Raw genomic sequence first — 55,211 nt, 5'->3', positions numbered from 1 at the left:
GCCGCCACAGACGGCATGTTGGCCAGCCAGCCCATCGGCTATTGGGCGGGCCTTGTCCACGAGGCAGTGACCCGGCGTCTGCGTGACGCCATGGCCAGGATCGACGTCACCCAGCCGCAGTACTGGGTACTCAACCGGGTAACCGGCGGGTCCACGGCACCCAGCCGTTAAGAGGTGATTGTCCAGCTGACCCCTCTCGCGGGCGGGCAGCACGAGATTCCTCGGGTCATCGACCAGTTGCTGCACCGAGGCTGGCTACGGATCGACGCTGACCAGAACCTGCACCTCACCGATGCCGGCGAGGCTGCCAGGGCCCGGCTGCGCGGGCTGGCCACAGAGCTCCGGGCGGAGGTCCACAGGGACATCAGTGACGAGGAGTACGTGGCCGCACTCAAGGTACTGCGCACGATGATCGCCAACGTCCAGGGAGACGGGAGCGCCATCGCTGGTCGTATGCGGGGCATGTGAACGACTGCGGTAGGTCTCAATGCTGGGGGCAAACTCCAGGAAGCGACCGGGTGCCGCTTCCTGCGGGCGGGTCCCTCATCTGTTCTTGTCAGGGCTACGTCGGCTGAGAAGGTGTCAAACGGGCCACCAGCAGACCGGTAGAAGAGAAGCGATGTTCCGCCGTCTTCGAGGCCCAGGGCGCCGAAAGCCCAGGCGGCGTGATCAGAGGACGCGCGCTCGCTGGCGTCGGTAGCGACGCCGAACTGGGCTGTAGATGCTTCGGAAGGGGCGTCCAGCGGCGATGCACGGTGGCAGTGGCCTGCTCAGTCGTCGAACCACACAACGAGACGCACGTTGTCGTCACCATGCTGTGCTGCGAGTGCTTTCATGGCTTCCCAGACGGGTTGCCACTCGCCGGTTTCGGTGACGGCATCTCTGCGACAGATGGTGACGGATCTGTAGAGCGTGTCTCCGACGAGCCACTCACTTCCTTCGGGCCACTCCCGAATCTCACCGGCTTTGAGACCGACAGACGCGGCGAACGCGCTACTCCAGGAGGCCTTGCCCGTCATCCGGAGCCCGTTCGGCGTCTGGCGGTATTGGTGCAGCCGACTGTCGGGCTTCTCTGCAGGCTCGTCCCAGTCGACGGCCTTCACCTCGGCCCACGTGATCCACGTGGTGCCGTGAAAGCCGTCCTCGCCGTACCACTCGGTCAGCTGGGCGAACCGTGCACTCACAGTGGCAGAGGCATCGATGGGAAACCCCCGGCCTGCGGCCACGGGACGGAAGTTCGCGTAGTTGCGGACCCCGAAGAGACACCCGAACGCGTCGTAGTTACGGACATCGTTGAGAGAGTCGAGGTCGTATGCGCAGTACCAGATCGGTTCCTGATCGTCCTGCGGCGCCCGGTACTCGAGGAAGCCGCTTATGTCTGTACCCATGCCACACATTCTCTCGATGCCGTCAAATGGTTTCGTCTGCACCGGACCGACCACCTACGCATACGTGAGCTGCCTGGCCAGGAGGTGTTGTGGTGGGAACAGCGCCCAGATGGCCTTTCCGTCACAGCACGGACCGCAGCTCTCACCGTGGTCCGGTGTACACGGATGCGACCGGCACCGACGGCATGTGATCCGAACGAAACGGCCTAACCGAGCCCTGTCAACGGCACGCGAGCGCCGGTCGAACGAAGCATCGCGCGACTCAAGTCCTGGCAGATCCTTCGCCGGGCCCGCTGCAGCCCCAACCGGATGACCGTCATCGCCGCAGCCGCCATCACCCTGAAACGTCAACGCTGATGCATCTCATTGCCGTTCCAGGGTGAGGACGGATTGGCAGTGGCCGTCATCCAGTCGGGAACCGTCTCACGACCAGACAAGTCGACCTTCGGCGAACCGACAGACCGGGTAACCTCCATCGGCGATCCTCGTCAGCATCTCCGCCACGGAGTCGAAATACTGGGCCATCGATTCGTACTCGCCTGTGACCGTGGGCTCACCCACGAACCATCTGCCGACGCGCCCGTCCCTCACATCGACGAACTTTCCCATCCAGCCGTCCCGGTCGGACAAGAACGGGATCCACTCATTACGCCAGAACGGATAGTCCGGCTGGTCCGGAGGATCGAATCCGCAGGACGTGGAGCGGTTCGCGTAGAGCCTCTCCATCGCCCGGATGCCCAGAAAGAAGCTTCCCTCGTCTGGAAACCCGTCGAAGCCGCAACATTGCACTTCGTCGTCGACGTCTTCCTCCGGCAGATCCAGATTGTTCTGCAACAGCCACGTCCGCAGGTCCCCATGAAGGAAGATCCCCATCCGTTCCTCGGCTGCCACGAGCATCTCCTCCGTAGCGGGCCCCGGCAGATCCGCGCGATCGGCCGGCGCGTGCTCCCGAAGAAGACTCATCACACGCGACCAACTCTCAGCCACACTCATCGCCCTCTGCCCTCTGCCCTCTCTGCAGGGATATCTCCGTCCGACTACGCCACTGCGGAGGTCGGGCAGTACCGGCCGGAGAACCTTGCAGGGATGGTACTTCGAGCATGCGTTCCATCCCTCCCCGCGATCATCTTCCGCCCTGAAGCGCAGGGCAGGCCGAGGAGTTTCGTTTCCAGGACTCAAGCGAGGGCCACGGCGTCACCCTGAAGTGGCGAAGCCGAAAACGCTCAGTGTTCGCCGCGGTGGGGGCGAAGCCGGGCGGTGCCTCGCTCCGTCCTATCCGGCACGCCTCCAACTGTCTCGTCCTCGCCTCAGTCCGGGTGGTGTTGGGCATCCCGCATGTCACGGCGGTGCATCTCCCCCTCGGCGCCCTGCTGATGAGTCGGAGTGTGCCGGCCGGCGCGGCCTTAGGGACTGCCAGCCGGAGGAATTCCGAAGCCGACGTTCAGCTGCTCCGGCGTGGCGAGGGGCAGGGACTGCTGGATGGCTCCGTCTGTCGGCAGGTCAATGTGCGCCATGCCCGGCTGACTGGGGGCTGTCATCTGGAGAGCGGCGCACCGGTTGCCTGGGGTCGACCTGAGCGGGCCCTCCCGTCCGGCGGCCTTCAGGTAGGCACTCCTTTCGTCGGCGGCGCGGCGGCGCGGCGGGTCCGGCCTCCGCACCGCGCCCCCACCCTGAAAGGGTGAGAGCGCGGGCACCGCTCAACGGAGGTCAGCGCTCCCGCCTGTCGGGGTCTTCTTCGCCCTCGATGTCGATGTGCTCCTTGCGGACCTCGCCGACGACCGTCTCCTCCTCCGTGACCTCCTCCGGGCTGAGGCTGACCCGCTCGACCGGCACGGCCCGGGTCTCCACAACGGGCCGCTCCTCATGGAGGGTGACCTCGTGCTCGGCCTCGGAGATCTCGGGGCCGGACATAGCCTGGTCGCGGTTGGCGTCGGTGATGGGCTCGCGTACCACGCGGACCTCTTCGTGACGCACCGGGATCGTCTGCTGGACCTCCTCGGTGACCACGTACTTGCGCAGTCGTGCCCGGCCCACCTCACGGCGTTCGGTCCCGACGTGCATCTCCTCCTCGGAGCGGGTCATCGCCTCGTCGCCCGAGCGGGACCTGTCCGTCTCGCCGCGCATCTCGTCGCCCGTGTCCCCGCTCATCCCCCCGTGAGCCCAACCGCCCTCACCCGGCTGATTGGCCCGCTGCCAGGCGTCGTCCCAGTTGATGCCGTAGTGCTGGTAGAGCCGCCGCTCCTCACCCTCGGACAAGTGGCCATCGGCGTCGACGTCGATGTTCGGTGCGTCCTTGATCCTGTCCTTGGGGTACGGGACCTCCAGATGATCCTCGATCACGGCGGCATCCTTGATCGGGACGAAGGACTCACGGGAGCCGAACAGGCCGGTCTTGACGCTGACCCACTCCGGGAGACCGGTCGCGTCGTCGAGGAAGACGTGCTTGGCCTCACCGATCTTGTGCCCCTCGGCGTCGTACACCGGGTGGTCGAGCACGGCGGGGATCTGCTCTCGGGTGATCATGTTCCCTCCTGCTTCCTATCGGGGTCCCCCAGCGCCTAACCGATGCAAAGGGATGAAAACACCCAGACTGGGATCATTTACGCCTTGGCTTCGGCCACCCCACCTGGGGTTCGACTTCAAGCGCAAGGGGCGGGAGGCCGCCGGTAACCGAACGGACGGCGACCGCGTCCGGAGCGCTGCCGAGCCCTCGTCCGGAGCGCTGCGCACACCGCGAGGGCTACGGGGCGGGCGTGTACTGCACGACCGTCGTATCGCATTCCCCCTCGTCGGCCTGGGCGAGCGCCTCCGCCAGCATCCGGTGGGCTCGGGCAGCCGCGTCCGCCGCAAGGAACTGCAGCGCCGCCGGGGCGAGGCCGGGCTCCAGGCTCGTCTCCGGGTCCAGGGACGGCGGCTCGCCCGGCGCCGAGGGCAGCGCCGGGGGAGCGGGCAGCGGCGGCAGGATGTCCCGTGCGGCGAACGCCTCCCGCGCCGACACCCCCGCGACGACGGCCTCCCGCTCCATCGGCGAGGAGGACGCGGCTGACGCGGCCCGGGACGCGCTGCGCTCCTGCAGCTCCCCGAGGAGCGCCCGCTCCCCTCGCCCCCGCATCAGCAGCAGCACGAACGGGTCCTCGTCGAGCAGCCGCGCCATCTGATAGCAGAGCGCGGTCGTATGCGGACAGTGGTCCCAGGCCTCGCACCCGCACTCGGGGTCGAGATCGCCGATCCCCGGCAGCAGTTCGAGCCCCGCGGCCGCCGCGTCCTCCACCAGGTGCGGCGGCATCTCGCGGTCGAGCAGGGCCGCGATGTGCCCGGCACTGTCCACGGCCAGGTCGAGGAGCCGGTCCCACTCGTCCGGCGACAGCTCCCGCAGCAGCACATCGCTGCGGTACGCGGTGCCGTCACGGTCCTTCACGACGGCCGTGATCCTGCCGGGCCGTACCGACACCGCCCCCACCGCGCCCTCGCGCGCGTGCCGCCGCCCCCGCTTCAGCTGCTCGTTGTCGAGCGCGGTGTCCTCCAGCGCCTGCAGCCACGCCCGGCCCCACCAGGTCCGGGCGAAGGCCGCGCCGCGAGCGGCCGGCAGCACCGCGAAGGTCCGCTCCTCGCCCCGGTTCTCGTATCCGCTCATCGTCCGTGCCCTTCCGTGCGCAGCTCCACCAAGTCCGCCAGCTCGGCGTCGGTCAGCTCGGTGAGTGCGGCCTCGCCCCCCGATCCGAGCACGGCGTCGGCCAACGCCCGTTTGCGGACGAGCATGTCGGCGATCCGGTCCTCGATCGTGCCCTCCGCGATCAGCCGGTGGACCTGGACCGGCTGGGTCTGTCCGATGCGGTAGGCGCGGTCGGTGGCCTGCGCCTCCACGGCCGGGTTCCACCACCGGTCGTAGTGGACGACATGACCGGCCCTCGTCAGATTGAGCCCGGTGCCCGCCGCCTTCAGCGAGAGGAGGAAGACGGGCACCTCGCCGTTCTGGAAGCCGGCGACCATCGCCTCGCGCTCGGCGATCGGGGTGCCGCCGTGCAGGAACCGCGTCGGCACGCCCCGCTCCGCCAGGTGCCGTTCGAGCAGCCGTGCCATCTGCACGTACTGGGTGAAGACCAGCACACCGGTGTCCTCCGCGAGGATCGTGTCGAGGAGTTCGTCGAGGAGGTCCAGCTTCCCCGACCGGCCCTCGATCAGGGGCCGCTCCTCCTTCAGATACTGGGCGGGGTGGTTGCAGATCTGCTTGAGAGAGGTGAGCAGCTTCATCACGAGCCCGCGGCGCTCCATGCCGTCGGCCCCGGCGATCGCCGCCATGGTCTCGCGTACCACCGCCTCGTAGAGCCCGGCCTGTTCCTTCGTCAGGGAGACGGCACGGTCGGTCTCGGTCTTCGGCGGCAGCTCGGGCGCGATGCCCGGGTCCGACTTGCGGCGGCGCAGCAGGAACGGCCGGATCAGGGCCGCGAGCCGGGCGGCGGCGGCCGGGTCCTCGCCGCCCTCGACGGCCGAGGCGTAGCGGGAGCGGAAGGTGCCGAGCCGGCCGAGGAGCCCCGGCGTCGTCCAGTCGAGGATGGCCCACAGCTCGGAGAGGTTGTTCTCGACCGGGGTGCCGGACAGGGCGACGCGCGCCTTCGCCTTCAGGGTACGGAGCTGACGGGCCGTGGCGGAGTACGGGTTCTTCACGTGCTGGGCCTCGTCCGCGACGACCATGCCCCACACCCGGCCGACGAGCGTGTCGGTGTCCAGCCGCATGGTGCCGTACGTGGTGAGGACGAACCCGTCCTCGGGCAGGTCCGCCAGATCGCGCGCCGTCCCGTGGAAGCGGCGTACGGGCGTGCCCGGCGCGAACTTCTCGATCTCCCGCTGCCAGTTGCCCATCAGGGACGTCGGGCAGACCACGAGGGTCGGCCCGACGGTCGAGGGGTCGGTCTGCCGGTGGAGGTGGAGCGCGATGACGGTGATCGTCTTTCCGAGGCCCATGTCGTCGGCGAGGCAGCCGCCGAGGCCCAGCGAGGTCATGCGGTGCAGCCAGTCGAGCCCGCGGAGCTGGTAGTCGCGCAGCGTCGCGGCGAGGGCGGCCGGCTGGGCGATCTCCCGGGGCCCGCCTTCCGGGTCGGCGAGGCGGGCGCGCAGCCGCTCCAGCCCGCCGGTCGCCTGGACCTCGACGCGCCGGCCGTCGACCTCGGCGGTGCCGGTGAGCGCGGCCCCGAGCGCGTCGACGGGGCTGAGCTCGCGGCCCATGGAGGCGCGGGCGCGGCGCAGTTCGGCAGGGTCGATCAGCACCCACTGGTCCCGCAGCCGGACCAGGGGGCGGCCGGCTTCCGCGAGACGGTCCAGCTCCGCGCGGGTGAGTTCTTGGTCGCCCACGGCGAAACGCCAGTCGAAGGTGAAGAGGGAGTCGGCGGAGAGGAGCGAGGGCAGCGCGGAGGAACGCGCGACGTCGAAACCCGTCCCCGTCCCCGTCCCCGTCCCGGCGCCGGTGTCGGTGTCGGTGTGCGAGCCGGTTCCGTGCGGCGTACGGTCCGCTCCCGGCACCCGTGTCGTGTCCGTCCCCGACCACTCGCCCCCGGGGCCGATCACCGCTCGCGCGGTGAGGCGGTGGGCCAGCTCGCGAGGCCAGTGGACGCGGACGCCGGTCGCCTGAAGCGCGTGTGCCGCCGGGCCGAGGAGCTCGGTGACCTCCTCGTCGGCCAGCTCCACCGCGTCCGGGACGGCCGCCGAGAGCAGCGGGGTCAGCGGGGCCCAGGCGCGGGCCGCGCGGCGCAGGGCGAGCAGCGCGTCCATCCGGGCGCGGGGCCCGAACGCCGCCCCGGTCGGGCCGGCCCCGGCCCACACCTCGGCCGCGTCCGCCACCAGCGTGGGGTCGGTGGCACTGTGCATCTGCAGGACGGCCCGGAAGGCGGGCGCCTCCAGGTCGGTGAGCCCCGGCAGTTCGACGCGCAGGGAGAGACACACCCCTGTGTCGTGACCTACGGCCCCGCCCGCCGCCGAGGCCCCCAGCTCGGGCAGCGCCTGCGGTTCGTCGGCGGCGAAGGCCGGACCCCCCGCCGCGATCGGCGCGGCCGACGTGCGCGGCAGCCCGTCCACGACCGCGTCCACGAACTCCCGCAGCAGCAGCTCCGGTTCGGGCAGGAGCGGATCACCGTCGGCGCCCGCTTCCGGGAGGGGTACGGCGTGGGCGGACGGCGGCATGGAGGCCGCGAGCGTCCGCAGCGCGGCGACCTCCTCGGGGCCGAGCGGCCCCGCACGCCAGGCGTCCCGGTCGCTGCCGGTCAGGCCGGGCAGGAGCAGCCCCCGCGCCACCCACTCCAGGGCGAGAAGGGTGGCGGCGCCCCAGAACGCGGACGCGGACGACGCCGTCCCGGAGAAGCGGGCACGGGTGAGGAGCGGCAGGGCGTCCCGTACGGGAAGAACCGACGCGGGCACGGTCCGCGGACGGAGGTCGTCGGCCACCACGGTCAGGTCCGCCGCCGCGGTCGTATCCGCCGTTACGGGGGCGGGTGCGGTCGCCGTCGCGTGCGTCGGCCCGGCGGCGGGCCCGGGGGCCGCCTCGCCGGGGACCTCTCCGCCCGGCTCCCGGCCTTCCCGTGCACCTCCCTCGGGTGCGGGGACATCGGGTGCGGGGTCGTCGAGTGCGGAGAACTCGGGCAAGGAGAGCTCGGGTGCGGTGAGCTCGGGTGCGTAGAAGGCGATGCGGCCGGTTCGGGGCGGGTCGGAGGGCAGGAAGACGGCGGAGCGGCGGGCGAGATCATCGGGTGCTGACGACAGCGACAACGCATTCCTCAAATTTGACTAGCGGGGGCCGAGCGGCCGAGGGTACCCGAAGTGGAGGCCCGCCGTGCGGGAGAGCCCCGTGACCTGCGTCACGCGTGGCGGCGCCGGCCCGGCGTCGCGCACAGCAGCCCGATGTGCCTTCGGGGGGCGGGGGTGGAGCCAGCCCCACCCTCGTCCCCGGGGCACCCCCCGGAGGCCCCGGGGGATGCCGTCATGGCCGTGGGCGATCCCCGATCCGTAGGTTCGAAGGAGCCGGGCGGACCGCGCCCGGGCCCACGCCCACGGACCCCGGAGACCGCCATGCCCCAGGCCACCGCCACGCTCACGGCGCCCGATCGGAGCGCAGTCCCGGCCACCGAACCCGCCTCGGCCACCGAACCCGCCTCGGCGACCGAACCCGCCTCGGCCAGCGCCCCCGGAACCGGCGCCAGAAGCGCCGGCAGTGACTTCGCCCCGCTGCTGCGCACCGTCAGGGGGCAGGGCCTGCTCGAGCGCAGACCCGGCTGGTACGCCCGGGGCATCGCGGTCAACCTCCTAGGCCTCGCCGCCGTGGTGACCGGCCTGTTCCTGATCGGCCCCTCCTGGTGGGCGCTCCTGCTCGCCGTACCCCTGGCCCTGCTCTCCGCCCGGATCGCCTTCGTCGGACACGACGCGGGGCACGCACAGATCACCGCCGACCGCCGCCTGGGCCGGCTGATCCAGCTCGTCCACGCCGACCTGCTGCTCGGCATGAGCCAGGAGTGGTGGAACGACAAGCACAACCGCCACCACGCCAACCCCAACCACCTCGACAAGGATCCGGATGTCGCCGCCGACATCCTCGTCTTCGCCCAGCACCAGACCGAGGGCCGCGCGGGTCTGCGCGGCTGGCTCACCCGCCACCAGGCCTGGCTGTTCTTCCCGCTGACCACCCTGGAGGGCATCGCCCTCAAGGTGTACGGATTCCAGGCGCTGTTCTCCAAGGACGGGCCCTTCAGGACGCGGCGCGAACGGCTCGTCGAAGGCGCCCTGCTCCTCGCCCACGTCATCGGCTACGCGGCCCTGCTGCTCTCCACCCTCACCCTCGGCCAGGCGCTGCTCTTCGCCCTGATCCACCAGATGCTCCTCGGCCTCCACCTGGGCCTGGCCTTCGCCCCCAACCACAAGGGCATGGAGATGCCCGACGCCCACCCGGACGGCGACAGCTGGGGCCATCTGCGCCGCCAGGTGCTCACCTCCCGCAACATCCGGGGCGGCGCCCTCACCGACTGGTTCCTCGGCGGACTCAACTACCAGATCGAGCACCACCTCTTCCCGAGCATGCCGCGGCCGCATCTCCGGCTCGCCCAGCCCGCCGTGCGTGCCCACTGCCGCACACTGGGTATCCCCTACACGGAGACGGGATTCGTCGAGTCCTACCGGCAGGCGCTCGGCCATCTGCACGAGGTCGGCGAGCCGCTCCGTACGGCGGCCTGAGCGCTCAGGCGCAGCGGCCACGACTGAAGAGACGGGACGACGATCATGACGACACGTACGAAGGTAGTGATCGGGGGAGTGGCCGTGGGCCTGCTCCTGATGCCCCTCATCGGGTTCTGGATGTCGCTCCTCGTGGTCCTCGGCGTCCCCGCCGTGGCCTATCTGGCGCTCGACCCGGGCCAGCGGCGCCGGCTGCGCCGGATCTCCCGCAAGGAGCTGCGCCGCTGACCGTCCCTCCCGGGGGCACCCGTACGGGCCCGCATAGGGTCGGAGGCGATCAGCAGCCGGAGAGAGGGAGGCCACCATGGGCGCGAGCGACACGGTGGGCGGGACGGTCCTGACCGTCAGCAGCAACGGCGTGTACGCGTTCACCAAGCCGAACCGGGAGAGCGTCACCCTGCTCGCCGGCCTCGGCGTGGAGGGCGACGTCCATGCGGGCGTCACGGTCAAGCACCGCTCGCGGATGGCCAAGGACCCGACCGTGCCGAACCTGCGCCAGGTGCACCTGATCCACGCCGAACTCCTCGACGAGGTCGCCGGTTCCGGCTTCGACGTCCCGCCGGGCGCCCTCGGCGAGAACATCACCACCCGGGGGATCGACCTCCTCGGCCTGCCGACCGGCGCCCGCCTCCGCCTCGGCGCCGAGGCCGTCGTGGAGGTCACCGGCCTGCGCAATCCGTGCGCCCAGATCGACGGCTTCCGGCACGGGCTGCTCAAGCAGGTGCTCGGCCGCGACGAGGAGGGGCGACTCGTCCGCAAGGCCGGGATCATGGCGGTCGTCCTGACCGGTGGGGTGGTCCGGCCCGGCGACCCGATCGCCGTCGAGCTGCCGGCCGGGCCGCACCGCCCCCTGGAGAAGGTCTGAGTCCTCGCTCCGCCGGTCGGTCCGATCGCCCTGGAGAACGTCTGAGTCCCGGCTCCGGCTGTGGGTCCGTACTGCCCTGGAGAAGGTCTGAGCCCCGGCTCGCCGCTCGGCCCGTACCGCCCCCCCCGGCGGAGACTGAAGCCTCGGCTTCCCCCCGCCCCCCGGGGCCGGACTGCCTGCCCCCTGCAGGACGTCGGAAGCCTCAGCTCGGCCCGCCGAGCCCATCCGGCGCGCAGGTGTTGACGACGTCGCCCGACGCCGGCCGGGCGACCGTCCGGTCCGCGGGTGGCGCCACGTCCCGTTCGACCCAGCGCCGCAGCGCCGCGAACGCCGAGCGGTAGCAGGGCAGGATCGGCCGCAGCTGGCCCGTGTGCGTGTCGTAGAGGCCGTCGGTGTGGGTGCCGTCCTCGATCGTGTAGAAGCGGTGCGAACCGCCCCGGCCCCGGTCGTCGATCATCCGCGCGTAGACCTCCGAGTCGGCCGCGATCGGCAGCAGCGCGTCGAGATCGCCGTGCAGGGTGATCAGCGGCTTGCCGATCCGGCCCGTCAGCGCGATCCCGGCGACCGCCCGGTGGACCGAACGCGGCCGTGCGGCGTAGTCGTAGGCGGCGTCGGAGGCGCACGGCGCGAGGATCTCCTCGACGGTCGTACCGGCCGTCCCGCCCGGGCAGTGCGGATCGTACGTCGGGTCGAACTCGGCCCGGAAGATCTTCTGGGTCAGCCCCCAGTACGCCTTCTCGTGGTACGGCCACAGGAAGCGGGAGCCGGGCGCGAACCCCGCGTCGACGAGGTCGTCGTCGGAGGCGCGGCCGAAGGAGCGGGCCACGGTCACGGGCAGGGTGGTCAGCAGGTTCGGCCCGCGGGCGGTCCAGAGCACGCCCTCCCAGTCCAGCCCTCCGTCGTACAGCTCGGGGTGGTTCTCCAGCTGCCAGCGGGTCAGATAGCCGGCGTTCGAGATACCCGTGATGTATGTGTGCTCGGGAGCGCGGCCGTACCGCTGCCGGACGGCCTTCCCGGCGGCCTTGGTCAGCTCGGTCACCCGGTGGTTCCACTCGGCGACCGCGTCGCCCGGCTTCCGCCCGTCGGTGAAGAAGTCCGGCCCGGTGTTGCCCTTGTCGGTGGCGGCGTAGGCGAAGCCCTGGGCGAGGACGTGGTCGGAGATCAGCGCGTCGGTGGAGTACTGACGGCGGGTGCCGGGCGCACCGGTGACGACCAGGCCGCCGTTCCAGCGGGCGGGCAGCCGGATCACGAACTGGGAGTCGTGCGCCCAACCGTGGGTGGCGTTGAGCCGGGAGTCGTCGGGGAAGTAGCCGTCGATCTGGATGCCGGGGACGCCGGAGGGGTTCACGGTGCCCTTCGCGGCGAGGCCGGCTTGGTCGGCCGTGTCGGTGTACGGCGTACCCGCCAGGCCGGCCGTGGTCAGGTCCGGCAGGCAGGCGGTCTCCTGGTGGGCGGCGCCGGGCACCTTGAGCCGGTCCTGGTGGGCGCAGGCGGCGAGCGGGACGGCGGGGGAGCCGGTGTCGGCGCCGGCGGGCGCGGCGGGTCCGACGGCGGTCACCCCCACCAGGAGCGCGGCGAGCAGCGGGACGCCTCGGATCGGGCGCATGGACGGCCTCCGGTGGGACGACGGGAAGGGGGTGCGCCGCCACATCGTGCGGGGGGCCGACTGAGCGGGCCATGGGTCCGGACCACACCTCGGGCCGCGGGGTCGTGTGGGTTCTGGCGGGCATCGCGCCGCCCGAGGGTTCGCGGCCCGCTTCGACGACCTGCCGGCCGAGCCGATCCGGCGGTTCTGGCTGTGCGGGGGGCCACGCGCTCGCGGCCCCGCCGCCCGATCCGCCAGGTCACCATCCGGCTACGCCTGCTTCCGCCCCTCCCCGCGCACCTGACCATCGGCAGAGGCGAACCCGGCTGATCTCTGCCCAGGTTCCCCGGTCGGTCCGTGCGTCAGGAAGGACGTACCGCCATCGCGTCCAGGGCCTCCAGGAGGCCCGGCAGCTCGGGGCCGCGGGTGACCGGAAGGACCTCGCGCGGTGCGTCGTCCAGCAGGACGAAGGCCATGTCGTCCGTGCGGGCGACCAGCGACCAGCCGGGTCCGTCGGCGCGCAGCATCCGCGCCCCGCCGGTCGCGAAGCTCGACCGCACCCGGCCCACCGGCGGCGGGTCCGTCACGTAGCCGCGCAGCTCGGCGAGGGCGCGCCGGACACCGGTGGAGGGGCCCGCGGGCGCGTCGGCGTTCCCGCCCTCGGCGCCGCCCGTCGGCGCCTCCCGGTCGGCTGCCACGCCACCCGTCACCGCGCCGCCGTCCGTCCCTACGCCGTCCGTCTCCCCGGGTTCCGCCTCGTCCGCTTCGTCCGCGTCGTCCATCTGGTCACGCCAGGCCGCCCACTGCAGGGCCACCTCGTCGGCGCCGAGACGGCGCTGCGCCGGGCCCCAGACCTCGGCGGACGGTGGGGTCAGGGGGGCGCGGTCGCCCTCCTCCGGCTCCGGGTCGTGCGGCGCGGGCAGATCGGGCGCGGCGGTGGCCACGGCGAGCGGCCAGCCGGGGAGCGCGGCCACGACCGAGCGCTCGTCGGGCGAGAGGTCGTACGCCATCCCGCAGTCCCAGGAGGCGATCGCGACCGCGACCAGCGACACGTCGTCGACCACCACGGTCCACCGGGCGCCCTCGCCGTCCTGGCCGAGCACGAGCCCGTACCCCTCGGCGTACGGCTCCAGGCCCAGCGCCGCGCACGCCGCCGGGTAGTCGTCGCCGAGCACGCTGGGGAACCGGGCGGGCGTGAGCAGCACCGCCGTCAGTACGTACAGCGCGTCGTCGTCGGTGCCGTCGACGGTGTCGCCGGCGGCAGGGTCCGTAACGGCCACGGCAGCCTCCCCATCTGGTCGTCGGCGCACCTTAACCAGTGGGTAACCCACACGTCGAGGGTCTCCGGGGAACCTCACGGGCGAGGAGACGGGCGACGGCGGGGTGCCGGAGTCCTCCGTCAGCGGGGACGGGTGGGCAACTGCGGGGCGAGGGGCGGGCGCTCGTGCGACGAGGGGCGGGTTCGTCGCGCGGCGCGGGGCGGGCGACGGCAGGGCGAGGGGCGGTCCGTCGCGCGGCGAGAGGCCGGCGCTCGCGCGGGGGCCGGTCAGCGGTCCGGCAGCCCGAGGAGCGCACGGGCCACGGTCTGCGGGGACTCGTCCCGCTCACGGGCGAGCGCGATCACCGCCCGGCAGGCCAGTTCGTTGACGCCGAAGGAGAGCGCCTCGGGCGAGACCCAGCCCGACGCCTCCTCGGCCCGCCGCGGATCGTCCTCGACGCAGCCGACGACGTATTCGGAGGCGGCCTCGAAGACGTTGTGCCGCCGCCCGTGCGCGGGAGTGGGCGCCGGCGGGTGCGGGGTCTGTGCCGCCCGGCGGGCGGCGGGCAGGATGCCGCGAAGAATCGCGGATATACGGGCCACGGCCTGCCGCCTTCCCCCGGGCAGGGCTGCCCGGAACCTCCACCGTAGCCACCACGGCGCCGGCGCAGAAGGGCGCCGCTTCCGGCCGCCCCGGCCCCTGGGCCGTCTCGGGGGTGGTCATCCCTCCCGTACGGCGAGCGCCAGGTAGCGGTCGTCCCGGTCCACGTACTCGGTGAGCCGCCAGCCGGCGCCGGCGAGGAGCGGACGGAGGTTCCGCTCGGCGCGCAGGTCGTCCTCCGTGATCCGCCGTCCGTGGCGGGCCGCGAGGGCGGCCCGGCCGATGGGGTGGAAGAGGGCGAGGCGGCCGCCGGGTCGCACGGCACGGGCCAGCTCCGCCAGGTCTTCGGCAGGACGCGCCAGATGGGAGATCAAGCCGGCTCCGAAGACCGCGTCGAGCGCCCCGTCGCGCAGCGGCAGCCGGGCCACGTCCGTGAGCAGCAGCGCCGCCGCGCCGTCGCGCCCCGCTCGGACCGCCTCGGCGAGCATCTCGGGGGTCAGGTCCGCCCCCAGGACCGTTCCCGCGGCGCCGACCGCCTGGCGCAGCGCGGGGAGCGCCCGCCCGGTGCCGCAGCCCGCGTCGAGCACGGCGTCGCCCGGGCGCAGGCGGAGGTCGGCGACGGCGGAGGCGTAGGCGGGCCCGTCGTCGGGGAACCGGGAGTCCCAGCCGGCGGCGCGGCTGCCGAAGAATTCCTGGACACGCGTGGGGTCGTCGCTCATGCGTCCATGATCCCCCACGGGCGTGTTCAGTCCCAGGGGTGAACGTCTTGCGCGCACGTTCGAGCGCGGCACGATCGTTCTGGAACATCTCGTTGTCATATTCCATCAGGTTTCGAAATGCGCCCCTGATGCGCCCCGTTGTGCGCACTAGCGTCCCTGGGTCATGGGACACCTGGACCACGCCACCTTCGGCTGGCTGACCCCCGTGCTGTCGTACGCGATGGCCTGCACCGGCGCCGCCCTCGGGCTGCGCTGCACCGTACGAGCGCTCGACGCCACCGGCCGGTCGCGGCGCAACTGGCTGCTCACCGCCGCGTCCGCGATCGGCACCGGCATCTGGACGATGCACTTCGTCGCGATGCTCGGCTTCGGCGCCACCGGCACCGACATCCGCTACGACGTGCCGCTGACCATCCTCAGCCTGCTGATCGCCATGGCCGTCGTCGGTGTCGGCGTCTTCGCCGTCGGCTACGGCCGCGACCGGATCCGCTCCCTCCTCGTCGGCGGACTCACCACCGGCGTGGGCGTCGCGAGCATGCACTACATGGGCATGGCGGCGCTGCGACTGCACGGACAGGTGCGGTACGACCCGCTGCTCGTCGCGCTCTCCGTCGGCATCGCCGTCGTCGCCGCGACGGCGGCGCTGTGGGCGGCCCTCCACATCCACGCCCCGGCGGCGGTCGCGGTCGCGTCGCTGGTCATGGGCGCGGCGGTCAGCAGCATGCACTACACCGGGATGTTCGCCGTCGAGGTCGAGGTCACCCCCTCGGCGGCCGCCCTCCCGGGGGCGTCGGCGATGCAGTTCATCTTCCCCCTCGCGGTCGGCCTCGGCTCCTACCTCTTCATCACCTCGGCCTTCGTGGCGCTCTCCCCGACCGCCCGGGAACGCGCCGCATACGCCTCGGCGGAACGCCTCGCCGAACCCGACGAGCGGGGCGCCGACACGGCGGCCCCCCTCCACCACGACCCGCCGGCCCCCGCCGGGACCCGGGCCTGACACGCCGGCCTGACACGCGCGACACCCGGGCCGGAAAAAGCGGCACTCCGCACGCCGGGCGCACCCCCCGGCACGCCCCCGCACTACCGGGCGCCCGGCGCACACCCCGCACCCCCGTACCGCACCGCGCACGACCCACCGCACCCCGCATGCCAGGGGCGCCTTCGCCTACCGCACCACCTAGCACCTACCGCACCCCGCACACACCCCGCACGCGCACCGCACCGCACCACCAGGAAGACGCAGCCGGAACGAGGAGGCCATGCGAACTCCCCGCAGGACCCAGGACACCGACGCGACGGCGAAGCCGCGCCCGGGAGCCCCGCGTGGACGGCGCGCGCACGCCGCCCCGCCCGCTCCGGAGCAGCCGGGGCGCCCGCCGCACGCGCCGGAGCGAGCCGCGCGGACCTCCGGCGAACGGCCGTCCGCCGCGCAGGGACCGCCCGGGCCGCCGGAGGCGCGGACCCGGCGCCGACGGCTCGGTCTGCGCCCCCGCACCGTCCGCGCGAAGATCGTCTCGCTCCTGATGGTGCCCGTCGTGTCGCTGCTCGCCCTCTGGGGGTTCGCCACCGTCACCACCGCCCAGGACATCGCCCGGCTGCGCCAGCTCCAGCGGGTCGACGCCGAGATCCGCGAACCCGTCGCCGCCGCCGTCACCGCCCTCCAGGCCGAACGCCGGGCCGCGCTCCGGCAGATCGCCGCGCCCGGCACCGGACGCGCCACGGAGCTGGAGGAGAGCGCCGGACGCACCGACGCCGCCGTCGCCCGGCTCCGTCTGGACGGTGGCCCCACCGTCGGCAACACCGGAGACCTGCCCCGCGAGGTCGCCGACCGCATCGGCCGATTCGTCACCCGGGCCGAAGGTCTCGGACAGTCCCGTACCACCGCGGGCGCGGGCCGCGCCGACTGGGACCGGACGTACGACGAGTACACCGCGGCGATCTCCGCGGCCTTCGCCGTCGGCGGCGCCCTGAGCGGCATCCAGGACGCCGAAATCGGATCCGACGCGCGCGTGCTCCTGGAATTCGGCCGGGCGGGCGAGATGCTGGCCCGTGAGGACGCGCTGCTCGGCTCCGCCCATCTCGACGGAGAGATGCCCGCCGGACGGCTCCAGCGGTTCGCCGGCGCGGTCGACACCCGCCGCACCCTCGTCGAGTCCGCCACCGCCGATCTCCGCGGCCCCGAGCGCGACGCCTGGCAGGCGCTCGCCGCCCAGCGCGGCCACCAGCAGCTCGTCGCGGCCGAGGACCGCGTCCGCGCCGCCGCCCCGGGACGCAAGGCCGCCCAAGCCGTGCCCGCCGCCACCTGGGACGACGCGGTGGCCGTCGTACGCACCGGACTCGCCCAGATCGAGACCGACGCCCGCCGGGGCGCCGCCGACCGCACCGACCCGTTCACCGGCGGCGCCCTCACGGCCGGCGGCGCCGCGGTCCTGCTCGGCCTCGGCGCGGTCGCCGCCTCCCTCGTCATCTCCGTACGCATCGGACGCGCCCTGGTCATCGAACTGATCAGCCTGCGCAACACCGCTCTGGAGATCGCCCGGCGTAAACTCCCCGCCGCCATGCGCCGGCTGCGCGCCGGAGAGGAGATCGACGTCCAGGCCGAAGCCGCGCCCGGAGCCGTCCCCCAGGACGAGATCGGCCAGGTCGGCGAGGCACTGACCACCGTCCACCGGGCCGCGCTCTCCGCCGCCGTCGAACGCGCCGAACTCGCCAGCGGGATCTCCGGCGTCTTCGTCAACCTCGCCCGCCGCAGCCAGGTCCTGGTCCACCGCCAGCTCAACCTCCTGGACAGCATGGAACGCCGGGCCGACGACCCGAACGAACTCGGCGACCTCTTCCGGCTCGACCACCTCACCACCCGGATGCGCCGGCACGCCGAGAGCCTCATCATCCTCTCCGGCGCCGCCCCCGGCCGCGCCTGGCGGATGCCGGTCCCGCTCACCAACGTCGTACGCGCCGCCGTCTCCGAGATCGAGGACTACGCGCGCGTGGAGGTGCGCCGGCTCCCCGAGACGGCCGTCGTCGGCGGCGCCGTCGCCGACCTCACCCACCTCCTCGCCGAACTCATCGAGAACGCCGCCCAGTTCTCCCCGCCCCACACCAAGGTGCGGATCAGCGGCGAACCGGTCGGCAACGGCTACGCCCTCGAGATCGAGGACCGGGGCCTCGGCATGGGCAAGGAATCGCTCGCCGAGGCCAACACCCGGATCGAACAGTCCGAAGCGCTCGACCTGTTCGACAGCGACCGGCTCGGCCTGTTCGTCGTCAGCCGGCTCTCCTCCCGCCACGACATCAAGGTCCACCTGCGGACCTCGCCGTACGGGGGCACGACGGCGGTCGTCCTGCTGCCGACCGACCTCCTGCAGGGCGCCCTCCCGCCCGGCACGGGGGAGCGGACGGCCGGCCCCGAGCCCAGCGGCTCCGAGGCGGCGGACCGTTCTCCGGGCCCGGCGGCGACGCCGTGGGCTCCCGCCGTCACCGCCGTCCCGCCCCCGCCGTCCCACCGTCCGCCGCGCATCCCCGCTCTCGCCCCCCGGCCGGACACGCCCGCCGCCGATCCCGCACGAGCCCCCGGCGCCGACCCACGGCGAGCCCCCGACGCCGACTCCTCGCGCACGCCGACGGCGGGTGTCACCGCCCTGCGCCTGCGGGGCCGTTCCGCCGCCCAGGAGATGTCCGTGACCCCGTCCCAGCCGACCTCGCAGCCGGCCCCGCCGCAGACCGGGCCGCCGACCCGGCAGGCACCCGCGCCGGCGGCCCCGCAGACCCCGCCGCCTCCGCCCGAGGCCGGCCCCCGGAGCGAATCGGGCGACCTGCCCCGCAGGGTCCGCCAGGCGAGCCTCGCCCCCCAGCTGCGCGAGGCGCCCGCGGCGGACCCCTTCCCCGCCCCGACCGTCCAGGGCAAACACGAACGCACCCCCGAACACGTCAGGGACCGCATGACCGCCTACCGCGACGGATGGACGCGCGGCGGCGGCGAGGCCCCCGGCACCAGACGCCCCCTCGGAAACGGCTTCGGCAGAGAAGGAGACCAGGAATGATCGACCACGAGAGGATCTCCCACCATCGCTCCGGCGAACTCGACTGGCTCCTCGACGACCTCGTCGTCCGGGTCCGCGAGGTCCGCCACACGGTCGTGCTGTCCAACGACGGGCTCGCCGTCGGCTCCTCCAGCGGCCTCAGCAGGGAGGACGCGGAGCACCTCGCCGCCATCGCCTCCGGATTCAACAGCCTGGCCAAGGGTGCCGGCCGGCACTTCCACACCGGCGGCGTGCGCCAGACCATGGTCGAGATGGACGACGGCTTCCTCTTCGTGGCCGCGGCGGGGGACGGTTCGTGCCTGGCCGTCCTCAGCTCGGTGAGCGCCGACATCGGCCTCATCGCCTACGAGATGGCGCGTCTGGTCAAACGGGTCGGCGAGCACCTGCACACCCCGCCGCGGCTCACCGTGACCCCACCGGCCGCCGGCTGACCCGGAGAAACCCATGAACGAGGACAGCACCGGCGAGGCCCCCGGCCCCGGACACCGGCCCGGGTTCGGCGACGGGGCGGGGGCGCCGGGCAGTCACTGGTACGACGCCGACGCCGGGCCGCTCGTACGGCCGTACGCCATGACCGGCGGGCGCACCAAGCCGGGCCCCAGCAACGTCCGGTTCGACCTCATCGCGCTGGTCGTCGTCGACGACGATCCTCCCGGCCGGGCCGAGGAATCCCTCCTCGGCCCCGAACACCGGGCCCTGCTCTCCCTGTGCCGGTCCGAGACCCAGTCCGTGGCGGAACTCGCCGCCGACGCCGACCTGCCCGTCGGCGTGGTCCGGGTCCTCCTCGGCGACCTCCTCGAAGCGGGCTTCGTCAAGGTCAGCAGGCCCGTACCGCCCGCACAGCTGCCCGACGAACGGATCCTGAGGGAAGTCATCGATGGCCTACGAGCGCTCTGACAGCACCGGCGAGGACGACGGCGTGGACAGCACGGCCCTCGCGCTGAAGATCCTGGTCGCCGGCGGATTCGGCGTCGGCAAGACGACCCTGGTGGGCGCGGTCAGCGAGATCCGCCCCCTGCGGACGGAGGAACGGCTCAGCAGGGCCGGGGAGTCCGTGGACGACACGGGAGGTGTCGACCAGAAGACCACCACGACCGTGGCGATGGACTTCGGCCGGATCACGATCCGGTCCGGGCTGTCGCTGTACCTCTTCGGCACGCCGGGGCAGGACCGGTTCTGGTTCCTCTGGGACGAGCTGTCCCAGGGCGCGCTCGGGGCGGTCGTGCTCGCCGACACCCGGCGCCTGGAGGACTGTTTCCCGGCCGTGGACTACTTCGAGCACCGCAAGATCCCGTTCGTGGTCGCCGTCAACTGCTTCGTCGGCGCCCGCAACTACGGCGCCCACGAGGTCTCCCGGGCGCTCGACCTCGACCGGGGCACCCCCGTGGTCCTGTGCGACGCGCGGGACCGGGATTCGGGCAAGGAGGTGCTGATCCGGCTGGTCGAGTACGCGGGGCGGATGCATACCGCACGGCTCCTCGATTCCGTCGGCTGAAGAAGGCGGCTGGTTGGGGAAGGAGGCCGGCTGAGGAAGTCAGCCGGCTGAGCAAGTCCTCCCCGGCACACGAGGCCGCCGGGGGTGCTTGCCCTGTCCACGACAGTGCGTAAGGCTTGCTCGCGACACGCGGACCACGGGGACTACGGGTCGACGGGGACGCGCACACAGGGGGAGGACCGAACGATGGCGCTCGACAAGGGACTGGACTGGCTCTTGGACGACCTGACCCGGCGGGTCGGGTCCATACGGCACGCGCTGGTCCTGTCGAACGACGGGCTGGTGACGGGGGCCAGCAGTGAACTGGAGCGGGAGGACGCCGAGCACCTGGCCGCGGTCTCCTCGGGCCTGCACAGCCTGGCCCGGGGCTCGGGCCGCCACTTCAAGGCGGGGCGGGCCCGGCAGACGATGGTGGAGTTCGACGACGCGCTGCTCTTCGTGACGGCCGCCGGCGAGGGCAGCTGCCTGTGCGTGCTCAGCGCGGCGGAGGCCGATGTCGGGCAGGTGGCCTACGAGATGACGCTGCTGGTCAACCGTGTAGGGGAGCACCTCGCCGTCGCGGCGCGGCAACCGGGCAGGACGGGCTACGCCGAACTCTGACCTGTGACCGCTTCGGGCCGGGAAGGCGCCGGGGCCAGGGTTATCCACAGGCCCGAGCGACGTCGGTCAATAGGAGCTACGGTCGTCACCGAGAGTATTCGTCACTCACGGGGGAGATCGTCATGACGCTGGAGGAGAGCGCGCGCACGCTCGCGCTGGGGCGGGCCGCGCAGGAGCTGGAACTGCGGCGCGAGGAGTTCCGCCTCGCCGTGCAGCTCGGCCTGGTCCGCACGGTGCCGGGCGCGGCATCCGGCGCTCCGGGACGCGGCGGTGCGAACGGCACGCGGGGTACGCGCGGTGCCTTGGCCGCCGGCGGCGCGCGGCGGCGCGGGGACCGGCAGGAGATCGACCGGCTCCGCGCCGCACCGGACTTCCCGGACGGCCTGCGCGAGCGCGTCCGCGCGGTCGGTACGACGGAGGCGGCCGAACTGCTGTCGGTGACCCCGGACCGCTTCACCAAGCTCGCCAGGACCGGGCACGTCAGCCCGGTGCGGTTCTATCTGAACCGCTATCGGGCGGTGGTGTGGCTCTACCTCGCCGGTGAACTCGGCGAGTTCGCACGGGCACGTCCGGACCTGCTGACCGGCAGGCTGCCGCGCCCCGTCCGCGAGAAGCTCGACGCGGGAGACGACCACCGGCCGCGGAACTGGCGTGCCAGGCGGCTCGGCCTGCTCCTGCGGGCGACCGAGGACCCGTGGCAGCGGGCGGCGGCCATCGCCTCGCTCCTCGATCCGGTCCAGCTCGCCGAGGTCGTCGACGACCCCTACGAACGCGCGTATCTGGACAGGCTGCGCCCGGAGCCGCCGTCCGGACGCACCGACTCCGCCGCCGCCGTCGAGATCACCGACCGGCTGCTCCTCGCGGACGACCCGGACGAGATCCTCTGGCACCGCCTGAGCCTGATCCTCGCCCTCGACGCGGCCCGCGAGGAGCGGCCCGCCCCGCGCCCCGACGGCGGAGCGCGCCCCGTCCCGGCGTTCCCGCCCGTCGCTCTGCCACCCCGCCTGACGGCGCTCCCCGAGGATCCGGCTGTGACCCCCGAACTTCCGGCGGCGGCGCCCCCACGCACGGCGGTGCTCCCGCGGCCGGCCCGGCGACGGACCGCCCGCGGGCTGCTCGACCGCCTTCGCCGGCGGAAGGAGATCCGAGCGAGCGGAGGACCCGGCCGCGCGGCCCTGGCGCGGCCCGGTGCGGCGGCGGACCGGCCGGGGACGGAAGGGGGAGGGGGTGCGGATGCAAGTCGGCCGGGGACGGAAGGCCGTGCGGGTGCGGGTGCGCGGGCGGACCGGCCGACGGCCGAGGGGCGGGTGGGGGGCGAGACGTGATCGAGGGAAAGTCCGAGGTGCGGGGGCGCCCTCGCGCGGGCACGATGACCGCATGCTGCTGGCCCGACTCGCCGAAGCCTCCCACCAGGTGGCCGCCACCTCCGCCCGGTCACGGAAGATCGCCGTCCTGGCCGAGCTGTTCTCCGAGGCCGTCCCCGAGGAGAGCCCGCTCGTCATCGCGTATCTCTCCGGGCGGCTCCCGCAGGGCCGTATCGGCGTGGGCTGGAGCGTGCTGAAGGACGCGGCCCCGCCCGCCGTGGAGCCGGCCCGCGAGCCCGCCCTCACGCTCGCCGGCACCGACGCCGTCATGGCCGCTCTCGCCGCCGTCTCCGGAGCCGGGTCACAGGCGCGACGGGCCGGTCTCGTCCACGAGCTGATGGCCGCCGCGACCCTGCCCGAGCAGGAGTTCCTGCTCCGGCTGCTCTCCGGCGAGGTGCGCCAGGGCGCTCTCGACGCCATCGCGCTCGAAGGCGTCGCTCGCGCCGCGACCGTTCCCGCGGCCGACCTCCGCCGCGCCGTGATGCTCGAAGGGTCCCTGCCCCGCGTGGCGCGGGCCGTTCTCGCCGAAGGTCCCGCCGCGCTGGAAGCCTTCGCCCTGCGGGTCGGCGTCCCGGTCCAGCCGATGCTCGCCCACACCGCCGCCTCCGTCACCGAGGCCGTCGCCGCGCTCGGCCCCTGCGTGGTCGAGGAGAAGCTCGACGGCATCCGGATCCAGGTGCACCGCCAGGGCGACGACGTCCGGATCTTCACCCGTTCCCTGGACGACATCACCGACCGGCTGCCCGAAGTCGTCGCGCAGGCCCACCGGACGACCGCAGACTCCTTCATCCTGGACGGTGAGGTCATCGCGCTCGACCCCGCCACCGGCCGCCCCATGGCCTTCCAGGACATCGCCTCCCGGGTCGGCTCCCGTGTCGACGTCGCGACCGCCCACGCCACCCTCCCTCTGTCGCCCGTCTTCTTCGACGTCCTCGCCGCCGACGGCGAGGTCCTCATCGACCACCCCGGCCACGAACGCCACCGGGTCCTCACCCGGCTGCTCCCCGAGCCGCTGCGGGTCCGCCGCACCGTCGTGGACGACCCGGCCGCCGCCGACCGTGTCGAGGAGGCCGAACGGTTCTTCACCGAGACGCTGGACCGCGGCCACGAAGGCGTGCTCGTGAAAGCCCTCGACGCGCCCTATGTGGCCGGGCGCCGCGGCCGCACGTGGTTGAAGGTCAAGCCCGTTCACACCCTCGACCTCGTCGTCCTCGCCGCCGAGTGGGGACACGGGCGACGCACCGGGCTGCTCTCCAACCTCCATCTCGGGGCCCGGGCCGCCGACGGCACGTTCGTGATGCTCGGCAAGACCTTCAAGGGCCTCACCGACGAGATGCTCCGCCGGCAGACCGAGATCCTGCGCGACATCGCCGTCGAGGACGACGGCTTCACCGTGCGCGTGCGGCCCGAACTGGTCGTGGAGATCGCCTACGACGGACTGCAGCGCTCCACCCGCTACCCGGCCGGGGTGACCCTGCGCTTCGCGCGGGTCCTGCGCCACCGGCCCGACAAGCCGGCCTCCCAGGCCGACACGATCGAACAGGTCACCGGCGCCGGTTGACCCGGGGCCCCGCACCGCCCCCCTCACCCCCGGACCTCCCGCGCTTCCCGACGCCCGCGAGCCCGGACCTGCGGCTTCCGCCGTCACCCTGGTCAGCACGGTCGCGGTCAGTACGGCCGGCGCGGGCACCGGCGTTGTCGCCGTTGTCGCCGTTGGTGTACCGACGGCGTACCCAGAGCGGCAGCACGTACCAGCTCAGCAGGTACCAGGCGACCAGGCCTCCGACCAGCCACGGGACGTAGTCCGCCCCGGTCGCCACCCGCAGGATCAGTGTCAGGGCCGAAGCGAGGGTGGCGAGGAGCAGGAGCAGCCCGATGGCGGTCAGGCGCGAGGCCCACTCCACCGCCTGCGGCTTGATGCGCCGCCCTGCCACCAGACGGTGGAACGACACCGGACCGATGAGCGCGCCGGTCGCCGCCGCGCCCAGGGACACGGTGATGATGTAGATCATCCGGTCGGAAGCGGAGAGGTCCGGGAAGCGGGCGGTGAAGACGACGGTGAGCAGAAAGCCGAAGAGGATCTGGACGCCGGTCTGGGCCACCCGGATCTCCTGCATCAGCTCGCCCCACTGCCGGTCGGCGCGCTGCTCGGGCGTCTCGCGACGGCCCCTGACCAGCCCGTCCCCCCCGCCCGTCTGTGCTGGATCCGACCGGCTGGACACGGGACCTCCCGTTTTCGCTCCTGTGCCGCGACTAACCGCCCGCACCGGCTCTCAACCCCCGCGGGGCGGAACAATGAGGGCGCGGAGGGCCGCCGCCCTCCTCGTGCCCGCCCTGGCTGTGACGGTGCTGGCCGGCTGTTCTGTCCCGCAGGACCGGGCCGACACGGTCGCCGCGACGGCGGAGCGTTTCTCCGCCCGGGCCGCCGCGCGGGACATGAGCGCCGCCTGCGCGCTGCTCGCGCCGACGGTCCGGGATGAGCTCGCCGGCACGCCCGGGCCAACGTGCGCCGCCGGTCTGACCGAGGCCGGTCTGCCGTTCGCCGGATCCGTCCGATCCACCGCCGTCTATGGCCGGCACGCCCAGGTGACCCTGGACGGTGACACCTACTTCCTCGCCCTCTCCACCGAGGGCTGGCGGGTCGTCGCCGCGGGCTGCACACCGCGGACCGACCGCCCGTACGACTGCGAAGTGAAGGGGGACTGACCCGTCATGCGCGTGATGTTCCTGCTGTACGTGCTGGCCCTGATCGGCGGCCTCGTCTACTTCACCGCGGTGGGGGCGATGCACGGATGAGCCGTACGGCACGATTCCTGCGCGACAACGGCATCTCCCTCGTCTTCGGCATCGGGTTCCTCCTCGCGCTGCTCGGCCAGGCGCTGGCCGGCCAGGCGGAGTACAACGAGGAGCTGCGCGCCGAGGGGCTCTCGACGGCCGGGTTCGGCGCCTACCTCACCACCGCCCACTTCGCCGTGAACGTGACGGAGAACTGGCAGTCGGAGTACCTGCAGTTCTTCCTCTTCATCGTGCTGACCGTCTGGCTGCTGCAGCGCGGTTCCCCCGAGTCCAAGGAGCTTCACAAGGCGGGAACGGAGTCCGACCGGGACCAGCGCGCCGGCGTCCACGCCGAGGCGGACTCACCGCACTGGGCCGCGGCCGGCGGGCTGCGCCAGACTCTGTACTCCAGGTCGCTCGGCGCGCTGATGCTCCTGATCTTCCTCGGCTCCTGGTTCGCCCAGTCGGTCGCCGGTGCCGCGGCCGAGAGCGAGGAGCGGTTGGCCTCCCTCCAGGACCCGCTGACGTGGTCGGAGTACCTGGGCGCGCCGGACTTCTGGAGCCGAACGTTGCAGAACTGGCAGTCCGAGCTGATCGCGGTCGGCTCGATGGCGATCTTCGCCGTGTTCCTCCGCCAGCGCGGTTCCCCGGAGTCCAAGCCGGTCGGCGCGTCGCACGGTGCCACGGGCGTCGAGGGCTGAGCCCCGCCGCAAACCGCTCCCCGCTGCAAGCCCGCTCCCGTCGGCGGTCCGCTCCCGCCGCCGGCCCGTTCCCGCCGGGCCGTTCCGCCCGGCACCCCGGAGGCCGGGCCTCGCGGGAAGGGCGGGCGCGAGGGATGCTGGAGTCGAGGCACGACGAGCGATCCGTCGGGGCGCGAGGAGATGAGCGACGTGTACGACACTCACATCGACACCGACGTCACCGTGCAGCTGAGCGACTGCTCACGGGAGGACGCCCAGGCCGTCTTCCGCGTCCTTGACGGCGTCTACGCCCTCGAGGACATGACCGCACCCGGACCGGCCGCGGCGACGGCCCCCGAACCCACGGTCTGGACGGCCACCTTCGACACCGCGGCCGGGCGCCGTGAGGAGACCCGGCCGGCCCCGCTGACGGGCATGGTCGAGGCGGTGCTGTCGGGCGGCTATCACGCCGTCGACGAGGTACAGAAGACCCTCGCCGCGGGCTTCGACGTCAAGTCGGCGCACTCGGTCTCGGGCGACCAGGAGACCGAGGCCCGGCTCCTCCTCGCCCCGCGCTGACCCCTCGACCGGTCAGGCGGACCCCACCGCCTGACCCGTCGACCGGCTGACCCACCGGCCCTTTCGAGCCGGGCCACGTACCTCCGGGCGGAGCGGACGGGCGCCGCCCGGGGCCGGCCTCCGAGCGTCCCGGCCCCTTCTCCCGTACGCCCCTTCTCCCCCTTCTCCGTACGCCCCGCCTCCCGCGCCTCTCTCCGCGCGCCCTCCCCGCGACGCGCCCCCTCCCCGTACGCCCGCACCTCTGTCGCACCGGCACCGCGCCCCCGGCCACCCCCCTATGCACCCCGTGTATACATCCTGTGTAGAGTGCTCGGCGAACCCCTCGGAACCGCCCCTGACCAGGCGGGAGTGGGTGACCGATCACATCGACACGGGGAAGCGGGTTGCACATGTTGGGAAGGAAGCCGGGCAGGCGCCGGGGGCCGGCCGTCGCGGTTCTCGCGGCGGCCTCGCTGATGCTCACGATCGCCGGTTGCGGGGTGGACACGGTGACGCCGGGCGATGCCCGGGGCGAGGCCGCCCCCGCGGACGGCAAGGGCGGAGCGGCGGGCGACGGCGGCGCGGTCGACTGCGGCAAGGTGAAGTGCATCGCCCTCACCTTCGACGCGGGTCCGGGCAAGGACACCCCGCACCTGCTCGACATACTCCGCGAGAAGAAGGTGCCGGCGACTTTCTTCCTGCTCGGCAAGAAGCACGTCGACCGCTATCCCGAGGTCGTCAAGCGCATCGCGGACGAGGGCCACGAGGTCGCCAACCACACCTGGACCCACCGCATCCTCACCGACCTGGACGCCGACCAGGTCCGGGACGAACTCTCCCGCACCCAGAACGCCATAGAGAAGATCACCGGCCGCAAGCCCACCCTGATGCGGCCGCCGCAGGGGCGCACCGACGACACGGTCTCCGAGGTCAGCCGCGAACTGGGCCTCGCGCAGATCCTGTGGAGCGTCACGGCCAAGGACTACGCCACGACCGATTCGGCGCTCATACGTCAGCGGACGGTCGACGGCGCCAAGGGCGACGGCATCATCCTGCTGCACGACATCTACGACGGTACGGTTCCGGCCGTACCCGGGATCATCGACGAGCTGAAGCAGCGGGGCTTCACCTTCGTGACCGTCCCCCAGCTCCTGGCGCCCGGCACGGCCGAGCCCGGCACCGTCTACCGCCCTTAGGGCGTGTTCGGAAGTCCCGTCCGAACTGCGGCTGGGGCGCGCGGCTCGGGTGCGTGCGCGCGGTGAGCCGTATCACAGCGTTCATGAGGGGTTCTCGGAACAATGGCAGAAGGTTCACCGTTCATCCATATGTGACGTCGAAGGGGTCCGGTCCCCGAGTCCCCCCTTGAGGCGACCGCTCTTCGCGCGTCACGGCAGTCGGCCCCGGTTGGAATCCCCCGTCCTACCGGGGCTCTGTCGTTCCCGCCCTCGCACTGCCGCCCCCGGCTTCCGCCCTTCCGTGGCCCACGCCCCCAGGCGTCCCGGAGCCTCCACGGAGCGCTCGGAGGGCTCGCGAGGGGCGCGCGCTCCGGCTCTTTGAACCCCTTCGGGTGAGGCTCCGCATGCGCCGTGTCCAGCCGGGCAAAGATCGCCGCGGGGCGCGACGATCACGGCGAAGACCCCGCTGACCAGGTGTGGAGCACGGGGGGACGGTTCATGGTCGACAAGCCCGCGCGGGTGCGCCGCCTGCTCGGAAGCGCGGCCGCCGTGCTCCTGCTCTCGGGGTGCGCCACCGTCACGGGAGGCCCCTCGCTCCCCACCGACGCCAGGGAGCGGGACACCCTCCTCAGGACCGCCGAGCGCTCCGTGATCGAGCGCTGCCTCGCCGCCCGGGGCTTCGCGCCGCCGGCCCGGCCACGTACCCCCGCCGAGGACAGCCGGCTCCAGGCGGCCCTCTTCGGAACCGGCCCCCGCGAGCTGTCCGTCACCCTCGCCACCGGCCAGACCGTCACCGCCCACAGCGACGGCTGCCTCGCCACCGCCAGGAGCACCCTCTACGGGGACCAGGCGCGCTGGTTCCGCGCACAGGTGACCGTCGACAACCTGCGGACCGAGGCCCAGGCCCGGATGAAGGCCGATCCGGCACACCGCGCCGCGCTCGACCGCTGGACCCGGTGCGCCGCACCGTCCGGCCGCCCCCGCCCCGCACGCCCCGAACCCGCCGTCGCCGCCCGTTGCGAGCGCGAGAGCGGCCTCGCGGACGTCAGGGCCCGGCTGGAACCCGTCGAGCTGGCACAGGTGCGCACCCTGCGCCGGGACCAGCTCGCCACCTACCAGCAGCTGCGCACCCGCGCGCTGCGACGGGCAGCGGAGCTGTCCGTCCGCACCACCACCGCAGAGAAAGGCAAAGACGCCTCATGAAGCGCATTCTCGCCACCACCGCCGCGGCTCTGCTCGCCCTGACCGGCGGGCTGGCCCTGACGGGCCCCGCCCAGGCGGCCGACTGCCCGAGCGGTCACTTCTGCGTCTGGCAGGAGGCGAACTTCGGCGGTCAGCGGGCCAACTGGAGCGGTGACGACGGCTGGTGGGAGGGCTGGATCGCCGACACCGACTCCTCCTGGGCCAACCACGGGATCACCGGTCCGGGCGTCAAGGACCACGTCCGCGTCTACGAGAACGCCTGGCAGGGCGGCGCCATGACCATCTGTCTGGCCCCCGGTCAGGAGGTCGGCTACAACGGCGCCGCCAACGACCGGGGCGACTCCCACACCTGGGCCATGAGCTGCTGAACACCCCCGGCTTCCGAGCTCGGCCCCTCCCGCCCCACGCCCCTCGCGGGACGGGAGGGCGCCGAGCGAGGGAACGGCCCCGAGGTCAGGACGTGCGGGCCCGGAGCGCCGCCAGCGCGCGATCCGCGTGGGCGCTCATGCGCAGTTCGCTGCGGACGACCTCCAAGACCCGGCGGTTCTCGTCGATCACGAACGTGACCCGCTTGGTCGGGGCCAGCGAGAAGCCGCGCGTCACCCCGAAGCGGTCCCGTATCGCGCCCTCCGGGTCCGACAGCAGCGGATAGCCGAGCGAGTGCCGGTCGGCGAACTCCTGCTGACGCTCGACCAGGTCCGCGCTGATGCCGACCGGCGTGGCGCCGGCGGCCCGGAACTCCCCGGCCAGGTCCCGGAAGTGGCACGCCTCGGCCGTGCAGCCCGGCGTGAGGGCCGCCGGGTAGAAGAAGAGGACGACCGGCCCCTCGGCGAGCAGGCCCGTCAACGAACGAGGCTTCCCCGTTTCGTCCGGAAGGGTGAAGTCCTCCACGATGTCACCGACGTTCATCAAGCCCAGCCCCTTGTCCGCCACCGGCCCCTCCGGCCGCCGACCGGTGACGTTACCCCTGAAGACGCCTCTCACGGTTGCCGGACGGCGCTGCGCCGTTCCAGGACGGCCAGGGCCCGCTCGCCCCAGCGCAGGTTCTCCTCCTCGAAGGAGCGGCCCCGCATCAGGGTGAGGTACGGTCCGATCCGCTCCGCCTCGCGCAGATACGTCTCCTCGTCCCGGCCGCCGAGCAGCCATTCCCTCGTCCGGTCGTAGCGGGCGAGCTTGCCGCGCGCCCACTCCATTCGCTCCGTGATGAACCCGCGGATCGCCTCGGTGTCACCCTCGTCGCACGCCTGGACCTGGACCATCAGCTCGTCGCGAATGGCGGTCGGCCGGGGCGCCTCGGCCGTGTAGGCGACCAGGTCCGCCCGGCCCGCGTCCGTCAGCGTGAACATGCGCTTGTTGGGCCGTCGCTCCTGCTGCACGACGCGGGCGGCGATCAGCCCGGCGTCGGCCAGCCGGTCCAGCTCGCGGTAGAGCTGCTGCGGGGTGGCGGCCCAGAAGTTGGCGACGGACACGTCGAAGAGCTTGGCCAGGTCGTATCCGGACGCCTCGCCCTCCAGAAGAGCGGCGAGAACAGCGTGCTTGAGGGACATCCCGACACGCTAGCAGTCCGTTGAATAGTTCCTTCCACACCTATTCAACGGATTCCTCCCGTGGCGTTTATCCGCCGTCCGCGTGCCCCGAGCGCGTGCGCGTCCCCGGACTCCGCGAAATCCTGGATCCAGGGGACCCGCGACACGGTCGGCCGGTTCCTCGCCGCGAAGGGCGTCGAGGACCCGGGGGTCGTACGCTCGCACTCGAGCCAGCATGGGAGCAGACCCCGATGGACAGCAAAGCGTTCGTCTACACCACCTACCTCCGCACGACCCCGGACGAGCTCTGGCAGGCCCTGACGGATCCGGCGCTCACCCGCCGGTACTGGGGGGTGGCCTTCGAGACGGAGTGGACCACCGGCGCGCCGATGGTCTGGGACGAGGGCGGCCGCAGCACCGCAGACCCCGAGCAGGTCGTCCTCGCGGCCGAACCCGGCCGGCTCCTGTCGTACACCTGGCACACCTTCACCTCGGAGTGGGCCGAGGCGGTCGGGATCGGCCAGGAGGTGTACCGCAGGCTCGCCAAGGAACGCCGGTCGAAGGTGACGTTCACGATCGAGCCGGCCGGGGACATCGTCAAGCTCACCGTCGTCCACGACGACCTGGAGCCCGACGGCATGATCGGCGACCTGATCAGCGAGGGCTGGCCCGCACTCCTCTCCAGCCTCAAGTCCCTCCTCGAGACGGGCGAGGAACTACCGGAACCGCCCCGCTGACCTGACCCCCCTCGCACGTCAGCGGTACTCGACCGTCAGCGTCACCGGCGTGTCCTTGTCGACGAAGAGATACGCCGTCGAGGGCGGGGCCGTCTCGAAACGCAGCCGGACCTGCGTCGTCCCGGTCCGGTCCAGGGCAGCGAGTGCCTCGGCCGACAGGTCCGTCGACGCGGCACTGCCGGAGGTGAACCCCGCGATCCGGGCCGCGCCCGCGACCGTGGCCGCGGCCGACCAGTCCGATGCCTCGACGGCGCAGCCGCCGAAGCAGCCCGTCCGGACGTCCGCCAGCAACCGATTGCCGGCCGGCGAGGACCACGGGTCGCCCGATCCGCTGCCGCGCCGCACCGTCAGATAGGCCCGGGTGATCTCCTTGCCGGCCGGGATGCGCGAGGTGTCGAAGGAGAGCAGCGTCCGGTTCACCTTGCCGTCCGTGCCGCGCCCGAGCGCGAGACCCAGGGTGTCCTCCAACGTCCCCACCGCCGCGCCGGAACCGTCGGCCGCGGCCTTCACGTAGCCGTCCTGCGCGTCCGTGCTCGGCAGCGTCACCTCGCCCGCCGCGGGCGGGGGAGTGGAACCGCCGCGCAGCGCCCCGACCATGCCCATGATCGCCTCGATCTGCTTGCCGCCGTGCCGGGCGTGGGCGGAATCGCCGAGGTAACCCCACCAGTTCCAGCAGCCGTTGGGGTTCTCCAGGGTCGCCGTCGCGGTCGCCTGCGGGTAGAGCACGATCATGTCGTTGGTGTCGGCGTACTCGTTGAGGTACGCGGACTCGATGAACCGCGTCCCGAAGCCCTGATAGCCGTAGCCCTGTTTGCAGCCGTGCAGCGCCACCATGAGGGTGCAGGTGGCGCCTTCGGCGCACGACGTCGGGACGTACAGGAAGCCCTTGTCGTCCATGGACAGCGGCGCCGCGGCCCCGCCCGGAGCGTAGGCGTTCTGGTCGAACTGGATCAGTGAGCCGCCGGGGGTGGCGCTCGGCGCCGCGGGCGTGCCGCCGAGGAGGTGGCCCAGCAGCTCGCCCTCGGCGTCGATCCCGCAGTCGTTGACCCACGGACTCTGGGTGGCCGTGCAGGAGTTGGGGCCGAGCGGGCTGATCCAGGCGTGCCCGGCGGCGGTGGTGCGGTTGTACCGCACGCGGGCGCCGAAGCGGCCGTAGTAGTCGGCGAGCGCGTCGGCCACCGGTCGCTTCACGGTCGAGTCGTTCGAGCCGCTGAAGACGTAGACCGGGTCACCGGCGAGATGCGCGACGGGGTCGACCAGACCGCGGGCCGACCAGTCACGGGTGGTCTGTTCCAGTTGCGCGAGCTGGAGGTCCTGCGTGGTGTTCATGCACGCGTTGAGGGCGGTGGCCAGGGTGTTCCGGGCGCAGTTGTACGGCCCCGAGGCGAAGACCGCCGAGCCGCTGAAGGTACCCGAGTAGGCGACGTGCAGCTGGGTCGCCATGTAGCCGCCGGACGAGATGCCGGCGCTGTGGACGGTGCCGATGGCGTACGGACGCAGCTGACCCGGGACGGGAGCGGGGGCCGCCGCCGCGACGGGCACCGCCGGGGGAGCCGCCTCGGCCGGGGTCGTCGCCGGGGGAGAGACAAGGGGGAGGAGGAAGGCGAGCACGACTGAGGCGGCCGCCAGCATCGATACGGCGAACGCCGGCCGGCGCGCCGGGTACGGAGGGCGCGGTGGACGGCGACGGGCGGTGGGGCGGGGTGGACGCATACGGACTCCCGGGTGGCTCGATCGTGTCGGGGCGATGGCCGGGAGGCTAGGGGCGCCCCGCACCCGGCTCCTATGGGCCCGGACGACACAAGGACCCCGCCCCGCTATGGCTTTCCCCGACCTGGCACCCGGTCCGGCGCCCCACGCCGGACGCCCGCAACCCGCCTGCGAGGATGGGCACATGAGCGACGACGCGAACAGCGGGACGCGGGACCGGCTGCTGGCCGAGGCGGTCGGACTACGGGAAGCGGGCGAGCGGGAGGAGGCGCGGACCAGGCTTCTCGCACTCGCCGCGCAGCACCCCGGCGACGCCGAAGTGGCCTACCAGACGGCCTGGGCCCACGACGTCCTCGGCCTGGAAGCGGAAGCCGTCCCCTTCTACGAGCGGGCGCTGGACGACACGGCCGCCCCCCGACTGGGGGAGGAGGACCGGCGCGGGGCGCTCCTCGGCCTCGGCAGCACCTACCGCGTCCTCGGCCGCTACGACCAGGCCGTCACCACCCTGCGCCGCGGCACCGAGGAGTTCCCGGAGGATGCCGCCCTGCGCACCTTCCTGGCGATGGCCCTGTTCAACATTGGGCGGCACGAGGAGTCCACCCGGCTGCTGCTGGGCGTGGTCGCGGCCACCAGCGACGACCCGTACGTACGCCGGTACCGGCGGGCCATCGAGTACTACGCCGGGAACCTCGACGAGACGGTGTGAACGCGTGAACGCGTGAAACGCGGGCGGGCGCCGACCGTGGGAACCGGCCGGGGTGCGGTGCGACGCCGTCAGTCGTTGACGGCGGTGAGCAGCACCACGGCGTCCTCCAGGGCGACGAGCCCGTGCCGCTCCTTGGGGATCATCTGCAGCTCGCCCGCCGCCAGCTCCTCGGACCGACCGGCCGCCGTCACCTTCACCCGTCCGCGCAAGACCTGCAGGCTGGCGGCGGGCGGCGCGTTGTGCTCGTCCAGCACCGTCTGCGACGTCATGGCGATGACGCTCTGCCGGAGCACTCCGTCGTGGACCAGCAGCTGCGCGCTCCTGCCGTGCGCGTCGGCGCGCGCCTTGGTCAGGTGCTCCTCGACGAGGGCGGCGAGATCGAGAGGTACGGAATCGGGCATCGTTTCTCCCTGCGAGTGCGCCGGCGCGCGGCTTCCGCCTCCCAGCCTTGCGCGTGTCCGGGGGAACGCAACTCGGGACGCCGCCTGCCGGCCGGCCCGCGTCATCCGGCGGGCGTTCGCGACGGGGGCGGAACCGGACCGTGCGGGCGGCGCGTCCAGCGACATACAAGATCGTCCAGGGGCGTGAAGGAGTACGCGATGACCGGCACGGCCACCCGATACCTGTACCTGGTGCGGCACGGCGAGGCCCTGCCCGACGAGAGCGGGCTGACGGAGGCCGGGCGGCGACAGGCCCGGCTGCTCGGCCGCCGCCTCCGGGACGTGCCCTTCGCCGCGGTCCATCACGGTCCGCTGCCCCGGGCGGAGCAGACCGCACGCCTGATCGGCGCCGAGCTGAGGGACGTCCCGCTGCGCGTCTCGGAACCGGCCGGCGACTACGTTCCCTACGTGCCCGCGCGGGACGAGCTCCCGGCCGAGTCGGCCGATTTCTTCCTCCGCTTCCTCGCGGATGCCACGGAAGAGGAGCGCCGGCACGGGCCCGTGCTGGCCCGGCGGGCGCTCGACCTCTTCACCGGCCCGGTGGACGGGCCGGAGGACCGGCACGAACTGGTCGTCACCCACAACTTCCTGGTCGCGTGGCTCGTACGGGACGCCCTGGACGCGCCGGAGTGGCGCTGGCTCGGCCTGAACCAGGGCAACGCCGCCCTGACGGTCATCCGCTACGCGCCGGGCCGGCCGGCCTCCGTCCTCGTCTCCAACGACGTGCGGCACCTGCCGTCCGAACTGCGCTGGACCGGCTTTCCTCCCGAGCTGCACATCTGACCCGGACGGGCGGGTCTGAACCCGCTCGGCCGGACCCGGCTCCCGCCACCCGGGGCACCTCGGGCGGCGGGCGCACCCGCTGCGGGGCCGCCTCCTACGTCGTACCCGTCCGACCGGCCCCTGGGGCGAAGCCGTACCCGTCCGACCTGCCCGGGTGGGCACCCATGCCGTACCCACCCGACCCGCCCCCTGGCCCTGCAAGCCGTACCCCGTCGAGGGCCCGCCCGGTCGGCGCGCAGCTGCAGTCCGGCCGACCGGGCCCCCGTGCGGTTCAGTCGCCGTCGGGCGTCCGAGGCGTGCCGCGTTCGATGATCGCCGCCGTGTCCAGGCCGGGCGGCAGGGTGCCGAAGGCGATGCCCCAGTCGCTGTCCAGGCGCGAGGCGCAGAACGCGTCCGCCACCGCCGGGTGGCCGTGCCGGACGAGCAGTGAGCCCTGGAGGACGAGCGCCATGTGCTCGACCAGCCGGCGTGCCCGGTACTCGACAGCGGCGGGATCGCCGAGGTCGGCCAGGTCCTTGCGCAGCCGGGCCGTCGCCGCATCGAGCCGGCGGTCGGCGCCGGCCGCCCGGTCGACCTCGGCGAAGAACGCCTCGACGGCCTGCGGCTGCCGGGCCATCGCCCGCAGCACGTCGAGGGCGGCGACGTTGCCCGAGCCCTCCCAGATGGAGGGCAGCGGCGACTCGCGGTAGAGACGGGGCAGCCCCGAGTCCTCGACGTAGCCGTTGCCGCCCAGGCACTCCAGGGCCTCGGCGGCGTGCGCGGGAGCCCGCTTGCACACCCAGTACTTGGTCACGGCGAGGCCGATCCGGCGCAGCAGCTCCTCCTCGGCGTCGCCCCCCGCCGCGCGGTCCACGGCGCCCGCAAGTCGCAGCCCGGCGACCGTCGCCGCCTCCGCCTCCACGGCCAGGTCGGCGAGGACGTTCGTCATCAGCGGCTGGTCGACCAGTCGCGCCCCGAACGCGCTGCGGTGGGTGGCGTGGTGGACGGCCTGCACCAGCCCCTGCCGCATGCCGGACGCCGAGCTGACCGCGCAGTCCAGACGCGTCATGTTCACCATCCGGATGATGGTGGCGACGCCCCGGCCCTCCTCCCCGACGAGCCGGCCGAGGGCCCCTTCGTACTCGATCTCGGAGGAGGCGTTGGAGCGGTTGCCGAGCTTGTCCTTGAGCCGCTGGAGGCGGATCGCGTTGCGCGAGCCGTCGGGCAGCACGCGGGGCACCAGGAAGCAGGAGAGGCCGCCGGGCGCCTGGGCCAGGGTGAGGAAGACGTCCGACATCGGGGCTGAGGTGAACCACTTGTGGCCGGTCAGCGCGTAGAAGCCGTCCTCGCCGGTCGGCACCGCGCGGGTGGTGTTCGCCCGGACGTCCGAGCCGCCCTGCTTCTCGGTCATCGACATCCCGGCGATGATCCCGCGCTTGGAGGTCGGCTCGCGCAGCCCGAAGTCGTAGAAAGGCGAGGTGAGAAGGGGTTCGTACACCTCGGCCAGCTCGGGCTGGACCCGCAGCGCGGGTACGGCCGCGTAGGTCATCGACACCGGGCAGAGATGCCCGGGATCGGCCTGCCCCCACACGAACACCTTCACCGCGCGGGCCACATGGGCCCCGGGGCGCGCGTCGCGCCAGGGCGCGCCGTGCAGGCCGTGGCGTACGGCGACCGACATCAGCTCGTGCCAGTACGGGTGGAACTCGACCTCGTCGACACGGTGGCCGTAGCGGTCGTGCGTGTGCAGCACGGGGGAGTTCCGCTCGGCGGCGCGGCCCCACTCCTGGGCCTCCTCGCCGCCGGCCCGCACCCCCAGCTCCCGGACGTCCGCCTCGGCCCAGCCCGCGCCCTCCCGGCGCAGCCCCTCCAGCAGGGCCGGGTCGGCCGACACGTCGTAACCGGTCAGCGGCGGGACTTGGTTGGTGACCTCATGCGTGGTCGGCATCGGGAACTCCCAGGGCTCGCAGGGTGAAGGTGACCAGGGCGGGTACGGTGTCCGGCCCGACCGAGCCCGCCGTCAGCGGGCCGACGAGCGCCTCCGCTCCGGCTCCCACCAGCGCGGACGCCGTCAGCGAGGCGTCCTGGGGCGGGAGCTGTCCGGTGCGCACGCCCTCGGCGATCCGCTCGGCGAACACATCGCGGAACGCCCGCCGGAAGACGAGCCGTTCGGCGTCGACGGCCGGGTCGACGGGCTCGGCGAGCAGGGCGTAGGCCAGGCGCGGTGACTTCAGGGCGCGGTGCGCGAAGGTCTCGATGACGGCGACGACCCGTGCGGCGGCGTCCGGGTGGTCGGTGCGTCCGGCCGCTTCGGAGACGGCGGCCACTTCGCGGGAGACCACCGTACGGAAGAGCTCCACGGCCAGCTCCGCCTTGCTCGGGAAGTGGCGGTACACGCTTCCGGTGGCGATCCCGGCGCGCGCGGCGACGGCGGCCACCGTGCAGCCGGCGTAGCCGTGCTCGGCGAGCAGGCCGATGGCCGCGTCGACGACGGTGGCGCGCTGGGCGTCGAGCCGGGCCTGGACGGCGGGGGTACGTCGGTAGGGCACGGAAGAAGTGAAGCAGTGATTCACTGCTTCAACAAGAGGGGGTGCGGGGCGTGAACGACGGATCGGGGAGTCCACGGTCCAGCCGTCCGGTGTGGTGCGGTGCAGGCCGCCGCCGAAGAGCCCGGCGATACGCACCGGCGTGCCCTCGATCGGACCGAGCCCTGGGCAGGTGCGTTCCGGCGACGCGTCCGGGGTGCTGGTGTCGGGGTCCGGGTCCCGGTCGCAGGCGACCTTGGCTCCCGTGGCCGCGTCGAAGAGTCCGTGGCCGGCACTGGAGACGGTCATGACGAGGTCGTGACCGCTGTCGGGATGGACGGCGAAGGCGATGCCGAGCAGACCCCTGACGGGGGTTCTGTGGTCCAGGCGTGGGAGCTTGGGCGGTCACTCGCTGTGGTGACGACCCAGAGGAGACGATCGGGACGGCAGCACCCGCCGCCTGCGGATCCGCTGGGCGAGCCGCAGCCGCATTCACGAAACTCTCCTCACCCGCCAGGGGTTCCGCTCCTGGTCGACGGCGGGTCCGCCGCCGCATCGCCGGCGTGGCGGGTCGTGATGTCTCCTCCCGGGCGGCCCAACGTCCCGCGGGCGAGGCGTTCGAGCGCACGCGGGGGAGGGCCAGGCGTTGCCCGGCGCCTTTCCGCAGCGGGGGTCGGCGTGCAGGCGTGAGCGGGCACTGTGCTCGTGTCCGGCCGGGCAGCCGCCCGTACCACGGCTGTCACATCCGGGGGAACGCGACCTCTGGTCGGTCGGTGGTGGGCCCGTCGAGCATGGGCGTTGCCTGCCGCGAAGATGCGTGTCGAAGAAGGCGGCCGTGTAGTCGCGCGTGAGCTGCCAGGAACGTTCGCCCGACAGCGGTGCCGCGGGATCGGTCAGGCCCAGCCGTTCGGCCAGGACCGGCAGGTCCGTGAAGGTGAAGTGTTCGGCCCCGGCGACCGTCAGCCAGCGCTTCCAGCCCTCCAGCCGAGTCCAGGCGTCCTGCCAGTCGCTGTCCGGACTCCCGGGGCTGTGGGTAGCACGGGCGCCCATCATCATGAAGGGGCGCCCCGCCAGACCCGCCCCGGCGGACGGCACGAAGAAGTTGCCGTCCAGATTCACGCCCGCCCGCACCCGCCGGTCCTGCAGCATGACCTCAGCGGCGGCCGCGCCGCCGACGGAGTGTCCCGCCACCCCGATCCACCGCGTGTCGACCATGCGCGGGTACGGCAGGCTCCTCTGTCCGCGAGCCGTGCCCGAGGGCGCCCGAGGCGTCGTCAACCGGTCGATCACGAAGGAGAGGTCACGTGCTCGGTTCACGGCCACCCGTGCCCGCTCCTCATCCGTGGCGACCCGCTCGCACGCACGGCAGGTGAGCACTCGCCCGCCGGGGAAGGACGTGCCGACGGACTCGTAGGCGTGGTCCACGGCGGCGACGACGTATCCGCGGCTCGCCAGGTCGTTCGCCAGGGCGGTGAGCGTGGTGCGCGGCATCGAGAAGCCCGGAGACAGCAGCACCAGCGGGAAGCGGCCCTTCGCCGGGCGCGCGTCCACGCGTGCATGGGTCCGCGCACCGCTGACCGCCGCCCCGGACACGATACCGGCCAGGCCGCGTGCCTCCAGCAGCAGCCGAGCCTCCACCTCCGTCATGTAAGCCGCTGGGGCGCGCCCCGAAGGTACGGCCGGATAGTGCACCGACACCATCAGCTCTCTGGGGGCCGAGGGCACCCACGGGTCGGGTCGCCGCCGGTCGGACAGGTGCAGCTTCTGCGTGCCGACCGCGTACCGGCCAGTGGGCCGGGGCAGCTCGATGCCCGTTTCCGCCGTGCCCCGGACGGAGTGTCCGGGCGCGGTCCCGGGAGCGGCCGCGGCGACTCCCGGGCCCTGGAACGCGAGGGGCAGCGACAGGCTGAGCAGGGTGCAGACGGTGGCCCTGCGGAAGATGTTCATGACACCGGACAGTAGAGGCCGGAAGGCTCGAACTCGTCCCTCTGCAGCGGTAGTCGGGTGTCCACCCGCGGGAGGGCGTCTGTCCGCCCCAGGTCTCATGCCGGTCCCTCCTCGGGCCAGGGACCGGTGTGCCGAGGCCCCTTCGCCTGATGTGGGGCAGACCCCTTGCGACGCCGAGGCGGTGGGTTGTCCGGCGGCCTGGCGGGCGGGGGCGACTCACCTCCGCCCGCGCGGAGAGCACCATCGCCATCACGCCGCCTCGGTTCCGGTCCGACTCACCTCCGCCCGCGCGGGGCGGGCCGCTCAGGGGCGCGTACGAGCGCCTGCCTGGTTCGCCCCGTTCGACAACCGCAGCATCAGGGACCCCCGACGCGGCTTCCGGCGGTAGACCGCAGCTCCTCGTGCTGGCCGACCGCGCACACGCCAGCGCGAGGAGCGCCGGCGCACTACCACGCCCAGTCGATGCCCAGCTTCGCGAGGGTGGCTGTCCAGGGGCGGGTGCTTGAGCCAGTACAGGGCGGTGTCCATGTCGCGTGGGGTCCAGGTGCGAATGGGGGCTGGGGCCGGCGGCGAGAGTTGGTCTCAGGAGACCGCGGCGACGCCGATGCCCATGGCGATGAACAGCCAGCCGGTTGTCAGCTCCCAACGGTGGCGGATCTTCGTCCGGGCGAGGAAAGCCCGCAGCCGGGCGGCGACGGCGGCGAGGGCGAACCAGTAGACGACGCCGATGAGGACATCGAGGAGGCCGAGGAAGAAGATCTGCCGCGCGGCCGAGCCGCCACCGTGCACGAACTGCGGCAGGATGCTGAGGAAGAACAGCGCCGCCTTGGGGTTGAGCACGTTGGTGAGGAAGCCCTCGGTGAAGCCGGACCGCCACTGGCTGCGGGTCGTCCCGTCGGCGGCCGGGGCCCGCGGGGCGGTGAGCCCCTCCGGACTGTCCGCCGCCGCTGAGTGGCGCTCGCGGGCGGTGCGCCGGGCGGCCAGGACCGCCCGGATCCCGAGGTAGACGAGGTACGCCGCGCCGAGCAGCTTGATGGCGTCGTAGACCGCGGGAGACCGGGCGGCGATCAGCGACAGTCCCGCGGCGGCAGCGAGCATGTGCACGCACAGCCCTGTCTGGGCGCCCAGCCCCGCAGCCCTTCCCTTGGCGGGATGCTCGGCGGCCGAGCGGACCACCACCACGAAGTCCGGACCGGGGACCATGTAGGCCACCAGAACGACACCGAGGAAACCCACCAGGTCGACCGACATCCGCTCTCCCCTTCTTCGCTCGCCTCGTGGCTCGTCCGCCGCCGAGGGTTCCGCCGTGGGCCGGGTCTTGTCACGCCTCGTGCGACCCCGCCCTGCCGAGACACACTCAGGCCGCGAGTGTCCGCCTGCCTACCCGTTGCGGTACGCGGCGTCACACACCTCGCGGGCCGCACCGAGCGGGTGAAGGGCAGGCCGCAGGCCAGGTTGCGCCCGTGCGGCGCGGCCAACCCGTGTCGGCGGCCGGTCTCGGCGAGGGCGCGACGCACCCGTTCGCCCAGAGCTGTGGTCCGGTTTCGCAGAGCACGGACCAGAACAACTCCAATGCTCGGGTTCCGGTGACGAACGCGGGGTTGTCCCTGCGGAACGCGCCCTTGTGCTCGCCGGGCTTCCACACGTCGTATTTGCGTGGGGCATGAGCGTCAGGGCCATGGGCGTCCTTGTACCCGCTGATGGACTTGGACAGGCATACGAGGCCGGGATCTTATGCGGCCGTTGCACAGGAGAAGGACGGTCCCGGTACGTCCGCACCATCTGGCTGTCGTCCACCACGAGGAGGGCGCCGTGCCGCCGTGCCCAGGCCTGGCCGTCACCGGTCTGCTCGTCCTGGCTGCGCCCGGCTACCTGATCGAGCACGCACTGGCGGTGCACGGGGTGCGGCGGCCTCGGCTCGCGGTGTGCGGCGTGTGGGGCCGGAGAGCGGTGGCCTAGAGTGCGATGGTGCGGTCGTACAGCGTTGGGCAGGCAGCTCGGCTGCTCGGAGTCAGTCCGGAGACCGTCCGCCGATGGGCGGACGGCGATCGGCTGCGCATGGAGCGGGACGGCTCGGGCAACCGGGCTGTCGACGCAGTGAGCTTGGCGCGCTTCGCCAAGGAGCGTGGCGCCGGTCTGCACGCCGTCCCCGACGACCAGCTGCCCACTTCGGTGCGCAACGCGTTCGTGGGGATCGTGACGGCGGTACGGGTCGACGACGTGGCCGCCCTGGTGGAGGTACAGGCAGGACCGCACCGGCTGGTGTCGATGGTGACCCGTGAGGCCGTCGAGGAACTGGGCCTCGACGTCGGCGTCACCGTCACGGCGCGGGTGAAGTCGACGCATGTCCACATCGATCTGCCCTGACCTTACGCCGCCGTCCGTGCCGGGATCCTCCTCAGCGGCAGAGCAGTGCGGCCCGTAGGTCCAGTTTGTGGTCGAGGCGGGACAAGTCCCGGCCGGTGAGGCGTTCGACGCGCTGGATGCGGTAGTGGACCGTGTTGACGTGGAGGTGCAGCGCCTCGGCGGTCCTGGCCCAGGAGCAGTTGTGGGCCAGGAAGACCTCGAGGGTCTCCAGCAGGACGGTGTGCGACGTCCGCGGGTCGCCGAGGAGCGGGCCGAGGACCGTGTCCCGGTATACCGTCCGCACGTCGCAGGGGATGCCGGCGAGCAGCAGGTGGAGGCCGGAGAGGTCGTCGGTGCCTGAGACGTGTGCGGCTCCGGGGTTGGCCGTGCGTGCGGCGGCCAGGGTGTACCGCGCCTGACCGACTGCCGCCGGGAGATCGGCGGGGGTGGCGGCCGGCCTGCTCACGCCGGCGTGGAGCAGGGCGTCCGGTTGGCAGGCGTGCAGCAGCGGCCACACCTCCGCGAGCCCGGTCCGGACATCGGCCGCCGTGTCCTCGGGGTGCGCGACGACGGCCATGGCCTCGCCGCCCGGGCGGTCGCCGACGGCGAAGCCGTAGGAGGTGGAGGGCAGATGGTTCAGTGCCTCGGTGAGGGCGTCGCCGGCGCTTGCCGTCTCGTCTGCCGTCTCGTCGGTCGTCGTCCGCTTCGCGACGACGACGGTGTAAGGGCCGCTGCCGGGCAGTCCCGAGGAAGTCAGGGCCTCCCGCAGGACGTTCGCGTCGGGGTGGGTGCCGCCGAGGAGTTCGGCCAGCCTCTTTCCCGCCGCCTTGCGTGCGGTTCGTCGCCGGTCGCGGCGGCGGCGGTGCCGACCGAGCAGCGCGGCTATCTCCTGCACGGCGCGCGGTGGTGTCTGCCCTTCCTCCGGCAGATGCAGGTACCAGGCGTCGTACGCGGTGTCGTCCGCCTCGACGCGCAGCGTCATCCCGCGCGCCGCGCGTAGCGCTCCGGCTGCCCGCGGGGCCGGGAGGACCTCGGCGGTGGCGGACCGGGCGACGGTACGGCCGGCGGCGGTCAGGAGGTAGCAGCGGGGCGTGCCGAGATGACCGAAGGCGCCGGTCAGCAGCTCCTGCGCGGTGGCGCCGCGTTCCAGCTCACGGCCGAGTTCGGCGCGTACGTTCTCCGGGAGCGCGTGGTCGGTGGGGCGCCGGCTGAGTTCCCCCCACTGGCGGAGGTACACGGCTTCGGTGATCGTCCGGAAGCTCGTGTGCGCGGGAACGGCGAGGAGTGCGATCCGGTGCCGCCGGCAGGCGTCGGCCAGCTCGGCAGGGACCGATCCGTGGGTCTCCTCCCCGGCGAGAAGGGCGACCGCCCCGGCCTCGCGCAGCGCGCAGACGAAGCGTTCGGCCTTGTCGCGGCCGTCCTCCTGGCTCCACCAGACCAGACCGCTCAGCACGATCTCGCCCGGCTGGAGGAAGCGCGCGGGGTCCGCCAGATCGGTGGCCGTCACTGCGCTGATCTCCTGCTCCAGGAGCGCCCGGTCACCCCAGACGAGGGCGAGATCGAGGCGGTCCAGCCTCAGGAGATGTTCGACGTGCATACCGGGGCTCCTTGGCGTCGCGGGACAAGCCCACATCTCACATTCACGAGGCGAATACGAGTCGACACATGGTAAATGCAGGTCCGTAGAGGGGGAATGCCTCTTGGTTGATCCTCCAGAACGCACCTTGTCCCGATGGAGGTTTTCCGGCGTCCCGACCAGTCGTCTTCGCTGCCTCCCGCGGTCTTCACTGTCCTGAAACCACCGCCGGGAGACGAGGAGAGTCATGGATCTCAACACGGTGACGGCCATACGGGACGCGCGGCGGCGGGAGCCGTGGCGAGCGGGGGACGCGTGGCTGGGCGGAGGCACGTATCTGTTCTCCGAGCCGCAGCCGCATCTGCGGCGGCTGGTGGACCTGAGCCGAATGGGCTGGGAGCCGCTCACGCGGCACGAGGACGGTTCCCTGGAGATCGCGGCGACGTGCACGATCGCACAGCTGTCGCGCTTCGGACGCCGGCATCTGGCGGCGCCGGCGGCACCGCTGTTCGAGCAGTGCTGCCGCGCCTTCCTGGCCTCGTTCAAGATCTGGAACATGGCGACCGTCGGCGGCAACCTCTGCAACGGCCTCCCCGCCGGGCCGATGATCTCCCTGACCGCCGCACTCGACGGCAGCTGCCTCCTTCAGGCCCAAAACGGCTCCACACGGCACGTGAAGGTGGTCGACTTCATCAAAGGAGCCGGCCGCAAGGACCTCGCGGAGGGCGAACTGCTGCGCTCGGTGACGCTGCCGGGACGGTCACTGGAGTGCCGTACGGCCTTCCGGCAGGCGTCGCTGTACGGGCTGGGCCGCTCGGGAGCCCTGGTGATCGGCACCCTCGACCCCGTGGACGGATCGCTGGCGGTCACGCTCACCGCGGCGACCGTACGACCGTTCCGGCTCTGGTTCCCGCTGCCCCCGCGATCCGGGCGGCTGCGGCAGGCGATCGAAGCGTCCGTCAGGGGCACGGACTGGTTCGACGACATCCACGGCCTGCCCGAGTGGCGGCGGCACATGGGCCTCCGCCTCGCCGAGGAAGTCCTCGGCGAACTGACCCACGGTCGCGAGGAAGGCGCCCGATGAGCTACCGCCTCCAGGTCAACGGACAGTCGCACCAGGACGAGCCCCACGCCGGCCAGTGCCTGCGCACCTACCTGCGCCGGCACGGCTGGTTCGGTGTGAAGAAGGGCTGTGACGCCGGCGACTGCGGTGCCTGCACGGTCCACGTCGACGGAGAGCCGGTGCACAGTTGCCTCTACCCGGCCGCAAGGGCCGAAGGCCGCTGTGTCACCACCGTCGAAGGCCTCGCCTCTCCGAACGGCGAACTGCACCCCGTACAACAGAGGTTCCTCGACGCGCAGGGCTACCAATGCGGCATGTGCACGGCCGGCTTCCTCATGACCACCGTCGCCCTCGAAGCCGAGCGCGGCACGGAGCACGACGACGGCAAACTCGAAGACCTGCCCCGCGCGTTCAAGGGCAACATCTGCCGCTGCACCGGCTACCGGGCTGTCGAGGACGCCGTCCGCGGAGTCAAGCACACCGAACGGCCCCGGGCCGGCGAGGCGGTAGGCAGGAACGTGGCCGCCCCGGCCGGCCCGCAGGTGGTCACCGGAACGGCCCGCTACACCTTCGACATCGAGGTTCCGGACCTGCTGCACATGAAGCTGGTGCGTTCCCCCCACCCGCACGCCCGGATCGTCGCGATCGACGCCTCCGCCGCCCTGCGCGTCCCCGGAGTGCACGCCGTACTCACACACGAAGACGCCCCCGCGACGCTGTACTCCACCGCGCGCCACGAGCACCCGACGGAGGATCCCGACGACACGCGCGTCCTGGACGACGTCGTCCGCTACGTCGGGCAGCGGGTCGCGGCCGTGGTCGCCGACAGCGAGCAGGCGGCCGAGGAGGGCTGCCGCCGCGTGGAGGTGACGTACCAGGAACTCCCGTACGTCACCGACCCGGAAGCCGCGATGCTGCCCGGAGCTCCCGTGATCCACTCCGGCAAGGGCCCCCAGTCGCGCATCGCCCGAGTCGAGAACAACGTGGCCGGCGAGGTCCACGGCGAGATCGGGGATGTCGAGCAGGGCTTCGCCGACGCCGACGTCGTCTACGAGGAGACCTTCCGCACCCAGCGGGTGCAGCACGCCAGCCTCGAGACCCACGGGTGCGTCGCGTACTTCGAACCGAAGGAGGACGGCACCGGCGAGCGCCTCACCGTCCGCTCCTCCACCCAGGCACCCTTCCTGACCCGGCGGGCGCTGTGCGCACTGTACGGCCTGTCACAGGACGAAGTTCGGGTGGTGGCAGGCCGGGTGGGCGGCGGTTTCGGCGGCAAGCAGGAAATGCTCACCGAGGACATCGTCACCCTGGCCGCGCTGAGACTGCGCCGCCCGGTCAAGCTGGAGTACACCCGCGCCGAACAGTTCCACGGCGCCACGACACGGCACCCCTTCACCATCGGCATCAAGGCCGGCGCCCGCGCCGACGGCACCCTCACGGCCGTCCGGATGCGGGTCGTCGCCAACACGGGCGCGTACGGCAACCACGGCCCGGCCGTCATGTTCCACAGCGTCGGCGAGTCCTTCGCCGTCTACCGCGCGCCGCACAAGAAGGTCGACGCCTACGCGGTCTACACCAACGTCGTACCGGCGGGCGCCTTCCGCGGCTACGGCCTGGGCCAGGTCACCTTCGCCGTCGAGTCCGTCATGGACGAACTGGCCCACCGGCTGGGCCTGGACCCGCTCGTCTTCCGCGAGAAGAACGTCATCGGCCCCGGCGAGGCCATGCACAGCCCGATCGGCGAGGAAGAGGACCTTCACATCGCCTCCTACGGCCTCGACCAGTGCCTCGCCGTCGTGCGCAAGGCCATCGCCGAGGACACCGGCGACCGGGACGTGCCCGACGGGTGGCTCGTGGGCCAGGGCACCGGCATGGCGATGATCGCCACCGGCCCGCCCGGCGGCCACTACGCCGACGCCCGCGTCTCCCTGCTCGCGGACGGCACCTACGACATCGCCGTCGGCACGGCCGAGTTCGGCAACGGCACCACCACCGTCCACAAGCAGATCACCGCCGGCGCGCTGAACACCACCGAGGACCGTCTCGCCATCCGCCAGTCGGACACCGACGTCGTCCGCCACGACACCGGCGCCTTCGGCTCCGCCGGCACCGTCGTCGCCGGCAAGGCGGTCCTGCTGGCCGCGAGCTCACTCGCCGAACGGCTGCGAACGCTCGCCGCCCGGCACACCGGCGTGGCCCGACACCTATGCGTGCTCGGCGCCGAAGCCGTCGACTGCGCGGGACGGACGGTCACATTGAAAGAGCTCTACGAGGCGGGGCACGCCCTCGGCGCACCCGAGGAACTGACCGCGGACGGGCACTGGGGCGGCTCACCGCGCTCCGTGGCCTTCAACGCCCAGTGGTTCAAGCTGGCCGTCGACCCCGGCACCGGCGAGATCCGCATCCTGCGGAGCGTCCACGCGGCCGACGCCGGGAAGGTGATGAACCCGATGCAGTGCCAAGGCCAGGTCGAGGGCGGGGTCGCCCAGGCCCTCGGCGCCACGCTCTTCGAAAACGTCCGCATCGACGAGCGCGGCGAGGTCACGACCGCCGCCTTCCGCCGCTACCGCCTCCCGCAGTACGCCGACGTCCCCCGCACCGAGGTTCACTTCACCCAGACGTCGGACGCCATCGGACCACTCGGCGCCAAGTCCATGAGCGAAAGCCCCTTCAACCCCGTCGCACCCGCCTTCGCCAATGCCCTGCGCGACGCCACCGGTATCCGCTTCACCGAACTGCCACTCACCCGGGACCGCGTCTGGCTCGCCCTCGATCGGGCCGCCCGCGCACACCCGGGGCGCTGGTGAATCAACCTGGAAAATGCGAAGCCTCCTCCCGTAGCAAGCTCACAATCACCTACTGAAAGACGCGATCCAGATGGCACAGACGGTTCCCGCGTCCGCCCGATGGGTACTTCTGGGCCCAGCCGCCGCATCCACACCCATCACTCCGAGGGGACCGCCCATGAGCCTGCTCAGCACACCAGCGCACGCGGCCACCGCCCTGCCAGGCGCCTTCACCCTCTGGGGAGACGTGACCCTGCCCACCACACTGACCGTCGCCGACCTGCGCAAGCACTGGCCACAGCACCGGGCCGACGTCGTCTTCCACTGCGCGAGCGCCGGGCCCCAGCACCACACCTTCGACGGGCCGCTGCTGCGCGAGGTCGTCGGCCGGACCGAACCCGCCTTCGACCCCGCGCGCCGCAAGGAACGGTCCCGCTTCCTCCTCGCCGTGAGCGGCGGCGACGGCCACCACACGGTCCTGTCGTGGGCGGAGATCGACGCCGACTTCGCCGACGGCCCCGTACTGCTGGCAACCCGCATGGACGACGAGGACCTCGACGCGGCGGGCACCCAGCTCGTCGTCCCGTCCGACCGCTGTGGCGCACGCTATGTCAGCGCGGTCACCGGGATCTGGATCGGCACCTGCCGCGTCCCGGGCGCCCCCTCGCCCGCGGACCGGGACCCAACACGACCCTGACGAAACCGCAGGGCAAGGACCCCGCGCAGGCGACGGCCGGAGTGCCGGCGCCGGGCGAGGCGGTGAACTTCCGCGCGGACGACGGCACGGCCGAGATCCCGCGCACTAGGAGCACGCGCAAGGTGCGGCGCCTTCGGGTGATCGACGGTCACCGCCCGGGGGTTCGGCTGCACTCCCAGGACGTGCCCGACGCGAACCCGGCGACAACGCGGCCGACCTCACCCTGAAGATCGGCAAAGCGCCGGGCACGAAAACCCCACCAAGCCGACCCCGGACGCCGGCGGTCGCGGCCCGTCGCGCTGACCATGGCCGGTGCGACGGACCGCCCACCGACGCACCCGGCACCGCGCCTGAGCACCACCCCGCCGGACGGACGAAAAGGACCAGGAGACTGCCGGCGCGGCGGTAGCTGCCCCACGACGTCCGCCGCCGGCTGGGTGCGGGCCCGCCGGACCGTACGCGGCGAAGTCCACACCGGCGAGGGCCGCGACACCACCGCCCTGTTCCAGGACCGCCGCACGTACGTCGGGGACAACGACAGCGACAAGGCCACTCTCCGCGACGACCGGACGCACCATCGACACCAAGTCCTGGGGCAACCGCCACCACCGCTGATCAGGCAGCCGGCATACCCCTGCCACCGCACACTCGCAGCGAACTGTAGGGGCAGCCGGACAGCATGAACGCACCGTGTGCGCCGGGCTCCACCGCCCGGCGCACACCCGCACGCCCGGCCCTCCCCCGCGTGCTGCCGACCTCCTCGGGATGGGCCTTGCCGGCCCCCCCTCGGGGCGGGCCTTCGTCTTCGCCACCAGCGGCCTGCCCCAGGTGCCCATCGCACCGTTCACCCGCCCGCTGATACGCCTCCTCGAAACCAAGGGCTTCGACGTCGAGGCCACCTTCACCTGCCGCGCGTTCGACACAGGGGCGCCGCTCACACTCATCGGCGGCACCAACAAACGGCGACCGAACGAGGCAGACCTGAGCGGCGCCCGCACGCTCGCCCGACAACCCGCCAACCGCCCCACCACCGCACCCTGGCCCCTGACCCCGGACGCGGACCCCCGGCAACGAGAGGGAAGGGGACGGGTGTACCTGGATACACCCCCTTCGGCATCCACGTACAAGGACGGACCGCACCCCCACCGGCAGAGTCGAAGACGAGGGGCGCGACAGCCACGCCCCCGACGACCACGGGGAGGCCGGGCGGCATGCCGGACCACAAGCAGGGCCGCGCGCAGGCGCGGGAAAAGACACAACACGGCCAATGGGCCGCCCAGGCAGGGACCTTCCTCGCCGTCGCCCTCGTCGCGGCAGGCATCTGCGGAGCCCTCCAATCCGCGACCGGGATACCCCCCGAGGTGGTGCAACTGACCCAGCTCGGCCCCGCCCTCGCCGTGGCGGCCGTCGCTCTGCTGTGGCCCTCCCGGATCAGGGACCGGCTCGCGGGAACCCTGCCCGCCCGCGCCGGCCGGCCGACAAGCCGCGAACCGCGGACGCCGGCCACCGCCCGCACGGCCCTCCTGCTCACCCCCGCCCTGATCATCGCCCTGTCCGCAGGCGGCATCCTGCTCACTTCCGGCCGGCTCCCCACCACCAGCCCCCACGCCCTGGCGCACCCCCTGGCCCTGCTCGTGGCCGCCCAGCTCCTCGGCGCCTGCGCCGAGGAGATCGGCTGGCGCTGCTACCTCCAGCCCCTGCTGCGCACCCGCTTCGGCCCGGTCACCGCCTCCGCCCTGGTCGGGACCGCCTGGGGCCTGTGGCACGTACCCGCCCTCGCACAAGGGCCGGCGTACGCGGCCGGATTCCTCACGGCCACCCTCACGATGTCCGTGATCCTCGGCCTGGCCCTGGAACGCGTCCACAGCAACCGGCTGCTCCTGGCGGGAGGCTTCCACACCCTGGTCAACCTCGGCATGCTGTTCGTGACGGACGAGACGTCCCCGACGGCGGCCCCCATGGTGGTCTTCGGCGCCGCCTGCCTGGCCGCAGCACTCCCATGGCTCGCCCGCGCCCGCCGTACGGCGACCGCGCCGGATAGGATCACCGCCGCAACAGCGCACGGCAGCACGCTGACATGACGGAACCACAGGTGGGCATGGCACAGGCAGACACACGCCCCGGCATCGGGGGCGCGCTCGCCGGCATCGGCCGCTGCCAGCTGCTCTCGCTCGCCGCGCTCGCCGTGTCCGGGGCCGGCAGCCTCGTGGTCGGGGCGCTGCTGCTCCTGCCCGTCGGCATCGGCTTCCTCCTGCTCCCGCCCGCCGCGGCGGCCCTGCGCCGCATGTCCGACCGCTACCGCGGCTGGGCCGCCCGCTGGACGGGAACCGTGATCAGCCCGCCGCAGCCGCTCCCGCCCCGGCCACCCGCACCCCCGGGCACGGCCGGCCGCCACCACCAGGCCCGCGCACTCCTCGGCGACGCCGGGTTCTGGCACGACCTGCGCTGGGCCTGGGCGGAGCCGTGGACGGGCGCACTGCTCGCCGCGACGCCGCCCGCCCTCGTCGCGTACGGACTCTTCGGCGCGGCCGTGCAGCCCTTCGTCCGGCCGTTCCTGGGCGACGGCAACTGGTACGCGTTCATCCTGGTCGACTCCACCCCGGCGATGCTCGCCGCGCTCCTCCTCGGCCTCGGATTCACCTTCGCCGGACTTCGGCTGGCCCCCGCCACCCTGCGGCTGCACGCACGCTGGAGCCGGCGCCTGCTGGCCGCCCCGCACACCACCGAACTCGTCCGCCGCATCGAACACCTCGCAGGCTCCCGCGCCGACATCCTCGACGTCCAGGCCGCCGAACTGCGCCGCATCGAGCGGGACCTGCACGACGGGGCACAGGCCCGCCTCGTCGCCCTCGGCATGACCCTGGACGAAGCCACCCGGCTCCTCGACCGCGACCCCCCGGCCGCCCGCGCCCTCCTGCGCGACGTACGGGCCACCGCCGAGCGGGCACTGCAGGACCTCCGCGAACTCGTCCACGGCGTCCTGCCCCCCGTCCTCGCCGACCGCGGCCTCGGCGACGCGGTGCGCTCCCTGGCCCTCGACAGCCACCTCGACGTGCACATCGAAGCGGCCCTGCCCGGCCGGCTCCCCGCCCCCGTGGAATCCGCCGGCTACTTCGCCGTCGCGGAACTCCTCGCCAACGCCGCCAAACACTCCGGCGCCCCCGCGGTCCGCATCCGCCTGCACCACACCGACGGCGCCCTGCGCGTCACCGTCACCGACGAAGGCCGCGGCGGCGCCGACCCCGAGGGAAGCGGACTGCGGGGCGTACGGCGCCGACTGGACCCCTTCGACGGAACCCTCGTCCTGCACAGCCCGCCGGGCGGCCCGACCACCGCGACCTTGGAGATACCGTGCGCGTCGTCCTCGCCGAAGACCTTTTCCTCCTCCGGGACGGGCTGACACGCACCCTGCGGGAACACGGCTTCGACGTGGTCGCCGCGGTCGACAACGGCCCCGCCCTGCTCAAGTCCCTCCTCGAACAGGAACCGGACGTGGCCGTCGTCGACATCCGCCTGCCACCCACCTTCACCGACGAAGGCCTCCAAGCCGCCCTGGAAGCACGCCGATCCCGGCCCGCCCTGCCCGTCCTGGTCCTGTCCCAGTACGTCGACCAGCTCTACGCACACGAACTGCTCGCCGGCGGCCAGGGCGCGATCGGCTACCTCCTCAAGGACCGGATCACCCACACCACCCAGTTCATCGACGCGGTACGCACCGTCGCCACCGGCGGTACGGTCATGGACCCCCAGGTCATCGCACGCCTCCTGGCCCGCAGCGACGCCCGCGGCACCACCGCGCAACTGACCCCGCGCGAACTGGACGTCCTGGCCCTGATGGCCGAGGGCCGCTCCAACACCGCCGTCGCCCAAGCCCTGTTCATCAGCGAGAGCGCGGTCGCCAAACACACCGCCGCCATCTTCACCAAGCTCCGCATCGAACCCTCCGCGGACGACAACCGCCGCGTCCTGGCCGTCCTGGCCTACCTGAAACGCTAGGTCGTCTCTTCCGGATCTCGCCTCACCCGCGCCGCCTGGCACCGACACACATCCGCGGTCGAGCGGCCTGCGGTGGTCGCCTGGCTCCGCCACATCTGGCGGCTGCGGACCACCTCTGGGGCAGAGTGTCTCCTACAGCCCATCCGTGCCCAGGACTCGCCGTGCAGCCTCGATCAGCCCTTGCCGCGCCGCCTGGTAGCGATAGTCCTGCTCAGACCAGTCTCGCCTCGCGTTGATCACGTTCTCGCGTCTGCGTTCGTGTTCCAGTGGAGCCGCCGCCACCCCCAACAGCAGCCGCACCTGCTCACGCTGCAGCTGAGGCACCGCGTTCAGAGCCGTGACCACCTCGTCATACTCGGGCGGCGGATCACCGCCGCCGAGCGACGGATTCCAGAGCGGAGCGTCCGTCGCACGCAGGCGGTCCAGCGCACCCTTGGCGTGAAGTGCGGCTGCATTGCCCTGGCGGCACAAGTCGTCCAGCGTCCGCCCCGCCCGCTCTGCGGGAGCCCGCATGCGCGCCAGGTAGTGGGCCGTCCTCACCACCCTGTCGACGGCTTCGATTTCTTCCCTGATCCCCGGGGGCGCGGCCAGCTCCGCCTCGGCGTACGTGTGGCGGAACGTATGAAGCACCCGTTCTGCCTCCCCTTGTTCGGCGTGCGCATCCGGCGCTGCCAGATAGAGTCGCCCCGTCGCCTCCATGCTCTCGCCGGCCGCGCGCAGCAGCGCCGTCGTCGTGGTCCACCGCAGGTCGTGCAGTGCCTGCCGTCGCCCGGCCTGGGCCGCCGTCTCGGCCGCGTCCCTCGCGGCTTGCGCCTGTGCGTGCCCACCGTTCGCCTGAATCCGGGCCCCGATGATGGCGCCGATGATCGTGCCACCCACACCAGCAGCACCGATCAGCGCGACTGTTATCTCCGTATCCATAGGCAGCATCATCCCCGGCCGGATTCAGCAAGCGGCCGGGATTGCCGATGCCGCCGGTAGCAATCCAACGCAGCCGCGTCCGGGCTTGGCAGGCCGGAGCGGTGGGGGCGCGGTAGACAAGGATGGCGAGTCCCGGAGCGTGCAAGGCGGGAACCATACGTGCGGCAGACTGCGGAACTGATCGAAGGCATTGCCTTGTTCACCGCGATCCACAGCAGTAGCCCGCAGAAGTGGTTCGCGGCCAGGAGCGCGTCGTCGATGCGGAGCAGCCCCTCAGCCGGGGCGGTCGTGGAAGTCAGATGGTGTGTCGTAGCGCGGCTTCGACGGCATTGATCAGTGGATCTCCTGCGGTTCGTGGGTGGCGTGCCAGGCCGAGCTCGACGTCCGGCAGGCTGGGCAGGGCGGCCGTGTCGTGGCATGCCATGGCCCGTTCAAGATTGGTGGGCATGAGGGCCGCGACGCCGAGTCCTGCCCGGATGGCGGCGAGTACGCCGACCAGGCTGTTGCTTTCGAACGCCACCCGCCAGGGCCGGCCGGCGCGTTCCAGTGATTCCAGTACGGACGTGCGCCAGAAGCACGGGTGGGAGAACAGCACCACCGGCAGCGGATCGGCAGCGACGTCCACACCGGGGCCGATCGCCCAGACCAGCGGACGGCGTACGGTCCAGCGCGGTGGTCCGGGGAGGGCCGGCACCTCATCGAGCACGAGCTGGACGCGGTCGTTGTCGAAGGCCTCCCTTATGGCGGCTTCGGACATGCTGAGCACCTCCAGGGTGGCACCGGGGTGCAGCCGGGCGAGGTCGGCCAGGGCTTGTGGCAGGTGGGACGCAGCGAGGTCTTCGAGGAGCCCTACGCCGCAACGACCGGTGAGCGGGCCGCCGGTCGCGGTGAGTGCCTGCGCGGAGAGCGACAGGATGCGTTCGGCGTACGGCAGGAGCTCCTCGCCCGCCCGGGTCAGCGAAACGCCGGAGGGGGACCGGTGAAGCAACGGGCCACCGACGGCCCTCTCGAGCTTGCGTATCTGCTGGCTGAGTGCGGGCTGGGAATGTCCCACCATGGTTGCGGCGCGACTGATGCTGCCCGCCTGCACGACCGTGACGAAGGCCCGCAGCAGGGCGGTCTCAAGATCTCTGGCCATAACAAATCATGATGTCCGGCAGAGCAAATGAACCTCTACCTATGGAGCGGTGGAGAATCTAGCGTCGCGCAGGTGATCCGCTACCGAGAGATTCTCGCCGTGCCAGGAATGGCAGTGCTGTTAGGCGTCTCCTTCGTCGCCCGTACCGCGATCACGGCGGCCGTGATGGCACTCACGATGTATGTCGTGCTGGGCCTGCACATGAGCTTTACGGCGGCCGGTGGTGTATCGGCGGCCCTGACCATCGGGCTGGCGCTGAGCGGACCGCTGCTCGGTCGCCTGATCGACCGACGGGGTCTGCGCAGGGTGCTGGGGGTAACCGTTGTCGTGCAGGCCGTGGTCTGGCTGAGCGTGCCGCTCCTGCCGTACGCAGCCCTGCTGGGTGCCGCGTTCGTTTCGGGGGTGCTGATGGTGCCGGCCCAGCCGGTTGCCAGACAGGCGATCGCCGCGGCCACGACGCCGGCTCAGCGCCGGGCTGCGTTCGCGCTGGAGTCGGTGCAGGGCGAGCTATCGTACCTGGTGGGCCCGGCGGTCGTGATCTTGTGCGCCACGACGGTGGCCCCCGGCGTTGTGGCGTGGGGTTTGGGGGCCTTGCTCGTGGTCGGCGGCACAGGGATGACTCTGCTCAACCCGCCGCTGAGGGCGGAGGACGAGGTTGAGGCCGATCGGCCCCCGCGACGGGAGTGGCTGGGCGTCGGCATGGTTGCCGTGCTGACGATGGCGTTCGGCACGACGACGCTGCTCAGCGGCGTCGACATCGCCATCATTGCCACGCTCGAAGAAGCAGGACAGGCCCCCTGGGCCGCCCTGGTCGTTGCCGTGCTGGGCGTGAGCTCCGTAACCGGCGGTCTCGTCTACGGTGCGCTGCCGCGGCCTCTGCCCACCTGGTTCCTGCTCGGCTTGCTCGGACTCGTCACGATCCCCGTCGGGCTCGCGCGCGAATGGCCGTGGTTGTGTGCGGCGGTCCTCGGCACAGGGCTTCTTGCCGCGCCAGCCCTTTCCGCGCTGGCCGACGCGGTGACGCGACTGGCGCCGGCCGGCGTGCGAGGTGAGGCGACAGGTCTGCAATCCTCCGCTCAGAGTGCGGGTTTCGCACTCGGGTCCCCGGTAGCCGGGGTGGCCGTCGACATGTCCGTTCCGGCGAGCGGCTTCGCCGCGGCCGGGCTGGCCGGCCTTGCCACTGCGCTGACCGGATACCTGCTGTCCCGCCGCCGGCCGTCGCCGCGGACACCCGTTGCCATCCGCCGCGAGCCGACGAGCACCACAGATGCCGGGCTGTGATCACTGAGCCCAGCGCGTAACGCCCGCGGCCGTGCCACGACTTGCGTGACCTTGCTTCGCCCTACACGGACCATCCTGACTTCCCAGCCCGGGCGTGAGGCAGCGCAGCTGACAGGCAGAGCGCCCGACGAGCCGGAGCCGAGCCGCGCTTGCTGAAGATTATTTACGGGACAGCCCTTGGGTGACGCTCACGAGTTTGACGTCACCGGGCTCCTTTGAGGATGGTTCAGTAGGCTGCGCTGGCCAGGACTACAAGCGCCGAACCCGAACAGACCCGAAGCTATGCGATCGCTTCCGGTCCGCCGATCTAACGGCTCTTCCGGGACGTCATCGCCAAGGGACAACGGCCCTCGGGGGCTCGCCGACATCGTCCTGCGCGAGGCGGAGAGCCGACTGTCCGAGACGATCGAGGGCACCATGCGCTGCGCCCAGAACCGCGCCCGCCTGGGCCTCCCCCTCTACGAACGCCTCGGCCGCCTGGAGGCCGCGCTCGCGCAGGCCATGTGAAACCGCCCGCGCCGACTCACCTCCGCCTGT

At 72.6% G+C, this 55,211-nt stretch carries 50 protein-coding genes and 5 pseudogenes (1 of these 55 only partly in view); 32 read left to right on the top strand and 23 right to left on the bottom strand.

Annotation, left to right across the window (positions count from 1 at the left end):
- A pseudogene (locus ACFZBD_RS01665) lies at positions 1 to 468 on the top strand (MarR family winged helix-turn-helix transcriptional regulator); it begins 48 nt to the left of the window's first position.
- A 302-nt stretch (positions 469 to 770) separates the two neighbouring features.
- Here the strand turns inward: ACFZBD_RS01665 and ACFZBD_RS01660 are convergent.
- Positions 771 to 1,388 carry a hypothetical protein gene (locus ACFZBD_RS01660; protein ID WP_391133561.1) on the bottom strand — a complete coding sequence of 206 codons (618 nt, stop codon included), beginning with the start codon at positions 1,386 to 1,388 and terminating at the stop codon, positions 771 to 773.
- A gap of 231 nt (positions 1,389 to 1,619) precedes the next feature.
- On the opposite strand from ACFZBD_RS01660, the pseudogene ACFZBD_RS01655 reads away from it, so the two are divergent.
- Positions 1,620 to 1,745: pseudogene (locus tag ACFZBD_RS01655) on the top strand (IS5/IS1182 family transposase); the annotation flags it as partial.
- Positions 1,746 to 1,811: 66 nt separating this feature from the next.
- Here ACFZBD_RS01655 and ACFZBD_RS01650 read toward each other — a convergent pair.
- From ACFZBD_RS01650 to ACFZBD_RS01635, 4 genes and pseudogenes are all read right to left on the bottom strand, one after another.
- The gene (locus ACFZBD_RS01650; protein WP_391135863.1) at positions 1,812 to 2,351 is read right to left on the bottom strand and encodes an SMI1/KNR4 family protein; all 540 of its coding nucleotides are present in this window, start codon (positions 2,349 to 2,351) and stop codon (positions 1,812 to 1,814) included.
- Positions 2,352 to 3,095: 744 nt separating this feature from the next.
- Positions 3,096 to 3,911 (bottom strand): DUF2382 domain-containing protein, encoded by an 816-nt coding sequence (locus ACFZBD_RS01645; protein ID WP_391133558.1) that lies wholly within the window; start codon positions 3,909 to 3,911, stop codon positions 3,096 to 3,098.
- Positions 3,912 to 4,167: 256 nt separating this feature from the next.
- Positions 4,168 to 5,022: pseudogene (locus tag ACFZBD_RS01640) on the bottom strand (SWF or SNF family helicase); the annotation flags it as partial.
- Complete coding sequence (locus ACFZBD_RS01635; protein ID WP_391133555.1) at positions 5,019 to 8,144, bottom strand: SNF2-related protein; 3,126 nt, start codon at positions 8,142 to 8,144, stop codon at positions 5,019 to 5,021. The gene ACFZBD_RS01635 and the pseudogene ACFZBD_RS01640, both read right to left, overlap by 4 nt.
- A 300-nt stretch (positions 8,145 to 8,444) precedes the next feature.
- On the opposite strand from ACFZBD_RS01635, the gene ACFZBD_RS01630 reads away from it, so the two are divergent.
- The 3 genes from ACFZBD_RS01630 (at position 8,445) to ACFZBD_RS01620 (ending at position 10,464) form a co-directional block, all read left to right on the top strand.
- Positions 8,445 to 9,599 (top strand): fatty acid desaturase, encoded by a 1,155-nt coding sequence (locus ACFZBD_RS01630; RefSeq protein ID WP_391133553.1) that lies wholly within the window; start codon positions 8,445 to 8,447, stop codon positions 9,597 to 9,599.
- Between the two features lie 45 nt (positions 9,600 to 9,644).
- Complete coding sequence (locus tag ACFZBD_RS01625; RefSeq protein WP_391133551.1) at positions 9,645 to 9,827, top strand: hypothetical protein; 183 nt, start codon at positions 9,645 to 9,647, stop codon at positions 9,825 to 9,827.
- A 76-nt stretch (positions 9,828 to 9,903) separates the two neighbouring features.
- Entirely contained in the window at positions 9,904 to 10,464 is a 561-nt protein-coding gene (locus tag ACFZBD_RS01620) for an MOSC domain-containing protein (RefSeq protein ID WP_391133548.1), read from the top strand.
- 202 nt (positions 10,465 to 10,666) lie between these two features.
- Here ACFZBD_RS01620 and ACFZBD_RS01615 read toward each other — a convergent pair whose 3' ends face one another.
- The 4 genes from ACFZBD_RS01615 to ACFZBD_RS01600 form a co-directional block, all read right to left on the bottom strand.
- Positions 10,667 to 12,070 carry a tannase/feruloyl esterase family alpha/beta hydrolase gene (locus tag ACFZBD_RS01615; RefSeq protein WP_391133545.1) on the bottom strand — a complete coding sequence of 468 codons (1,404 nt, stop codon included), beginning with the start codon at positions 12,068 to 12,070 and terminating at the stop codon, positions 10,667 to 10,669.
- Positions 12,071 to 12,411: 341 nt separating this feature from the next.
- The gene (locus ACFZBD_RS01610) at positions 12,412 to 13,329 is read right to left on the bottom strand and encodes a hypothetical protein (protein ID WP_391133542.1); all 918 of its coding nucleotides are present in this window, start codon (positions 13,327 to 13,329) and stop codon (positions 12,412 to 12,414) included.
- Between the two features lie 266 nt (positions 13,330 to 13,595).
- A complete protein-coding gene (locus ACFZBD_RS01605; RefSeq protein ID WP_391135860.1) occupies positions 13,596 to 13,877 on the bottom strand; it encodes a hypothetical protein in 282 nt (93 codons plus the stop codon).
- Positions 13,878 to 14,027: 150 nt separating this feature from the next.
- Positions 14,028 to 14,627: a methyltransferase domain-containing protein gene (locus ACFZBD_RS01600; RefSeq protein ID WP_391133539.1), complete on the bottom strand. Its 600-nt coding sequence runs from the start codon at positions 14,625 to 14,627 to the stop codon at positions 14,028 to 14,030.
- Between the two features lie 163 nt (positions 14,628 to 14,790).
- Here ACFZBD_RS01600 and ACFZBD_RS01595 point away from each other — a divergent pair, with 163 nt between their 5' ends.
- The 8 genes from ACFZBD_RS01595 (at position 14,791) to ACFZBD_RS01560 (ending at position 23,687) form a co-directional block, all read left to right on the top strand.
- Positions 14,791 to 15,624, top strand: a complete 834-nt coding sequence (locus ACFZBD_RS01595) for an MHYT domain-containing protein (protein ID WP_391133536.1) — start codon at positions 14,791 to 14,793, stop codon at positions 15,622 to 15,624.
- A gap of 262 nt (positions 15,625 to 15,886) precedes the next feature.
- On the top strand, positions 15,887 to 18,667 hold the full coding sequence (locus ACFZBD_RS01590) for a nitrate- and nitrite sensing domain-containing protein (RefSeq protein ID WP_391133533.1): 2,781 nt from the start codon (positions 15,887 to 15,889) through the stop codon (positions 18,665 to 18,667).
- A complete protein-coding gene (locus tag ACFZBD_RS01585; RefSeq protein WP_391133530.1) occupies positions 18,664 to 19,098 on the top strand; it encodes a roadblock/LC7 domain-containing protein in 435 nt (144 codons plus the stop codon). The genes ACFZBD_RS01590 and ACFZBD_RS01585 overlap by 4 nt, the downstream gene beginning before the upstream one ends.
- Positions 19,099 to 19,111: 13 nt before the next feature.
- A complete protein-coding gene (locus tag ACFZBD_RS01580) occupies positions 19,112 to 19,564 on the top strand; it encodes a DUF742 domain-containing protein (RefSeq protein WP_391133527.1) in 453 nt (150 codons plus the stop codon).
- Positions 19,545 to 20,162, top strand: a complete 618-nt coding sequence (locus ACFZBD_RS01575; protein ID WP_391133524.1) for an ATP/GTP-binding protein — start codon at positions 19,545 to 19,547, stop codon at positions 20,160 to 20,162. The genes ACFZBD_RS01580 and ACFZBD_RS01575 overlap by 20 nt, the downstream gene beginning before the upstream one ends.
- 186 nt (positions 20,163 to 20,348) lie before the next feature.
- Positions 20,349 to 20,762 carry a roadblock/LC7 domain-containing protein gene (locus tag ACFZBD_RS01570; protein WP_391133521.1) on the top strand — a complete coding sequence of 138 codons (414 nt, stop codon included), beginning with the start codon at positions 20,349 to 20,351 and terminating at the stop codon, positions 20,760 to 20,762.
- A 122-nt stretch (positions 20,763 to 20,884) separates the two neighbouring features.
- Positions 20,885 to 22,087, top strand: coding sequence for a DUF6397 family protein (locus ACFZBD_RS01565; protein ID WP_391133518.1), 1,203 nt, complete (start codon positions 20,885 to 20,887; stop codon positions 22,085 to 22,087).
- 52 nt (positions 22,088 to 22,139) lie between these two features.
- On the top strand, positions 22,140 to 23,687 hold the full coding sequence (locus ACFZBD_RS01560; protein ID WP_391133515.1) for an ATP-dependent DNA ligase: 1,548 nt from the start codon (positions 22,140 to 22,142) through the stop codon (positions 23,685 to 23,687).
- A gap of 151 nt (positions 23,688 to 23,838) precedes the next feature.
- Here ACFZBD_RS01560 and ACFZBD_RS01555 read toward each other — a convergent pair.
- Positions 23,839 to 24,348: pseudogene (locus ACFZBD_RS01555) on the bottom strand (DUF6328 family protein); the annotation flags it as partial.
- Between the two features lie 73 nt (positions 24,349 to 24,421).
- On the opposite strand from ACFZBD_RS01555, the gene ACFZBD_RS01550 reads away from it, so the two are divergent.
- The 6 genes from ACFZBD_RS01550 to ACFZBD_RS01525 all read left to right on the top strand — a co-directional run bounded on the left by ACFZBD_RS01550 (position 24,422) and on the right by ACFZBD_RS01525 (position 28,885).
- Positions 24,422 to 24,832 (top strand): hypothetical protein, encoded by a 411-nt coding sequence (locus tag ACFZBD_RS01550; RefSeq protein WP_391133512.1) that lies wholly within the window; start codon positions 24,422 to 24,424, stop codon positions 24,830 to 24,832.
- 86 nt (positions 24,833 to 24,918) lie between these two features.
- Positions 24,919 to 25,602, top strand: coding sequence for a DUF6766 family protein (locus ACFZBD_RS01545; RefSeq protein WP_391133509.1), 684 nt, complete (start codon positions 24,919 to 24,921; stop codon positions 25,600 to 25,602).
- A gap of 180 nt (positions 25,603 to 25,782) precedes the next feature.
- Positions 25,783 to 26,160: a hypothetical protein gene (locus tag ACFZBD_RS01540; protein ID WP_391133506.1), complete on the top strand. Its 378-nt coding sequence runs from the start codon at positions 25,783 to 25,785 to the stop codon at positions 26,158 to 26,160.
- Positions 26,161 to 26,549: 389 nt separating this feature from the next.
- Positions 26,550 to 27,335 (top strand): polysaccharide deacetylase family protein, encoded by a 786-nt coding sequence (locus tag ACFZBD_RS01535; RefSeq protein ID WP_391133503.1) that lies wholly within the window; start codon positions 26,550 to 26,552, stop codon positions 27,333 to 27,335.
- Positions 27,336 to 27,812: 477 nt separating this feature from the next.
- Positions 27,813 to 28,517, top strand: coding sequence for a hypothetical protein (locus tag ACFZBD_RS01530; RefSeq protein ID WP_391133500.1), 705 nt, complete (start codon positions 27,813 to 27,815; stop codon positions 28,515 to 28,517).
- A complete protein-coding gene (locus tag ACFZBD_RS01525; protein ID WP_391133498.1) occupies positions 28,514 to 28,885 on the top strand; it encodes a peptidase inhibitor family I36 protein in 372 nt (123 codons plus the stop codon). Before ACFZBD_RS01530 ends, ACFZBD_RS01525 begins: the two co-directional genes overlap by 4 nt.
- Positions 28,886 to 28,970: 85 nt before the next feature.
- Here ACFZBD_RS01525 and ACFZBD_RS01520 read toward each other — a convergent pair whose 3' ends face one another.
- Together ACFZBD_RS01520 and ACFZBD_RS01515 are read right to left on the bottom strand one after the other, a co-directional pair.
- Positions 28,971 to 29,426 (bottom strand): redoxin domain-containing protein, encoded by a 456-nt coding sequence (locus tag ACFZBD_RS01520; RefSeq protein ID WP_391133495.1) that lies wholly within the window; start codon positions 29,424 to 29,426, stop codon positions 28,971 to 28,973.
- 71 nt (positions 29,427 to 29,497) lie between these two features.
- A complete protein-coding gene (locus tag ACFZBD_RS01515) occupies positions 29,498 to 30,064 on the bottom strand; it encodes a helix-turn-helix transcriptional regulator (protein WP_391133491.1) in 567 nt (188 codons plus the stop codon).
- 230 nt (positions 30,065 to 30,294) lie between these two features.
- Here ACFZBD_RS01515 and ACFZBD_RS01510 point away from each other — a divergent pair, with 230 nt between their 5' ends.
- Positions 30,295 to 30,780 carry an SRPBCC domain-containing protein gene (locus ACFZBD_RS01510; protein WP_391133488.1) on the top strand — a complete coding sequence of 162 codons (486 nt, stop codon included), beginning with the start codon at positions 30,295 to 30,297 and terminating at the stop codon, positions 30,778 to 30,780.
- An 18-nt stretch (positions 30,781 to 30,798) separates the two neighbouring features.
- Here ACFZBD_RS01510 and ACFZBD_RS01505 read toward each other — a convergent pair whose 3' ends face one another.
- A complete protein-coding gene (locus ACFZBD_RS01505) occupies positions 30,799 to 32,412 on the bottom strand; it encodes a poly(3-hydroxybutyrate) depolymerase (RefSeq protein ID WP_391133485.1) in 1,614 nt (537 codons plus the stop codon).
- Positions 32,413 to 32,674: 262 nt separating this feature from the next.
- On the opposite strand from ACFZBD_RS01505, the gene ACFZBD_RS01500 reads away from it, so the two are divergent.
- On the top strand, positions 32,675 to 33,196 hold the full coding sequence (locus ACFZBD_RS01500) for a tetratricopeptide repeat protein (protein WP_391133482.1): 522 nt from the start codon (positions 32,675 to 32,677) through the stop codon (positions 33,194 to 33,196).
- Positions 33,197 to 33,264: 68 nt separating this feature from the next.
- Here the strand turns inward: ACFZBD_RS01500 and ACFZBD_RS01495 are convergent, their stop codons facing one another.
- Positions 33,265 to 33,597, bottom strand: a complete 333-nt coding sequence (locus ACFZBD_RS01495) for a cupin (RefSeq protein ID WP_391133479.1) — start codon at positions 33,595 to 33,597, stop codon at positions 33,265 to 33,267.
- 198 nt (positions 33,598 to 33,795) lie between these two features.
- Here ACFZBD_RS01495 and ACFZBD_RS01490 point away from each other — a divergent pair, with 198 nt between their 5' ends.
- Complete coding sequence (locus ACFZBD_RS01490; RefSeq protein WP_391133476.1) at positions 33,796 to 34,419, top strand: histidine phosphatase family protein; 624 nt, start codon at positions 33,796 to 33,798, stop codon at positions 34,417 to 34,419.
- 271 nt (positions 34,420 to 34,690) lie between these two features.
- Here the strand turns inward: ACFZBD_RS01490 and ACFZBD_RS01485 are convergent, their stop codons facing one another.
- The 5 genes and pseudogenes from ACFZBD_RS01485 to ACFZBD_RS01465 all read right to left on the bottom strand — a co-directional run bounded on the left by ACFZBD_RS01485 (position 34,691) and on the right by ACFZBD_RS01465 (position 40,121).
- On the bottom strand, positions 34,691 to 36,346 hold the full coding sequence (locus ACFZBD_RS01485; protein ID WP_391133473.1) for an acyl-CoA dehydrogenase family protein: 1,656 nt from the start codon (positions 36,344 to 36,346) through the stop codon (positions 34,691 to 34,693).
- A complete protein-coding gene (locus ACFZBD_RS01480) occupies positions 36,330 to 36,947 on the bottom strand; it encodes a TetR family transcriptional regulator (protein WP_391135857.1) in 618 nt (205 codons plus the stop codon). Before ACFZBD_RS01480 ends, ACFZBD_RS01485 begins: the two co-directional genes overlap by 17 nt.
- 69 nt (positions 36,948 to 37,016) lie before the next feature.
- Positions 37,017 to 37,310 (bottom strand): annotated as a pseudogene (locus ACFZBD_RS01475) (hypothetical protein); the annotation flags it as partial.
- A gap of 105 nt (positions 37,311 to 37,415) precedes the next feature.
- The gene (locus ACFZBD_RS01470) at positions 37,416 to 38,870 is read right to left on the bottom strand and encodes an alpha/beta hydrolase family protein (RefSeq protein WP_391133470.1); all 1,455 of its coding nucleotides are present in this window, start codon (positions 38,868 to 38,870) and stop codon (positions 37,416 to 37,418) included.
- A gap of 582 nt (positions 38,871 to 39,452) precedes the next feature.
- Positions 39,453 to 40,121, bottom strand: coding sequence for a LysE family transporter (locus tag ACFZBD_RS01465; protein ID WP_391133466.1), 669 nt, complete (start codon positions 40,119 to 40,121; stop codon positions 39,453 to 39,455).
- Between the two features lie 561 nt (positions 40,122 to 40,682).
- Here ACFZBD_RS01465 and ACFZBD_RS01460 point away from each other — a divergent pair.
- Together ACFZBD_RS01460 and ACFZBD_RS01455 are read left to right on the top strand one after the other, a co-directional pair.
- Complete coding sequence (locus ACFZBD_RS01460; RefSeq protein WP_391133463.1) at positions 40,683 to 40,829, top strand: hypothetical protein; 147 nt, start codon at positions 40,683 to 40,685, stop codon at positions 40,827 to 40,829.
- Positions 40,830 to 40,838: 9 nt separating this feature from the next.
- Complete coding sequence (locus ACFZBD_RS01455; protein ID WP_391133460.1) at positions 40,839 to 41,237, top strand: TOBE domain-containing protein; 399 nt, start codon at positions 40,839 to 40,841, stop codon at positions 41,235 to 41,237.
- A 31-nt stretch (positions 41,238 to 41,268) separates the two neighbouring features.
- Here the strand turns inward: ACFZBD_RS01455 and ACFZBD_RS01450 are convergent, their stop codons facing one another.
- Complete coding sequence (locus tag ACFZBD_RS01450; RefSeq protein ID WP_391133457.1) at positions 41,269 to 42,813, bottom strand: helix-turn-helix domain-containing protein; 1,545 nt, start codon at positions 42,811 to 42,813, stop codon at positions 41,269 to 41,271.
- A gap of 226 nt (positions 42,814 to 43,039) precedes the next feature.
- On the opposite strand from ACFZBD_RS01450, the gene ACFZBD_RS01445 reads away from it, so the two are divergent.
- The 6 genes from ACFZBD_RS01445 (at position 43,040) to ACFZBD_RS01420 (ending at position 51,334) form a co-directional block, all read left to right on the top strand.
- Positions 43,040 to 43,876 carry an FAD binding domain-containing protein gene (locus tag ACFZBD_RS01445; protein ID WP_391133454.1) on the top strand — a complete coding sequence of 279 codons (837 nt, stop codon included), beginning with the start codon at positions 43,040 to 43,042 and terminating at the stop codon, positions 43,874 to 43,876.
- Positions 43,873 to 46,662, top strand: a complete 2,790-nt coding sequence (locus ACFZBD_RS01440; protein WP_391133451.1) for a molybdopterin cofactor-binding domain-containing protein — start codon at positions 43,873 to 43,875, stop codon at positions 46,660 to 46,662. Before ACFZBD_RS01445 ends, ACFZBD_RS01440 begins: the two co-directional genes overlap by 4 nt.
- A 157-nt stretch (positions 46,663 to 46,819) precedes the next feature.
- Positions 46,820 to 47,338 (top strand): molybdopterin-dependent oxidoreductase, encoded by a 519-nt coding sequence (locus tag ACFZBD_RS01435; protein WP_391133448.1) that lies wholly within the window; start codon positions 46,820 to 46,822, stop codon positions 47,336 to 47,338.
- Positions 47,339 to 48,549: 1,211 nt separating this feature from the next.
- Complete coding sequence (locus ACFZBD_RS01430; protein WP_391133445.1) at positions 48,550 to 49,419, top strand: type II CAAX prenyl endopeptidase Rce1 family protein; 870 nt, start codon at positions 48,550 to 48,552, stop codon at positions 49,417 to 49,419.
- 17 nt (positions 49,420 to 49,436) lie between these two features.
- A complete protein-coding gene (locus ACFZBD_RS01425; protein WP_391133442.1) occupies positions 49,437 to 50,738 on the top strand; it encodes a histidine kinase in 1,302 nt (433 codons plus the stop codon).
- Entirely contained in the window at positions 50,690 to 51,334 is a 645-nt protein-coding gene (locus ACFZBD_RS01420; protein ID WP_391133439.1) for a response regulator, read from the top strand. The genes ACFZBD_RS01425 and ACFZBD_RS01420 overlap by 49 nt, the downstream gene beginning before the upstream one ends.
- A gap of 132 nt (positions 51,335 to 51,466) precedes the next feature.
- On the opposite strand, the gene ACFZBD_RS01415 is transcribed toward ACFZBD_RS01420, so the two are convergent.
- Genes ACFZBD_RS01415 through ACFZBD_RS01405 form a run of 3 tightly spaced genes read right to left on the bottom strand, consistent with a single transcriptional unit; the run spans position 51,467 to position 53,393 of the window.
- The gene (locus ACFZBD_RS01415; RefSeq protein ID WP_391133436.1) at positions 51,467 to 52,255 is read right to left on the bottom strand and encodes a hypothetical protein; all 789 of its coding nucleotides are present in this window, start codon (positions 52,253 to 52,255) and stop codon (positions 51,467 to 51,469) included.
- An 8-nt stretch (positions 52,256 to 52,263) separates the two neighbouring features.
- The gene (locus tag ACFZBD_RS01410; protein WP_391135854.1) at positions 52,264 to 52,554 is read right to left on the bottom strand and encodes a TetR/AcrR family transcriptional regulator C-terminal domain-containing protein; all 291 of its coding nucleotides are present in this window, start codon (positions 52,552 to 52,554) and stop codon (positions 52,264 to 52,266) included.
- The gene (locus tag ACFZBD_RS01405) at positions 52,551 to 53,393 is read right to left on the bottom strand and encodes a LysR family transcriptional regulator (protein ID WP_391133433.1); all 843 of its coding nucleotides are present in this window, start codon (positions 53,391 to 53,393) and stop codon (positions 52,551 to 52,553) included. The genes ACFZBD_RS01410 and ACFZBD_RS01405 overlap by 4 nt, the downstream gene beginning before the upstream one ends.
- A gap of 72 nt (positions 53,394 to 53,465) precedes the next feature.
- Here ACFZBD_RS01405 and ACFZBD_RS01400 point away from each other — a divergent pair, with 72 nt between their 5' ends.
- Both ACFZBD_RS01400 and ACFZBD_RS01395 read left to right on the top strand, forming a co-directional pair.
- Positions 53,466 to 54,674, top strand: a complete 1,209-nt coding sequence (locus tag ACFZBD_RS01400; protein WP_391133430.1) for an MFS transporter — start codon at positions 53,466 to 53,468, stop codon at positions 54,672 to 54,674.
- 282 nt (positions 54,675 to 54,956) lie between these two features.
- A complete protein-coding gene (locus ACFZBD_RS01395) occupies positions 54,957 to 55,181 on the top strand; it encodes a hypothetical protein (protein WP_391133427.1) in 225 nt (74 codons plus the stop codon).
- Positions 55,182 to 55,211 lie beyond the last annotated feature (30 nt).

Source organism: Streptomyces sp. NPDC008121 (genome assembly GCF_042957155.1).
Classification (GTDB): domain Bacteria; phylum Actinomycetota; class Actinomycetes; order Streptomycetales; family Streptomycetaceae; genus Streptomyces.
Note: the sequence above shows the minus strand (reverse complement) of the source record. Positions and strands in the feature narration are given on the sequence as shown.

Coding starts and splice junctions, on each gene's coding strand:
- ACFZBD_RS01535 (WP_391133503.1), top strand. CDS start 26,550: ATGTTGGGAAGGAAGCCGGGCAGGCGCCGGGGGCCGGCCGTCGCGGTT.
- ACFZBD_RS01620 (WP_391133548.1), top strand. CDS start 9,904: ATGGGCGCGAGCGACACGGTGGGCGGGACGGTCCTGACCGTCAGCAGC.
- ACFZBD_RS01515 (WP_391133491.1), bottom strand. CDS start 30,064: ATGTCCCTCAAGCACGCTGTTCTCGCCGCTCTTCTGGAGGGCGAGGCG.
- ACFZBD_RS01445 (WP_391133454.1), top strand. CDS start 43,040: ATGGATCTCAACACGGTGACGGCCATACGGGACGCGCGGCGGCGGGAG.
- ACFZBD_RS01650 (WP_391135863.1), bottom strand. CDS start 2,351: ATGAGTCTTCTTCGGGAGCACGCGCCGGCCGATCGCGCGGATCTGCCG.
- ACFZBD_RS01465 (WP_391133466.1), bottom strand. CDS start 40,121: ATGTCGGTCGACCTGGTGGGTTTCCTCGGTGTCGTTCTGGTGGCCTAC.
- ACFZBD_RS01470 (WP_391133470.1), bottom strand. CDS start 38,870: ATGAACATCTTCCGCAGGGCCACCGTCTGCACCCTGCTCAGCCTGTCG.
- ACFZBD_RS01520 (WP_391133495.1), bottom strand. CDS start 29,426: ATGAACGTCGGTGACATCGTGGAGGACTTCACCCTTCCGGACGAAACG.
- ACFZBD_RS01435 (WP_391133448.1), top strand. CDS start 46,820: ATGAGCCTGCTCAGCACACCAGCGCACGCGGCCACCGCCCTGCCAGGC.
- ACFZBD_RS01495 (WP_391133479.1), bottom strand. CDS start 33,597: ATGCCCGATTCCGTACCTCTCGATCTCGCCGCCCTCGTCGAGGAGCAC.
- ACFZBD_RS01490 (WP_391133476.1), top strand. CDS start 33,796: ATGACCGGCACGGCCACCCGATACCTGTACCTGGTGCGGCACGGCGAG.
- ACFZBD_RS01395 (WP_391133427.1), top strand. CDS start 54,957: ATGCGATCGCTTCCGGTCCGCCGATCTAACGGCTCTTCCGGGACGTCA.
- ACFZBD_RS01560 (WP_391133515.1), top strand. CDS start 22,140: ATGCTGCTGGCCCGACTCGCCGAAGCCTCCCACCAGGTGGCCGCCACC.
- ACFZBD_RS01550 (WP_391133512.1), top strand. CDS start 24,422: ATGAGGGCGCGGAGGGCCGCCGCCCTCCTCGTGCCCGCCCTGGCTGTG.
- ACFZBD_RS01525 (WP_391133498.1), top strand. CDS start 28,514: ATGAAGCGCATTCTCGCCACCACCGCCGCGGCTCTGCTCGCCCTGACC.
- ACFZBD_RS01430 (WP_391133445.1), top strand. CDS start 48,550: ATGCCGGACCACAAGCAGGGCCGCGCGCAGGCGCGGGAAAAGACACAA.
- ACFZBD_RS01545 (WP_391133509.1), top strand. CDS start 24,919: ATGAGCCGTACGGCACGATTCCTGCGCGACAACGGCATCTCCCTCGTC.
- ACFZBD_RS01585 (WP_391133530.1), top strand. CDS start 18,664: ATGATCGACCACGAGAGGATCTCCCACCATCGCTCCGGCGAACTCGAC.
- ACFZBD_RS01505 (WP_391133485.1), bottom strand. CDS start 32,412: ATGCTGGCGGCCGCCTCAGTCGTGCTCGCCTTCCTCCTCCCCCTTGTC.
- ACFZBD_RS01565 (WP_391133518.1), top strand. CDS start 20,885: ATGACGCTGGAGGAGAGCGCGCGCACGCTCGCGCTGGGGCGGGCCGCG.
- ACFZBD_RS01485 (WP_391133473.1), bottom strand. CDS start 36,346: ATGCCGACCACGCATGAGGTCACCAACCAAGTCCCGCCGCTGACCGGT.
- ACFZBD_RS01540 (WP_391133506.1), top strand. CDS start 25,783: ATGAGCGACGTGTACGACACTCACATCGACACCGACGTCACCGTGCAG.
- ACFZBD_RS01595 (WP_391133536.1), top strand. CDS start 14,791: ATGGGACACCTGGACCACGCCACCTTCGGCTGGCTGACCCCCGTGCTG.
- ACFZBD_RS01645 (WP_391133558.1), bottom strand. CDS start 3,911: ATGATCACCCGAGAGCAGATCCCCGCCGTGCTCGACCACCCGGTGTAC.
- ACFZBD_RS01510 (WP_391133488.1), top strand. CDS start 30,295: ATGGACAGCAAAGCGTTCGTCTACACCACCTACCTCCGCACGACCCCG.
- ACFZBD_RS01600 (WP_391133539.1), bottom strand. CDS start 14,627: ATGAGCGACGACCCCACGCGTGTCCAGGAATTCTTCGGCAGCCGCGCC.
- ACFZBD_RS01415 (WP_391133436.1), bottom strand. CDS start 52,255: ATGGATACGGAGATAACAGTCGCGCTGATCGGTGCTGCTGGTGTGGGT.
- ACFZBD_RS01575 (WP_391133524.1), top strand. CDS start 19,545: ATGGCCTACGAGCGCTCTGACAGCACCGGCGAGGACGACGGCGTGGAC.
- ACFZBD_RS01615 (WP_391133545.1), bottom strand. CDS start 12,070: ATGCGCCCGATCCGAGGCGTCCCGCTGCTCGCCGCGCTCCTGGTGGGG.
- ACFZBD_RS01440 (WP_391133451.1), top strand. CDS start 43,873: ATGAGCTACCGCCTCCAGGTCAACGGACAGTCGCACCAGGACGAGCCC.
- ACFZBD_RS01450 (WP_391133457.1), bottom strand. CDS start 42,813: ATGCACGTCGAACATCTCCTGAGGCTGGACCGCCTCGATCTCGCCCTC.
- ACFZBD_RS01590 (WP_391133533.1), top strand. CDS start 15,887: ATGCGAACTCCCCGCAGGACCCAGGACACCGACGCGACGGCGAAGCCG.
- ACFZBD_RS01580 (WP_391133527.1), top strand. CDS start 19,112: ATGAACGAGGACAGCACCGGCGAGGCCCCCGGCCCCGGACACCGGCCC.
- ACFZBD_RS01660 (WP_391133561.1), bottom strand. CDS start 1,388: ATGGGTACAGACATAAGCGGCTTCCTCGAGTACCGGGCGCCGCAGGAC.
- ACFZBD_RS01405 (WP_391133433.1), bottom strand. CDS start 53,393: ATGGCCAGAGATCTTGAGACCGCCCTGCTGCGGGCCTTCGTCACGGTC.
- ACFZBD_RS01500 (WP_391133482.1), top strand. CDS start 32,675: ATGAGCGACGACGCGAACAGCGGGACGCGGGACCGGCTGCTGGCCGAG.
- ACFZBD_RS01530 (WP_391133500.1), top strand. CDS start 27,813: ATGGTCGACAAGCCCGCGCGGGTGCGCCGCCTGCTCGGAAGCGCGGCC.
- ACFZBD_RS01570 (WP_391133521.1), top strand. CDS start 20,349: ATGGCGCTCGACAAGGGACTGGACTGGCTCTTGGACGACCTGACCCGG.
- ACFZBD_RS01425 (WP_391133442.1), top strand. CDS start 49,437: ATGGCACAGGCAGACACACGCCCCGGCATCGGGGGCGCGCTCGCCGGC.
- ACFZBD_RS01625 (WP_391133551.1), top strand. CDS start 9,645: ATGACGACACGTACGAAGGTAGTGATCGGGGGAGTGGCCGTGGGCCTG.
- ACFZBD_RS01630 (WP_391133553.1), top strand. CDS start 8,445: ATGCCCCAGGCCACCGCCACGCTCACGGCGCCCGATCGGAGCGCAGTC.